The 57,671-nt window shown below is 44.0% G+C and carries 57 protein-coding genes, 5 tRNA genes, 1 rRNA gene and 1 other annotated feature (1 of these 64 running past the window's edge); of the genes, 57 read left to right on the forward strand and 6 right to left on the reverse strand.

All coding sequences use genetic code 11. The features are described 5' to 3' along the window. The 31 genes from NXH67_RS05810 to malQ all read left to right on the forward strand — a co-directional run. A 23S ribosomal RNA gene (locus tag NXH67_RS05810) occupies positions 1-116 on the forward strand; the annotation flags it as partial. Positions 117-190: 74 nt separating this feature from the next. Then, positions 191-263, forward strand: a tRNA-Asn gene (locus NXH67_RS05815). Between the two features lie 76 nt (positions 264-339). Next, positions 340-411: transfer RNA gene (locus NXH67_RS05820), tRNA-Glu, on the forward strand. 6 nt (positions 412-417) lie between these two features. Continuing rightward, a tRNA-Ile gene (locus tag NXH67_RS05825) sits at positions 418-491 on the forward strand. 42 nt (positions 492-533) lie between these two features. Beyond that, a tRNA-Val gene (locus NXH67_RS05830) sits at positions 534-606 on the forward strand. 59 nt (positions 607-665) lie between these two features. Further along, positions 666-751, forward strand: a tRNA-Leu gene (locus NXH67_RS05835). Positions 752-1,085: 334 nt separating this feature from the next. Further along, positions 1,086-2,423 carry an ATP-binding protein gene (locus NXH67_RS05840; protein WP_022779992.1) on the forward strand — a complete coding sequence of 446 codons (1,338 nt, stop codon included), beginning with the start codon at positions 1,086-1,088 and terminating at the stop codon, positions 2,421-2,423. A 281-nt stretch (positions 2,424-2,704) separates the two neighbouring features. Continuing rightward, positions 2,705-3,235 (forward strand): cysteine hydrolase family protein, encoded by a 531-nt coding sequence (locus NXH67_RS05845; protein WP_022779994.1) that lies wholly within the window; start codon positions 2,705-2,707, stop codon positions 3,233-3,235. Beyond that, positions 3,232-3,861 (forward strand): HAD family hydrolase, encoded by a 630-nt coding sequence (locus NXH67_RS05850; protein WP_272796754.1) that lies wholly within the window; start codon positions 3,232-3,234, stop codon positions 3,859-3,861. The genes NXH67_RS05845 and NXH67_RS05850 overlap by 4 nt, the downstream gene beginning before the upstream one ends. Before the next feature lie 232 nt (positions 3,862-4,093). Beyond that, a complete protein-coding gene (locus NXH67_RS05855) occupies positions 4,094-4,567 on the forward strand; it encodes an RNA polymerase sigma factor (RefSeq protein ID WP_272796755.1) in 474 nt (157 codons plus the stop codon). After that, positions 4,557-5,270: a hypothetical protein gene (locus tag NXH67_RS05860; RefSeq protein WP_272796756.1), complete on the forward strand. Its 714-nt coding sequence runs from the start codon at positions 4,557-4,559 to the stop codon at positions 5,268-5,270. The genes NXH67_RS05855 and NXH67_RS05860 overlap by 11 nt, the downstream gene beginning before the upstream one ends. Continuing rightward, positions 5,267-5,956, forward strand: coding sequence for an ABC transporter ATP-binding protein (locus NXH67_RS05865; protein WP_272796757.1), 690 nt, complete (start codon positions 5,267-5,269; stop codon positions 5,954-5,956). Before NXH67_RS05860 ends, NXH67_RS05865 begins: the two co-directional genes overlap by 4 nt. Beyond that, positions 5,956-7,086 carry an ABC transporter permease subunit gene (locus tag NXH67_RS05870; protein WP_330676623.1) on the forward strand — a complete coding sequence of 377 codons (1,131 nt, stop codon included), beginning with the start codon at positions 5,956-5,958 and terminating at the stop codon, positions 7,084-7,086. The genes NXH67_RS05865 and NXH67_RS05870 overlap by 1 nt, the downstream gene beginning before the upstream one ends. A gap of 292 nt (positions 7,087-7,378) precedes the next feature. After that, complete coding sequence (locus NXH67_RS05875; protein WP_272796759.1) at positions 7,379-7,885, forward strand: DNA-deoxyinosine glycosylase; 507 nt, start codon at positions 7,379-7,381, stop codon at positions 7,883-7,885. A 43-nt stretch (positions 7,886-7,928) separates the two neighbouring features. Next, the gene (locus NXH67_RS05880) at positions 7,929-8,291 is read left to right on the forward strand and encodes a hypothetical protein (RefSeq protein ID WP_272796760.1); all 363 of its coding nucleotides are present in this window, start codon (positions 7,929-7,931) and stop codon (positions 8,289-8,291) included. Continuing rightward, a complete protein-coding gene (locus tag NXH67_RS05885; RefSeq protein WP_272796761.1) occupies positions 8,284-9,033 on the forward strand; it encodes a hypothetical protein in 750 nt (249 codons plus the stop codon). The genes NXH67_RS05880 and NXH67_RS05885 overlap by 8 nt, the downstream gene beginning before the upstream one ends. A 271-nt stretch (positions 9,034-9,304) precedes the next feature. After that, entirely contained in the window at positions 9,305-9,655 is a 351-nt protein-coding gene (locus tag NXH67_RS05890) for a BlaI/MecI/CopY family transcriptional regulator (RefSeq protein WP_022780001.1), read from the forward strand. Between the two features lie 27 nt (positions 9,656-9,682). Beyond that, on the forward strand, positions 9,683-11,770 hold the full coding sequence (locus NXH67_RS05895; protein ID WP_272796762.1) for a M56 family metallopeptidase: 2,088 nt from the start codon (positions 9,683-9,685) through the stop codon (positions 11,768-11,770). 188 nt (positions 11,771-11,958) lie between these two features. Then, positions 11,959-12,288, forward strand: coding sequence for a PadR family transcriptional regulator (locus NXH67_RS05900; RefSeq protein ID WP_272796763.1), 330 nt, complete (start codon positions 11,959-11,961; stop codon positions 12,286-12,288). A gap of 4 nt (positions 12,289-12,292) precedes the next feature. Then, positions 12,293-13,636, forward strand: a complete 1,344-nt coding sequence (locus tag NXH67_RS05905; protein ID WP_272796764.1) for a permease prefix domain 1-containing protein — start codon at positions 12,293-12,295, stop codon at positions 13,634-13,636. Positions 13,637-13,663: 27 nt separating this feature from the next. Next, positions 13,664-14,215 carry a hypothetical protein gene (locus tag NXH67_RS05910; RefSeq protein WP_272796765.1) on the forward strand — a complete coding sequence of 184 codons (552 nt, stop codon included), beginning with the start codon at positions 13,664-13,666 and terminating at the stop codon, positions 14,213-14,215. Positions 14,216-14,541: 326 nt separating this feature from the next. Continuing rightward, complete coding sequence (locus tag NXH67_RS05920; protein WP_272796766.1) at positions 14,542-15,567, forward strand: phosphotransferase; 1,026 nt, start codon at positions 14,542-14,544, stop codon at positions 15,565-15,567. A gap of 49 nt (positions 15,568-15,616) precedes the next feature. Further along, positions 15,617-16,090 carry a nucleotidyltransferase domain-containing protein gene (locus tag NXH67_RS05925; RefSeq protein ID WP_272796767.1) on the forward strand — a complete coding sequence of 158 codons (474 nt, stop codon included), beginning with the start codon at positions 15,617-15,619 and terminating at the stop codon, positions 16,088-16,090. Continuing rightward, complete coding sequence (locus tag NXH67_RS05930; protein WP_272796768.1) at positions 16,056-16,523, forward strand: GNAT family N-acetyltransferase; 468 nt, start codon at positions 16,056-16,058, stop codon at positions 16,521-16,523. Before NXH67_RS05925 ends, NXH67_RS05930 begins: the two co-directional genes overlap by 35 nt. Positions 16,524-16,648: 125 nt before the next feature. Continuing rightward, the gene (locus tag NXH67_RS05935; RefSeq protein WP_272796769.1) at positions 16,649-17,653 is read left to right on the forward strand and encodes a serine hydrolase domain-containing protein; all 1,005 of its coding nucleotides are present in this window, start codon (positions 16,649-16,651) and stop codon (positions 17,651-17,653) included. 38 nt (positions 17,654-17,691) lie between these two features. Beyond that, the gene (locus tag NXH67_RS05940) at positions 17,692-19,008 is read left to right on the forward strand and encodes a tyrosine-protein phosphatase (protein WP_272796770.1); all 1,317 of its coding nucleotides are present in this window, start codon (positions 17,692-17,694) and stop codon (positions 19,006-19,008) included. 97 nt (positions 19,009-19,105) lie between these two features. Further along, positions 19,106-19,843 carry a sensor histidine kinase gene (locus tag NXH67_RS05945; RefSeq protein WP_022778030.1) on the forward strand — a complete coding sequence of 246 codons (738 nt, stop codon included), beginning with the start codon at positions 19,106-19,108 and terminating at the stop codon, positions 19,841-19,843. Between the two features lies 1 nt (position 19,844). Beyond that, complete coding sequence (locus NXH67_RS05950) at positions 19,845-20,327, forward strand: NfeD family protein (protein WP_272796771.1); 483 nt, start codon at positions 19,845-19,847, stop codon at positions 20,325-20,327. A 1-nt stretch (position 20,328) separates the two neighbouring features. Continuing rightward, complete coding sequence (gene floA / locus NXH67_RS05955) at positions 20,329-21,294, forward strand: flotillin-like protein FloA (protein ID WP_022778032.1); 966 nt, start codon at positions 20,329-20,331, stop codon at positions 21,292-21,294. Beyond that, a complete protein-coding gene (locus NXH67_RS05960; RefSeq protein WP_272796772.1) occupies positions 21,294-22,031 on the forward strand; it encodes a LytR/AlgR family response regulator transcription factor in 738 nt (245 codons plus the stop codon). Before floA ends, NXH67_RS05960 begins: the two co-directional genes overlap by 1 nt. Before the next feature lie 125 nt (positions 22,032-22,156). Next, positions 22,157-23,680 (forward strand): 4-alpha-glucanotransferase, encoded by a 1,524-nt coding sequence (gene malQ / locus NXH67_RS05965; protein WP_272796773.1) that lies wholly within the window; start codon positions 22,157-22,159, stop codon positions 23,678-23,680. Here the strand turns inward: malQ and NXH67_RS05970 are convergent. Next, positions 23,677-24,711 (reverse strand): glycosyltransferase family 2 protein, encoded by a 1,035-nt coding sequence (locus tag NXH67_RS05970; RefSeq protein ID WP_022778035.1) that lies wholly within the window; start codon positions 24,709-24,711, stop codon positions 23,677-23,679. The two genes, malQ and NXH67_RS05970, sit on opposite strands and share 4 nt — an antisense overlap. Positions 24,712-24,861: 150 nt before the next feature. Here NXH67_RS05970 and NXH67_RS05975 point away from each other — a divergent pair, with 150 nt between their 5' ends. The 3 genes from NXH67_RS05975 to buk all read left to right on the forward strand — a co-directional run bounded on the left by NXH67_RS05975 (position 24,862) and on the right by buk (position 27,514). Continuing rightward, positions 24,862-25,368 (forward strand): acyl-CoA thioesterase, encoded by a 507-nt coding sequence (locus NXH67_RS05975; RefSeq protein WP_022778036.1) that lies wholly within the window; start codon positions 24,862-24,864, stop codon positions 25,366-25,368. Positions 25,369-25,526: 158 nt separating this feature from the next. Next, positions 25,527-26,447 carry a phosphate butyryltransferase gene (gene ptb, locus NXH67_RS05980; protein WP_272796774.1) on the forward strand — a complete coding sequence of 307 codons (921 nt, stop codon included), beginning with the start codon at positions 25,527-25,529 and terminating at the stop codon, positions 26,445-26,447. A 2-nt stretch (positions 26,448-26,449) separates the two neighbouring features. After that, entirely contained in the window at positions 26,450-27,514 is a 1,065-nt protein-coding gene (buk, locus tag NXH67_RS05985) for a butyrate kinase (protein WP_330676624.1), read from the forward strand. Between the two features lie 174 nt (positions 27,515-27,688). On the opposite strand, the gene NXH67_RS05990 is transcribed toward buk, so the two are convergent. Together NXH67_RS05990 and NXH67_RS05995 are read right to left on the reverse strand one after the other, a co-directional pair. Further along, entirely contained in the window at positions 27,689-28,774 is a 1,086-nt protein-coding gene (locus tag NXH67_RS05990) for a radical SAM/SPASM domain-containing protein (protein ID WP_022778039.1), read from the reverse strand. A gap of 31 nt (positions 28,775-28,805) precedes the next feature. Next, entirely contained in the window at positions 28,806-29,228 is a 423-nt protein-coding gene (locus NXH67_RS05995) for a hypothetical protein (protein WP_272796775.1), read from the reverse strand. 189 nt (positions 29,229-29,417) lie between these two features. Here NXH67_RS05995 and secA point away from each other — a divergent pair, with 189 nt between their 5' ends. Beyond that, the gene (gene secA / locus NXH67_RS06000) at positions 29,418-31,982 is read left to right on the forward strand and encodes a preprotein translocase subunit SecA (protein ID WP_272796776.1); all 2,565 of its coding nucleotides are present in this window, start codon (positions 29,418-29,420) and stop codon (positions 31,980-31,982) included. 176 nt (positions 31,983-32,158) lie between these two features. Continuing rightward, positions 32,159-33,301: a peptide chain release factor 2 gene (prfB, locus tag NXH67_RS06005; RefSeq protein ID WP_022778042.1), complete on the forward strand. Its 1,143-nt coding sequence runs from the start codon at positions 32,159-32,161 to the stop codon at positions 33,299-33,301. Between the two features lie 109 nt (positions 33,302-33,410). Here the strand turns inward: prfB and NXH67_RS06010 are convergent, their stop codons facing one another. After that, complete coding sequence (locus NXH67_RS06010; RefSeq protein WP_272796777.1) at positions 33,411-34,493, reverse strand: GGDEF domain-containing protein; 1,083 nt, start codon at positions 34,491-34,493, stop codon at positions 33,411-33,413. Between the two features lie 162 nt (positions 34,494-34,655). Here NXH67_RS06010 and NXH67_RS06015 point away from each other — a divergent pair, with 162 nt between their 5' ends. Genes NXH67_RS06015 through NXH67_RS06025 form a run of 3 tightly spaced genes read left to right on the forward strand, consistent with a single transcriptional unit; the run spans position 34,656 to position 37,968 of the window. Further along, positions 34,656-35,594: an AAA family ATPase gene (locus NXH67_RS06015; RefSeq protein WP_272796778.1), complete on the forward strand. Its 939-nt coding sequence runs from the start codon at positions 34,656-34,658 to the stop codon at positions 35,592-35,594. Beyond that, positions 35,594-36,715, forward strand: a complete 1,122-nt coding sequence (locus NXH67_RS06020) for a DUF58 domain-containing protein (RefSeq protein WP_272796779.1) — start codon at positions 35,594-35,596, stop codon at positions 36,713-36,715. The genes NXH67_RS06015 and NXH67_RS06020 overlap by 1 nt, the downstream gene beginning before the upstream one ends. Positions 36,716-36,723: 8 nt before the next feature. Next, on the forward strand, positions 36,724-37,968 hold the full coding sequence (locus NXH67_RS06025) for a hypothetical protein (protein WP_272796780.1): 1,245 nt from the start codon (positions 36,724-36,726) through the stop codon (positions 37,966-37,968). 1 nt (position 37,969) lies between these two features. Here NXH67_RS06025 and NXH67_RS06030 read toward each other — a convergent pair whose 3' ends face one another. Continuing rightward, positions 37,970-39,004, reverse strand: coding sequence for a hypothetical protein (locus NXH67_RS06030; RefSeq protein WP_272796781.1), 1,035 nt, complete (start codon positions 39,002-39,004; stop codon positions 37,970-37,972). 198 nt (positions 39,005-39,202) lie between these two features. Here NXH67_RS06030 and NXH67_RS06035 point away from each other — a divergent pair, with 198 nt between their 5' ends. The 9 genes from NXH67_RS06035 to glf all read left to right on the forward strand — a co-directional run bounded on the left by NXH67_RS06035 (position 39,203) and on the right by glf (position 49,570). Beyond that, positions 39,203-40,231, forward strand: coding sequence for a glycosyltransferase (locus NXH67_RS06035; protein WP_022778048.1), 1,029 nt, complete (start codon positions 39,203-39,205; stop codon positions 40,229-40,231). A gap of 15 nt (positions 40,232-40,246) precedes the next feature. Continuing rightward, on the forward strand, positions 40,247-41,293 hold the full coding sequence (gene rfbG / locus NXH67_RS06040; protein ID WP_272796782.1) for a CDP-glucose 4,6-dehydratase: 1,047 nt from the start codon (positions 40,247-40,249) through the stop codon (positions 41,291-41,293). 90 nt (positions 41,294-41,383) lie between these two features. After that, entirely contained in the window at positions 41,384-42,754 is a 1,371-nt protein-coding gene (gene rfbH, locus NXH67_RS06045) for a lipopolysaccharide biosynthesis protein RfbH (protein WP_022778050.1), read from the forward strand. A gap of 98 nt (positions 42,755-42,852) precedes the next feature. Beyond that, on the forward strand, positions 42,853-44,319 hold the full coding sequence (locus tag NXH67_RS06050) for a hypothetical protein (RefSeq protein WP_272796783.1): 1,467 nt from the start codon (positions 42,853-42,855) through the stop codon (positions 44,317-44,319). 117 nt (positions 44,320-44,436) lie between these two features. Then, on the forward strand, positions 44,437-45,327 hold the full coding sequence (locus tag NXH67_RS06055; protein ID WP_272796784.1) for an NAD-dependent epimerase/dehydratase family protein: 891 nt from the start codon (positions 44,437-44,439) through the stop codon (positions 45,325-45,327). A 30-nt stretch (positions 45,328-45,357) separates the two neighbouring features. Next, entirely contained in the window at positions 45,358-46,896 is a 1,539-nt protein-coding gene (locus NXH67_RS06060; RefSeq protein ID WP_272796785.1) for a glycosyltransferase, read from the forward strand. Then, positions 46,893-47,621, forward strand: coding sequence for a zinc ribbon domain-containing protein (locus tag NXH67_RS06065; RefSeq protein WP_022778054.1), 729 nt, complete (start codon positions 46,893-46,895; stop codon positions 47,619-47,621). The genes NXH67_RS06060 and NXH67_RS06065 overlap by 4 nt, the downstream gene beginning before the upstream one ends. Positions 47,622-47,961: 340 nt before the next feature. Beyond that, complete coding sequence (locus tag NXH67_RS06070; RefSeq protein WP_022778055.1) at positions 47,962-48,297, forward strand: hypothetical protein; 336 nt, start codon at positions 47,962-47,964, stop codon at positions 48,295-48,297. A gap of 106 nt (positions 48,298-48,403) precedes the next feature. Continuing rightward, positions 48,404-49,570 carry a UDP-galactopyranose mutase gene (gene glf / locus NXH67_RS06075; protein ID WP_272796812.1) on the forward strand — a complete coding sequence of 389 codons (1,167 nt, stop codon included), beginning with the start codon at positions 48,404-48,406 and terminating at the stop codon, positions 49,568-49,570. Between the two features lie 139 nt (positions 49,571-49,709). Here the strand turns inward: glf and fliD are convergent, their stop codons facing one another. Then, positions 49,710-51,011 (reverse strand): flagellar filament capping protein FliD, encoded by a 1,302-nt coding sequence (gene fliD / locus NXH67_RS06080; RefSeq protein ID WP_272796786.1) that lies wholly within the window; start codon positions 51,009-51,011, stop codon positions 49,710-49,712. Between the two features lie 417 nt (positions 51,012-51,428). On the opposite strand from fliD, the gene rpmG reads away from it, so the two are divergent. The 9 genes from rpmG to rpoB all read left to right on the forward strand — a co-directional run. Then, positions 51,429-51,578 carry a 50S ribosomal protein L33 gene (gene rpmG, locus NXH67_RS06085; protein ID WP_013281689.1) on the forward strand — a complete coding sequence of 50 codons (150 nt, stop codon included), beginning with the start codon at positions 51,429-51,431 and terminating at the stop codon, positions 51,576-51,578. A gap of 31 nt (positions 51,579-51,609) precedes the next feature. Then, complete coding sequence (gene secE / locus NXH67_RS18295) at positions 51,610-51,891, forward strand: preprotein translocase subunit SecE (RefSeq protein WP_022778058.1); 282 nt, start codon at positions 51,610-51,612, stop codon at positions 51,889-51,891. Positions 51,892-51,907: 16 nt separating this feature from the next. Next, a complete protein-coding gene (gene nusG, locus NXH67_RS06095) occupies positions 51,908-52,534 on the forward strand; it encodes a transcription termination/antitermination protein NusG (RefSeq protein WP_022778059.1) in 627 nt (208 codons plus the stop codon). 147 nt (positions 52,535-52,681) lie between these two features. After that, positions 52,682-53,107 (forward strand): 50S ribosomal protein L11, encoded by a 426-nt coding sequence (gene rplK / locus NXH67_RS06100; protein WP_022778060.1) that lies wholly within the window; start codon positions 52,682-52,684, stop codon positions 53,105-53,107. Positions 53,108-53,120: 13 nt separating this feature from the next. Further along, on the forward strand, positions 53,121-53,810 hold the full coding sequence (rplA, locus tag NXH67_RS06105; protein WP_022778061.1) for a 50S ribosomal protein L1: 690 nt from the start codon (positions 53,121-53,123) through the stop codon (positions 53,808-53,810). Positions 53,811-53,908: 98 nt separating this feature from the next. Then, positions 53,909-55,189 (forward strand): CapA family protein, encoded by a 1,281-nt coding sequence (locus NXH67_RS06110; protein WP_272796787.1) that lies wholly within the window; start codon positions 53,909-53,911, stop codon positions 55,187-55,189. A gap of 42 nt (positions 55,190-55,231) precedes the next feature. Continuing rightward, positions 55,232-55,376 (forward strand) — a sequence feature (ribosomal protein L10 leader region). Between the two features lie 23 nt (positions 55,377-55,399). Then, the gene (gene rplJ, locus NXH67_RS06115; protein ID WP_022778063.1) at positions 55,400-55,975 is read left to right on the forward strand and encodes a 50S ribosomal protein L10; all 576 of its coding nucleotides are present in this window, start codon (positions 55,400-55,402) and stop codon (positions 55,973-55,975) included. 60 nt (positions 55,976-56,035) lie between these two features. Continuing rightward, positions 56,036-56,410, forward strand: coding sequence for a 50S ribosomal protein L7/L12 (gene rplL / locus NXH67_RS06120; protein WP_022778064.1), 375 nt, complete (start codon positions 56,036-56,038; stop codon positions 56,408-56,410). A gap of 415 nt (positions 56,411-56,825) precedes the next feature. Next, a protein-coding gene (gene rpoB, locus NXH67_RS06125; protein WP_272796788.1) for a DNA-directed RNA polymerase subunit beta crosses the window boundary here: on the forward strand, positions 56,826-57,671 show its 5' portion. It continues 3,024 nt past the right edge of the window; 846 of the gene's 3,870 nt are visible here — the first part of the coding sequence; it begins with the start codon at positions 56,826-56,828; the stop codon falls past the right edge of the window.

A 57,671-nucleotide genomic window follows, 5' to 3' on the forward strand; every position in this document is an offset into this window, starting at 1 on the left:
ATATCCCATGCGCAAGCAGTAAGACCCCTTAGAGAGTATGAGGTTAGATAGGCACAAGGTGTAAGCACGGTAACGTGTTCAGCTGATGTGTACTAATAGGTCGAGGGCTTATCCAACGAATAGTTGGTATAGGAACAAAGGAAAAATGGATTTAAGATAGTTCAGTGTTCGGTTTTGAAGGTACAAACATTCCTCCTTAGCTCAGTCGGTAGAGCATTCGGCTGTTAACCGAAGTGTCGTTGGTTCGAGTCCGACAGGGGGAGCTATAGTATAGACATATGACTTTATGAGTACTATACTAGAGATAGACTGTTACTAGAAGTTGAAACGGTCTGATGCGGCTCCGTGGTCAAGCGGTCAAGACATCGCCCTTTCACGGCGGTAACACGAGTTCGATTCTCGTCGGAGTCACTTTCAGGAGATTTAGCTCAGTTGGTTAGAGCAACCGGCTCATAACCGGTCGGTCCCGGGTTCAAGTCCCTGAATCTCCACTCGATTTTTGTTTTTACAAAAATCAAACCCAGTATAAATTTGGGGTCTTAGCTCAGCTGGGAGAGCATCTGCCTTACAAGCAGAGGGTCACAGGTTCGAGCCCTGTAGGCCCCACTTGTGCGATATGCATGATGCATATCGCATATTTTTTACCACAAATTAATATGGTAAATGCCGGCGTGGCGGAACTGGCAGACGCCCGGGACTTAAAATCCCGTGGGTAGCGATACCCGTACCGGTTCGATCCCGGTCGCCGGCAGTAATTATGTATGGCTGTAAACTTAGAGTTTATCTGAGTTTGCAGCTTTTTTATGAGAGGAAATTTCTCCGAAATTCCTATATCATAAAAAACGCTCCGCTAAGGATGCGCACCTCGTGGAGATGATGTTTATTGCTTCGCAATACCGCTCGGGCGCGAAAGAGTCGCGGGCGACTCTTTGTTCTATTAAATCAAAAGTGGGACAGATTGATGCTGGCGTCATAACAATAATAATGAAATGTGTTATAGATTGTAATAAGTGGCTCATAAAATGTGTGAAGTATGATTGAAGTGCCTATTTTTTTGTGATAGCATTATTTTGGAGGTTGACAAAATGTATTACAGAAGAAAGATAGATGACTATCTAAATAATTGGAAAGCAGATCCTGAGCATAAACCTCTGATAGTAAAAGGCGCAAGACAGATTGGAAAAACCGAATCAATCATGCATTTTGCTGAGGGAAATTATGAAAATGTTGTATATATAAACTTTGCTTTAGAGAAAAAATTTATGCAAATCCTTGCAGATGGATATGATGTGGAAAGCGTAATAAAGAATTTATCATTAGCTGATCCATCTTTAAAGTTTGTGCCTGGCAAAACCATTATTATTTTTGATGAGATACAGGAAAACCCTGATGTTGCAACAACGCTCAAGTCATTTAGGATAGACGGTAAATATGATGTTATCTGTAGTGGCTCCATGTTGGGAATAAATTATAAAAAGATTCATAGTAACAGTGTTGGCTCAAAAACGGACTATGAGATGTATTCTATGGATTTTGAAGAGTTTCTTTGGGCAAAAGGTTATAGCCAGGAACAGATTGATTCCATATTATCGCATATGCTTGAGATTAAGCCATTTAATGACAATGAGCTTACTGTCTTTAAGAGTTTATTCCTGGATTACAGTGTGCTTGGAGGAATGCCGGAGGTCGTAAAGTTATATATTGAGTCTGGAACATTCTCAGGAACACTTGATGTACAGGAGCAGATCAGGCTTGATTATGAAGAGGACGTAAGAAAGTACGCGGAAGGTCTTGATCAGACAAAGATAATAAGTGTTTATAGAAGTATTCCTGCTCAGTTGGCCAAAGAAAACAAGAAGTTCCAATTTAATAAGCTTGGGAAAAATGCGAGATCAAGAGAATATACAGGATGTATAGAATGGCTTATTGATGCAGGCGTTATAACAGAGTGTAATTGCTTGCAGTATCCTGAACTGCCATTAAAGGGAAATATTGAGGAGAGTAAATATAAGCTATACTATCCGGATACCGGATTATTGGTATCCGCGCTGGATGAGGAAGCTCAGGAAGATCTTAGAGTTAATAAAAACCTTGGAGTGTATAAAGGTGCTTTATATGAAAATTTTGTGGCAGAGGCCTTTATTAAGCAGGGATTGGGACTTTTTTATTACAAAAAGGAAAATTCTACGTTGGAAGAAGATTTTTTTGTAAGAACTCAGAATGATCTTATACCTGTTGAGGTTAAGTCCAATAGTGACCAGTCAAAGTCTTTGTCTACACTCATTAAGAATGAGAATTACAGTGATATTACATATGGAATAAAACTAGGAGATTTTAATGTGGGACATGCAAATGATATATATACGTTCCCATATTTCTGTGCATTCAAGATGAAGGAATATCTGAAGAAAATAGTTAAATAATTATCAGACTTATACACTGTATAAAAAGAGGCTTAATGCTTTTAATGTGAAAGAAAGCTAAGTTGGAGCAGGAACTATTAACAGCTGATGAAATAAAGCGTCAGCAATTGCAGATGCAGCTTGACCAGGTAAACATGGAGCTGACTTTAAAGGATAATGATGCATATAGACGGCAGCATTCGACAGTCATCTAGTCTAAAAAGCCATTTAGCAGTATGAATTTCTGTTAAATGGCTCTTTTTCTGTTATAGTAAAAATATGTTTTTGTTGGAGGGTGTTCGATGAAGCTTATTGTTATAGATGTACAAAAAGGAATCACCGATGAAAGACTATATGATTTTGACGGATTCATAAGGAATGTGACAAATATCATTGATGCTGCAAGGAAGAATAATGTTGAGGTTATTTATGTTCAGCATGATGATGGCCCTGGAACTGGCTTCTCTTTTGGTGACAAGGATTTTGAGATAGCTGATCAGGTGGCTCCAAAGGAAAATGAGAAGATTTTCATAAAGACGATAAACAGCTGCTTTGGTAATAATGATCTTGCAAATTATCTCAGAGAATCCAAAGAAAAAGATTTGATGATAGTCGGATTGCAGACGAACTTTTGCGTTGATGCCTCTGTGAAATCGGCTTTTGAAAGAGGATACAAGGTAATAATTCCGAAAGGTACCAATTCTACTTTCGACAATGATTACATGGATAGAGAAACTACCTACAAGTATTACAACGATATGATGTGGCCGGAAAGATTTGCAAGCTGCATTTCTGTTGATGATGCAATTAAGATGATAGAGGATTTGCGATGAAGCTGGATAACATAGAATGGCTCTTTTTTGATGTCGGTTCAACTTTGGTAAGTGAGGAAAAGCCATTTTTACATAGATTACACGAAATTGCTGATGCTGTTAATGAACCTTTTGATGAGATACAGAATAAGGTTCTTCAGCTTTATAAGGAAAAGAAAAAGGGAGAACGAGTACTGATTCAGGAGTACGAAATAGAAAGACCTCGCTGGAGAAGTGAAGATGAGGAATTGTTTCCGGAGTCATATGAGTGCCTTGAGCGATTGAGTAAGAAATATAAAATTGGAGTCATTGCTAATCAGCTTCCGGGAACAGCAGCCAGATTAGAAAAACATGGTGTTTTAAAGTTTATAGATATTGTCATTGCTTCTGCAGAAGAAGGATTAGAGAAGCCTGATAGGAGAATATTTGAGCTTGCCTTATCAAGGGCTAATTGTAAACCTGAGAATGCAGTCATGATTGGAGATAGGGTTGATAATGACATAATACCTGCTAAGAAAATAGGTATGAAGACTGTTCGTGTGAAGCAAGGGATGTGGAAATACTGGGATGCTCTTGGCAAAGAGGAACAGGCAGATTTTGAGGTGGATGATCTGAACGAGGTAATAGAGCTGTTTGGATTGTCATGAAATCTTAATGGATTTTGCAATGAAGGATTATTGTTTGGTAAATAAGCTTGTTGACAACTATAGCTTCACTTGCGATTTATTGAATGGTTTTAGGTGGTATCAGAAAGTATAAGGTGGACCTTCAGAAATAATGCTATTCTGAGGGTCTATTTCATGTGGAAAAATAATCTATATTTTTTGTTATTCTCCGCACATTTTACATGGCTTATCCGTTAATCATTATGAAGGGAGGTTGAAAAAGGTATCCATGGACTTAGAAAATGCTTACGACAAAATATACCGGTATGTCTATTTCAGGATAAAGGACCAGACAGTAGCTGAAGATATCACCCAGGAAACTTTCCTTCGATTTATCAGTCAGAAAGGCAATATACACGATTACGAGATGAAGTATCTCTACACCATTGCCAGGAACCTGTGCATAGATGAGTTCAGGCGGGTGAAGCCGGATTCTCTTTCAGAAGATTATGAACATATAGCATCTGTGCAGGGAGACTCACTGGAGGAACGAATGGCAATAAGAGATGCAGTAGCAAAACTCCCTGTAGAGGATCAGGAAATATTATTGCTTCGACATGTCAATAATGAATCAGTTGGCACTATCAGTAAGACGTTGGGAATTTCAAGATTTGCCTTATACAGGCGGTTGAAAAGTGCTGAGGATAAGCTTCGAGATAGTTTGGAGGCGGGCGATTATGAAAAATGAATTGAAAGATGCGTTAAACATGGCGTTTGATGCTCCAGAGCCAAAGAATAAGCAGGTATTTTTGAAAAACCTAAGACCAAGAGAAGTCAGCATGATAGAAATGCTGTTTCAGCAGGTAAGATACATACGGATGTCAGTGTGGATTATGACTGTAGTGATTATAGCACTTGCTATATTGGGTTCCTGTATGCACCGTGAAGAAACAGGAGAACTGATTCCTGTAATAATGCCATTTCTGGCGGCTGTTTCAGTACTCGAAAACAACAGATCCAGGAAATATGGAATGTCTGAGCTGGAGATGGTCACACGGTTTTCACTAAGAAGCGTAATCTTTGCGAGAATGCTGATTCTTGGATTAGCTTTTTTGTTCATGATTGCCATTACATCCCCGATTCTGGTGATGACGTTTGGTGGTGAAATGCTTGTGACAGCAATGCATATGCTGATTCCGTATCTCGTGACAATGACCATTAGCTTACAGATTGAGCGTAGCATATGGGGAAGAAGGCTTGAATATGGAACACTGGCAATAGCAATGCTCATCACGGCCTTAATGGTATGGATCAGAGATTATGACATGTCTTTGGTAAACGGCTATATGGAAATGGTAAAGAGCTGGGGAGTATTAATAGTACTTGTACTGGCGGTGATAACAGTATTTGAACAGTGGAGAACAATTGAGTGTGTGGAGGAGCTGGCATGAGATTATCAGTAGACAGGTTAAGTAAACAGTATAAAAACAAAATTGCGGTGGACCGTGTTTCTTTTACCTTATCAGAAGGTGTCACAGGACTTCTTGGTGCTAACGGTGCGGGAAAGACAACTCTGATGAGAATGATGACCGGAATCCTTGTGCCAACAAGCGGAGAGATTACAGCGGATGGAATTGCGGTTCAGACAGAAGAATACAGGTCGCTTCTTGGATATCTCCCACAGGATTTTGGTTATTACCCTGAGTTTACTGCCAAAGAATTTATCCAGTATATAGCGGCACTAAAGGGGCTTGAAAAGAGACACGCCAAAAGAAAGACTGATGAGCTTTTGGAAGTAGTGGGGGTATCCGATGTTGCAAATAAAAAAATCAAAACCTTTTCCGGCGGCATGAAGCAGAGGGTTGGAATTGCACAGGCTATTGTAAATGATCCTAAGATTCTTATACTTGATGAGCCAACAGCAGGACTGGATCCGAAAGAACGAGTGCGATTCAGAAACCTCATTGCCGAGATTGGGAAAAATACGATAGTTCTTTTCTCAACTCATATAGTTTCTGATATTGACAGCATAGCAAAGAGTCTTCTCATGATGCGCGACGGGCAGATCATCTACGAAGGAACTTGGGATAAGGAACAGGGTGATCTTGAACAGTTCTACATGGAGGAATTTGAGTGATGAAAAACTATGGGGAAATTTATAGATTTGAGATAAAGAAAATCATGAAGAACCGTCTTACTGTCGCAATGCTTATAGTGACGGTGTTCTTTATACTGATTGAAGCTTTGATTCCGAAATTATATATGTCAAAAGAGATGGAAGAGGGCCAGAAGGTATTGGAGGGAGCAGTTATTGACGATGTTCTGCTTCAGGAGATGTATCCAAAGCTTATAGATAACGGAACAGTATGGACAGCTGATAACTTTCAATACGAAAAGGTGGCAGAGATTGAAAATGGTATCATATCTGATAATGCACGCCTACAGGAGTATTCAGCAGATGAGCTTTACAGGGAGCGGGAAGCAGCCATTTTGGACCTTATGAAAGAGGAAAGGCTGGCTGATGAAGAGATAGTATGGTGGCAAAATGAGAATGCAAAAATAGATACACCATTTACATATCGTTATTGTCAGGGAACCATAAATTTTGCTCAGGGAATGTCACTGACACTTATGTGTATAATGCTTATTTCGGCGTTATGTCTTTCTACAGTTTTTACGATAGAGCACCGTCAGCGTACAGATCAGATAGTGATCAGTTGCAGAAATGGGCGGAAGGAGACATATCTTTTAAAAATAGCAGCTGGCTTATCTGTTGTAATAGGGTGCTCAATTATATCGGCGGCTCTTTTGGCTGGTCTGATTGCTGTTCTATACGGGATTAATGGGCTTAATGCTATTGTTCAGATGGAGATTCCTTTGTCAGCCTATTCATTCACAATGGGGCAATTAATTATCGTGCAGATGATTGTTATGATCAGCGCAGCTATTCTTTTTGCTGCATTTGCAATGGCAATATCCGAGGTAGTAAAGAACAGCCTTGCAGTAATGGGTATCATGGTGGGATTGTTTATCTTCGGTCAGTTGGAACTTATTCCTCCAAGATACCGAGTATTGGCGCAGATAAAAGATATGCTCCCATCAAATCAGATAAGTATATGGGCACTGATGAAGTACAGGTTGGTAGGCCTTGGAGGGCATTATGTTACAACATATGTGGCTGCTCCTATCATATATGTTTTTATAGCGATTATTTTGATAGTTATTGGAAAAGTTGCTTACGACAGATTTCAGGTTACAGGGAGATAGAAACAGACTAATACCGGAAGGAATGAGAGATGCTGTTTTGGACAATTGTTATGTCTTCAAACTTACATACAATAATCGTTTTTATTCAGTAAATATGAGTATCCTTTATCATACGAAAGTGGGTCAGAAATTGGACCGAAAAAGAAGGTGAGTCCGCAAGGCTCCTTTCCATGCGGGTTCTGAGATGTCACAAAAGTTCGATCCCGGTCGCCGGCAGTAAGCATTAGAGAATCGCATTAGTTTGCGGTTCTCTTTTTTGTTGCCATCTTGTACTATAGAATAGTGTGCATATATGTTAGATGGGGGAAGGGGAGACTTAAGTTTGGTTATACATCCAATTGAACCAATATATGATAAGAGTTCAAAAATACTTATTCTGGGAAGTTTTCCCTCTGTTAAATCAAGAGAAGAAGGATTTTTCTATGGGCATAAGCAGAATAGATTTTGGAAGGTGGTTTCCGGAGTATTCGAAGAGGAAGAGCCAGGGACGATTGAGGAGAAGAAAGCTCTTTTGATAAGGAACAAGATTGCATTATGGGATGTGATACAGTCTTGCGATATTGTCGGTTCGTCGGACTCCAGCATCACTAATGTAGTGCCGAACGACTTAAGCCTTATCTTAAACATAGCGGATATCAAGGCAATATATGTCAATGGTAAAACGGCACTTAAGTATTATGAAAAGTATACAGAGCCTGTGATCAAAAGACCTGCAATATGCCTTCCTTCGACTAGCCCTGCCAATGCCGCATGGAATATGGAAAAGCTTCTGAGCGAATGGAAGTGCATAAACGAATAAAAAAGTATTGACCTTGCCCTAAGGGAATACTTTATCCTTTTAGATGAAAACAAATATGCAAAGGGGAGGCTATGAACAGAAAAGACATATTCAGTCTTTTGCGGAATTAACCGCAGATGAGAAAACTGAGATAGGAAATACAATAGCAATTGCAGAAAGAGCTCTAAAGGAACTGAAAATTGCTGAAACTGTTACTTTGGTGCAGGAAGAACGCTCCAAGCACTTTCATATATGGATTTTTCCTAATCATGAGTGGATGCTGGAAAAATTCGGATATGGTTTGCAGTATCTGCGTGATATCAATGCTTTTGCCAAAGATAATGCTTCTGATGCGGATATTGAAAATGTGATAAGGACTGCCGAAGAAATCAAAAAATACATAGAAGGCGAAGATAAATATGACTAAAATCATTCCAATAAAAGAGCTAAAAATAAAAGAAGCTGCAGCAAGAGAGCTTCCTAAGGATATTGAAGAAGGAGTACAAGTCTACTGGAATGAACTTACAGCAAAGTATCCGGGGATGTTTAATGGGGCGTTATATTCTGTAATCAATATGGAAAATGATGACGGCACAGTCACGATAACCTGTGAGCCCTCTGATTATGCCCATTACAAATACAGTGAGATCATGGATCTTGGAGAGTATGCATGTAGAAGTATGTATGCCGGTTGCATATTAGTCTCATCTGACAAAAAGCTGTTTGTTTCGTTAAATGGCGTAGGTTCAGAGTTTGTAGGAAAGATTCAGGGAATAGGTGGAGTTATGGACCCTTCTGACAGGATTATTGGTGGGACCATACGCGAGGATGGCAGCACAGATAATGACAAATTATCACCTTTAGTTACGGCATTTCGAGAGCTTGAAGAAGAGGTTGGAAAGGAAATCAGGGATAGCGTTACTGATATAGGCAAATCATATCTTGTTAGTAATGACAATAAGTACGGCTTTCCTTTTGTTTTTTATTCAAATCTTGATTCAGAAACAATTCAACATGCCTTTGATTCCTTTAAGAAGGAGACAGGCAGTAATGAGGTTGATAGACTGATTTCTTTTGGAAAAGATGATATGGCTGAACTTGAGAAATATGAATCCGGACAAGATATTGGTGTAGTGGATCTTTTGAAAATCATTATGGGGGAATTGTAAAAGAAGAAATTGAATATTACTTGTCTTTATCTCTATACAATGGATAAATAAAGACAAATAATAATTATGTTATGCATATTTGGGGCTTTTTTATAAAGGTACTATATTCTGCAAAAGTGGTACAAATTTGGTACAAAAGAAAGACAAGGCCGGCAGTAAGAGAGAAGCGTAAGATGCTTCTCTTTTTTTATATTAATTTGACAGTTTGGTCTATAGGGTATAAACTAAAATGGTCGATAGGGTATAGACCAAATGATAAAGGAGAGCGGTTATGGAAATTGGGGAAGTTCAAATGCAGTTTGCTGAGCTTATATGGGAAAATGAGCCTGTTGGTTCAGGTGAACTTGTGAGATTATGTGCTGAAAAACTGGGATGGAAGAAATCAACAACCTATACGGTTCTTAAAAAGCTTTGTGACAAAGGGCTTTTTAAGAATGATGATGGAGTAGTAACTTCATTGATTTCGAAGGAAGAGTTTTATACGAGGAAGAGCGAGCAGTTTGTTGAAGAGACCTTTGGCGGATCATTGCCGGCGTTTCTTGCTGCATTTACTTCGAGACAGAAGCTGTCATCAAAAGAGATATCGGAAATAAAGAAAATAATTGACAATGCGAAAGACTGATAAAGTAGACTTGCGGAGGAAATATGTATGGGGACATTGTTTATTAAAATCATCGAGATCAGCATAGCAGCTTCTTTTCTAATGATGGCTGTAATTCTGATAAGATTTCTGCTTAAGAAGGCACCAAAATGGTTTATGGGAGTTCTGTGGGCTATTGTGGCGCTAAGACTTCTTTTCCCTTTTCAGATAGAAGCATCAATCGGCTTTATGCCAAGGTTTGGGGATGGAATAGAATCTTTCTTTGTCGGAGCAAATGACTCTGACAGCATGATATATGTCATCACGGATGATGACGAGGCTTTTACAGCTGAGGCTACGACCCATGAATACACACCAAATGAGAAGAATCCTGCAGCTACTGATGGTGAAGTGACTGATTATCTTCCAACAGAGCAGATCATAGTCACAGAACCTATTCCTGATTCTAATACGGATTCATTACTTTGGCGAAGAGATCTCTTTGTAAGACTTCAGATGCTCTGGCTTTTTGGAATGCTGGTTATCCTGGCCTATGTTGTGTTCAGTTATATTTCGATTCGTAAGAGGACGAGAGAATCCCTTAGACTTGAAAATGAGAGTAATGTATATGTCTGCGATGAGATAGATACTCCATTTATCCTGGGGGTTTTTAAACCTGTGATATATCTGCCGTCAGGACTTGATGATGAAACTGTTAGGAACGTTCTTGCCCATGAAAAGACACATATTAAGAGGCTTGATCATCTCAGAAAACAGTTCGGCTTTCTTTTGTTGGCGGTATATTGGTTCAATCCGCTTTTATGGGTGTCATATGCTCTTTTCTGCAAAGACATAGAGCTTGCCTGTGACGAGAAGGTAATCAGCCATATGTCCCTTGATGAAAAGAAATCCTATGCCAACTCACTTCTTCTGTGCAGTACGCACAAACGCTTTGTTCTTGCATATCCTCTGGCTTTTGGAGAGGTTGGCGTTGGAACGAGAATAAAGCAGATTTTTAATTATAGAAAACCTACGCTGCTTCTTGTCACTGCGCTTGTTGCCATATGTTTGGTACTTTCATCAAGCTTTTTTACCAGCTTGTCCAAGGGGGAAGATATATCAGATGAAACCAGCGATGCGGAAGCAAATATCGTAATGACCAGGGAAAGGTTTATCCAACAATGGTGCGAGAACTTCAAGGACAGAAATGCAGACGGGATGCTTGGGGCAGTAACTGATGATGTTCGGGATAACCTGGTTAGGGAAGGACTGCTGGAAATTGATGGCGACAGCGCAGTATTTGGCTGGTCCAGTCCATGGCCGGGTATGAATCCTGATTCCAAGCACAGCTGCGCTTTTACATATAACGGTGCGGATGAAACAGAGGCTGAGATTTATTACTGCGCTACGGACTCTGAGCCACATGTATATTTGTGGAAGGAAACTATCAGAGTAGAAAAAGATGATAATGGTGATTACAAGGTAGTTTCTGAGAAATTCGAAAGCTATGAGGATGTTGAATCTTCAGAAGAGTACGGGATGGCATTGGATGCCAGCAGCATGCTATCTGATGCACTGGACTATTCGCAGAATGGACTTGGCTCGGCATTAAACAGAAATGCTAAGAATAATGCGACAGGTAACTATAAGAAACTTTTTGATCCTGTTACGGCTGTAAGATATCTTCTTAACCTGTCCGAAGATGAAGCGAAGGTGACTCTGTTACCGGCAGAAGCTGTAGGGTACGGCGCCTTTGTTGCTATAGATTTTTATGATATTGACTATGACATCAGCGTTGGAGTTCTGCAGCCCTGGGGACCAAGTGGGATTTATGTTCCGGTGAAATATCTTCAGCGCGAGGAAATTATTATTTCCGGTAGCGTACATGACGGAGAAAATGGCTACGAATATCAGGAAGGAGATGGTAGCTTCGGGGATCTTCCAAATGCTGAGGGAAGTGAAGGAGAATGGATAGATCTCAATTATAGTAGTATATCCGAATACTTTGACGATTCCCACGAACACAGATCAATGCAGGACGGATACACGGAGGAAGCAGATCTTGACGGGGATGGAACTCCTGAGAAGATTGTAGTAGAGGATCTTGGATACAACGGTGGAGATGGAGGATATACGTTCTTATGCATATGTCTCTAAATACGGATGGCACTTGGAATCAGGAGAAGACAGAGTTTGTACTTGATAGGTAACAAATAATAACAGAATGGTAAGGGCAAAAAAGTGCTCTTACCATTTTTTATAGGTGATGTAATATTGACATATATCGGACATCGATATAGTATGTAGATATACGATATATATATGAGCAATATAAGGAGGTAATCATGGCTGTTGATAAGTCTCTTTTGACAGGAAGCATGACAATGCTGGTTTTGAAGTTGTTGTCTGAGAAGGATATGTACGGATATGAGATGATCGATACTCTCAGAAAAAAGTCCCAGAATGTATTTGAGCTTAAAGCCGGCACACTTTATCCACTTCTTCATGGCCTTGAAGAAAAGGGGATGCTTACTGTTTATGAGCAGGAGTTTTTGGGCAAAACACGAAAGTATTACAGCATTACAAAAGAGGGAAAAAAGCTATTAAAGAGTAAGACGGACGAATGGAAGGAGTATTCCGGGGCGGTTTTCAGTGTTCTGGCAATGGAGGGGTGACGGTATGGAGGAGTACATCAGAAAACTTTTAGAACAGGTAAGATTCAAAAAAGCTCATAAAGCTATACAGGAAGAAATTCGTTCTCACATAGAAGATCAGATAGAAGCCAATATTGATGACGGGATGGATCCTGCTACTGCTGAACAAAAAGCAGTGGAAGATATGGGAGATCCGATAGAAGTTGGAATATCCATGGACAGGGTTCATAAACCACAGATGGCATGGAGTATTGTGGTGGCAGCAATTGTTGTTGGAATTCTTGGAACTATAATACATGTTCTTATGACTAAGGATGCTGTTGCAAGCGGAAAAGAAATCTTTGTTGCCGGAAGCAGTAATTACATTCTTTTTACTGTCTTTGGTGTTATGGCAATGATACTCTTCTACTTCATCGACTATACCAATATTGCAAAGTATTCCAAACTTCTGATAGTTATATTGCTTGTGCAATTCATGCTGGCGATAAATGACACGCTGGTAGTATTCGCACATGAAGAAATTCTGTCTTCATCACTGATGCTCCTGATGGTTCCGGCCTATGCAGGAATCATCTACAAATATAGAGGTGGGGGTCCGGGGGCATTGATAAAATCCATTCTGTGGATTGCGATTCCCTGTGGAATTGTTTTTTTGAAGTTTCAGAAAATGCCGGCAGTTGTAATGACAATCAGCATGCTTACCCAGCTGTCGATTGCTATTTTTAAAGGTTGGATAAAAGTACCCAGGATTCCTGTTGTGGCAGCTATGTGGTCCTTCTTTGCAGTGATTCCTGTGGCTGGTGTGGCATTCATGTATAGGTTTGGATTAATGTCACAATATCAGATGGACAGAATCAGAGCTATGCTGCATACCAGTTCAGAGGCATATTACACTATAAGAACGGTGCGCGGGATTGCAGGATCTGCCAGTCAGTTTGGAAAATCGCCTACAGAAATTATTGGGGTGCTGCCCAATCCTGACAGTTATTATGTGCTGACTTACATAACAGCAACTTGGGGAAATGTAATGGCATTAGCCGTAATCACTATCGTGGCTGCAGTTATAGTATCAGGCTTTGTCATCTCATCCAGAGCAAAGAATCAATTGGGGGTTGTTATGGGAAGCGGATGTATGATGGCTCTTACAGTAAATGCCATCGAAAATATCTGCGCCGGCTTTGGCGTGACTCCGTATTTTACCTCGTTCTTTCCTTTTATTTCAGCCGGTGGAAGCAACCTGATTATTGCATATGGGTTTCTTGGGATAACAATGAGCATATATAAATATAAAAATGCTTATCCGCAGCATGTGGATATTGGTATTCGTGGAAGGTTAAAGTTTGGTAATATTGAAATAATGAAAAACTGAGAACAGATGTGTTTTGTTGGAGGATTTATGAAAAGAATTGTAATTACGGCACTGATGTTGGTTATAGCCATAGCAGCTATTGGATGTGGTGCAAAGAAGGATGATAATTTAGATATAATTGGTGGTGCTGATGGACCAACATCAATATTTCTGGCATCAAAGAGCAAGGAAGACAAGGCTCTTAGTTGGTTATATGAAAAGGGTGGAATAAATGTAATCTGGGGAGACAAGATATCTTCTAAGGATACTCACGGTGGCTTTCATGGAGACGGAAGCAGCCTGTACAGTTACCAATATACTGATAGCTCGATGGAACCGGAAATGGAAGAATCTGAATATTGGAAAAGCCTTCCTCTTTCTGATGAGGTTTCCAATTTGATCAATAATTCCATCGGGGATGAATGTGCTGAGGCTATTCCGGAAATATCTAATGGGTATTATTTCTTTTATGATCGTCACACTAAAGCTACGGATCCTTATGATGAGAGCGAACTGTGGAACAGAGCTTCAATAAACTGTACAGTAGCTTTATACGATGCGGATGAAGACATATTGTATATTTTTACCAAAGATACATGATTGAAGAAAACAGAAAGGTAAAATATTTGCTTTTATGGAAATGAAAGATCATCCTATTGAGCCGGTTTTTGATAGTGAATCAAGAGTATTGATTTTGGGAAGCTTCCCGTCGGTTAAGTCACGGGAAGCTATTTTTGTAAACGGGAAAACAGCTGAGAAATATATAAGAAGTATATTGAGAAAACAATAAACACAAAAGCAGTGTGTCTTCCCTCAACAAGTCCGGCAAATGCCGCATAGAATCTGGAACGACTAGTGCAAGAATGGAGCGTAATTGATACAATAAGAGCTGTCAAATCAGAGAAGGTATCAGGGGAGTATTTTTAATGGCAATAGAAAAAAGTGTTTTTGACGGGGAGAAGATGCAGGCGCTCCTGCTGCAGGAATATGGATTCCATCTGGAAGAGAGCAGGCATCTTCAATTTGGTACAGCGAATTGCTATAAGGTAAGGTGCGAGGAAGGAACATATTTTTTCAAAGAATATCAGAAAGAGTTTACTCTGCAGGCTGTAGAAAGAGAGACAGAGCTTGTGGATTACTTGTATTCAAAGGACTTTCCTGTGGCAAGATTTATCAAGACCATAAGCGGGAAGAGCTGTATTTTGTACGAAAGCCATGTGATCAGCGTTCAGGAATATCTGGAAGGGAAGTCATATCTGAACGATCTGCCACATAATCTTTTGAAGGACAGTGCCAAGTACCTGGGGATATTACATTCCGTACTTAAGGATTATCCAATGGAATCGAGCCTTGATGAAAAGTGGGCTGAGAGTATTTCGGTGGGTGCAGTGAATGCGAAATATGATAGGCTACTTGAGGCTTTGGAAAAAGAGAGTAGTGATCCAAATTACAGCAGGATTAAAGAGGATTTTTTATTCAAGAAAGAGCTTTTTTGCCACATTGAGGATATGAAAGGCTACTTTAAGGGCATTACATATACTCCGAGCCATGGGGATTATACGTCTTGTCAGTTAATATGCGACGAAGATCATGTGAAGGCGGTAATAGACTTTGCATCAGCGGCGAAGCTCCCTGCTGTATGGGAGATAATGCGGTCGTATATCCAGGCAGGAGCTTGTCGTAATGGAGAAGCTTTGGATATCGGGGATTTTGCGCAGTATGTGAAGGAATATATGAAGTATGCGCCGCTATCCAAAAGAGATCTGGAAGCTATGCCCTATGTTTATCTTTTTCAGCTATCCCGCAGTGCCTATGGTTATGAGGAATATCTGATTACCAAAACAGAAAACAGGGATGCTTTGCTGGAGTTTGCTTTCTGGCGCACGGATATTTGCAGAGAAATATATAGGAACGCTGATGCCATATCTAGGGAATTATTGCAACTAGTTTGAATTAACGGTACAGGAATTGAATAGACAGACTGAAAATTTGAGGCAGAATATGATAGAAACAGAAAACGTAATAAATAAATTCGTTAAGGAATCCCAGGAAATCCTGAAGGATAATCTTACCGGCATTTATTTGCATGGCTCAGCTGTGATGGGATGTTTCAATCCGGAAAAGAGTGATCTGGATCTTATTGTGGTAGTGAACGAACCTTTGCAGGATGATGTGAAGCGCAAGTTCATGAATATGGTTATAGAAGTCAATGAGGCTGGCCCGGCAAAGGGCATTGAGATGAGCATTGTAACGAAAGATGTTTGCAAGCCCTTTGTTTATCCAACTCCCTTTGAGCTGCATTTTTCCGAAATGCATCTTGGGTGGTACAAGGATGATCCGCAGGATTATGTTCGGAAGATGAAGGGAACAGACAAGGATCTGGCAGCGCATTTTACAATTATTGGTAAAAGAGGAAAGCTACGATTGGGGGGATCGGCACATGAGTATAACGTTGAAAACTGTAGAACGAGATGATGTTGAAATACTATGGAAGATGCAGATAGAGGGATTCTCAGGGCTGTTGGAGAAATATCATGATTACGATTTGAGTCCGGCTGCGGAAGGCATGGATAAAGTGATGGCAAGGTTTGAGCAGCCCTGGACTACTTACTTTTTCATCATGGCAGATGATGAAAAGGTTGGTGCCATCCGCATAGTAGATAAAAAAGACGGTAGCAGAAAACGCATCTCGCCAATATGGATAATGTCGGAGCATAGGAATAAAGGATATGCCCAGCAGGCAATCCTTGAGGCAGAGAAGATATACGGACCGGATAATTGGTGCCTGGACACGATACTACAAGAGAAGGGCAACCTTCATCTATATGAGAAACTTGGCTACCATCAGACCGGCAAGATTGATAAGATAAGCGACTGTATGGATATTGTTTTCTATGAGAAAGATTGAGGTAGTTAATAATAAACAGAAAGGCCCTGTGTCTTCCCTCAACGAGCCCCGCTAATGCAGCCTGGAATATAGAGCGGCTTACAGAGTAGTGGCGTGTGATCAGAGACGAATAGGAGGCAGAATAGATGTATGAAGAACTGATAGCTCCAAGCTTCAGGGGTGTTGCATATGTACTCAGGAATGATGAAGTGGTATTGGAATATGCCGGCGGTTGCAGAGATTATGCCAATGAATTGCCCAATACCATTGATACTAAGTTTGCCAGCGCTTCAGCGGGAAAAGTATTCGTGGCTGTAGGTATTTTGCAGCTGATTGAAAAAGGTACGCTAAGGTTCGAGGACACAATAGGTGAGCTGATTCGGATTGACTGGAAAGATATTGATCCGGGGATAACGGTGGAGCAGCTATTGCAACATACATCTGGGATTCCGGACTATTTTGATGAGACGGTCATGGAGGAGTACGAGGAGCTCTGGGTAGATTATCCGAATTACAAGATCAGACAAAATGATGATCTGCTACCTCTGTTCATCGATAAGCCAATGATGTATCCTAAGGGAACTAAGTTCCAATACAACAATACCGGCTATGTGGTTCTTGCAATGATCATTGAGCGGTTAACAAGGCAGCCTTTTGACGAGTATCTAAGAGAAAATGTTTTTGAGCCTTGTAATATGTCGGGCACAGGGTATTATGAACTGGACAGGCTACCTGCAAAATGCGCGGTTAACTATGTGTGGTGTAACAGTGCGGAGGATCTTAGGACGAACATTTTCTGTGTGGATGCAAAAGGAACAGGTGCCGGAGGAGCATTTATCACGGTAAAGGATATAGCGAACTTTTGGAAAGGTCTGCTTGAAGGTAAGCTTCTGTCTACAGAAATGACAGCTTCTATGTTAAAAAAACATAGCGGAGAAGGTGATGATCCGGAAGAAGGATACTACGGATACGGAGTATGGATCATTGATGGCAATGGCGGAGAGGATATTCCATACTTTCAGGGCTGCGATCCCGGAGTTAGCTTTATCTCGGAGTACAATCCAAACAAAAACATGATCTCAGTGTATGTAAGTAATTACGGCGATAATGTCTGGAAGATAGCCAGGGACATCAGAAACGCCTTAAATTGAGGATAGTATAAAAAAGTTAGTTGGAGGACGGGGAATTTATGGCATCAAGTATAATACATCTGGCGGTTACAAAAGAACTGACTAAGAGATATAAATTCAAGGATGAGAACAGGCTTAAGTTCGGGGCAATCCTTCCGGACGCGGGAAGGGGAAAGGACAGTCATTTAAAAAAGGCTGTTTGGGGATTAAACAAAAGAGTATATGACTTTGAGCGCTTCAGAGCTGAATACGGGGAGCTTATGAAGAGCGATGACCTCTACCTTGGCTACTATCTGCATCTTGTACAGGATATCTGCTACAGGCATTTTGTCTATGATAAATATAACTGGAATCCCACGATTCCCGGAAATGTTGAGAAGCTTCACAAGGATTATTCAATAATCAATTCTTATGTGATTTACAAATATGAATTAAAGAACGACATTGAAGCTCCTGCTGATTTTGATAAAGAGCAGCTGGCGAGCCTCAGTGCTTTTGATGTGCCCTGGCTCATGAAGTCAATGGCTGATTATTTTGTTCCTTTGCCGGAGGGGGACATTTTCTTTTTCACTAAGGAGATGGCTGATGAGTTCATTGCAGAAGCGGTGGAGCTGTGCCTTAAGGAGCTGAAAGCACTGGAAACAGGGGAAGGCATGATAGAGAGCTACGACAATGCCTGGGGAAACAAACCCTATTCATTACTGGAGACAACCCTGAACACCAGAGATCTGGGCGGATACAGGATTGATGGGACTGAGAACTATACACAGTATGGCAGAGTCATAAGAAGCGATGTGGCTAATTACCCTTCCGAGAAGGATATCGCTTTTTTACAGAATTCCCATATTACAACTATTATCGATATGAGATCTGCGGAGGAAAAAGAGAGAAAGCCCCATGGCCTTGCGAATCTGGAAGGCTTCCATTATCACGACATTACCATAGATGAGGGCAGCGGAGTTCCTGAAAGTGTGGAGGCCGTTCCGGGCAGCTATTTCAAAATAGCGCATGCGCCTAAACTGGCAGAAGTATTCAGGACAATTGCCCGGGCGGAGTCCGGAGTTATGTTCAACTGTTCTGCGGGAAAAGACAGATCCGGAGTAGTATCCGCGCTTTTATTGTGGCTCTGCGGCGTCAGGAAGAGCGACATTGTCTACGATTATATGAGGACCAAGGAGAATGACAGTGAACGCTTTGAGCTGATACACAAGAACTTTCCTGATCTTGATATGAACATCGTTATTCCCAATGAAAATAATATGACAAGGTTTATGGAAATACTTGAAGATGCTCATGGAACTGTTCAGAACTACTTCACAGCTATAGGAATCACAACGGATATTCAGCAGCGAATCACAGAGAAAATGTGTTTATGACATTTCAGCTCCGATTTTGTATAGTTGGGAGAATATGAGTTGTTCTTAAAAATACAGATGATAATATTTGATTATAGAAAATAACACGGAGGCGGTTGTGGGAGATACATCAATATACCTGATCTTTTGTGTCGCGCTGGTGGTCATACTTGTTGTATGTGTGATTCTTCTGGCAAGGAACTACATTAAGCTGATAAACAGAAACGATGCCCTAAGTGAGAGCATAGACAATCTGTGCAGGCTCAATGACAAGCTCAGAATGGACAGGCATGATTACCTTAATCATCTTCAGATCGTATACGGGCTCATGGAGCTTGAGGAATATGACGAGATGAACTCATACCTTAAGAAGGTCTACAAGGAGCTGCTGAAAACAGGCAAAGCTGTAAAGACGTCAAAGCCTGCCATAAATGCACTCCTTGCCGCTAAAACAGCAGAGGCCGAGGCTAAGGTCATCGACTTTGTCATCGAAGTAAAATCTGATCTGAAGAACCTATGCATCGAAGACTGGGAGCTCTGTAAAGTTTTATCCAATCTGATAGACAATGCTATTAGAGCTCTTGAGGATAGCGACCTGGAAGAGAAGAAGATTCGTGTAGATATCACCGAGACCAAAGAAAGATACATCTTCAGCGTTGAGGATAACGGTCCCAAGATTCCTGAGGATATCAGGGACAAGATCTTCAAAAGAGGCTTTACCACCAAGAAGGATGAGGGTCACGGAATGGGCCTTGCCATCGTCTCCGAAATTGTAAGTAAGAACAAGGGAAGTCTGGAGCTTGATTCAGACGAAGAGGAAACAGTGTTTTCAGTAAGTTTTGGCAAAGGAGAGTAATATGGGAACAGTCCAGATATTGGGATTGATAGTTCTGCTGGTGGGGATCGTCCTGGTGGGAGTTGAGTTCATCCTTCCGGGCTTTGGAATCCCCGGGATGGCAGGGATCATCTTCACCGCAGCAGGCATTTTTTTAACCGGCAGGAATGCCTCAGAGAGGATAATGGTAGGCATCATCGCAGTGGTAATAATAGCTGTGATGCTGGTTGTAAGCATTCTGGTATTCAGCTCTAAAAAGATAAAGTCGCCGATCAAGCTGGATACGGACCTGCCCGGCAAGAATCTTTTTATCGATGAACAGGACATGGAATATCTCATCGGAAAAAAGGGAGTGGCAGTGACGGATCTTAAGCCTTCGGGCAAAGGTGAGTTTGACGGAGTAAAGTTTGATATTCTATCCGGTAATTACTACATAAAAAGAGGTGCAGCGCTGGTGATTACCGAAGTAAAAAACAACAGGATAATTGTTGAGGAGGAAAAATAATATGTTTACACCTATAATAGTAGCAGCTCTGATAATTGTTTTACTCATAGTTTTCTGTACAGTAATTCCCGTGGGCATGTGGATCTCAGCCATCGCCAGCGGAGTCAAGATCAGTATCTTTACACTTGTTGGAATGAAGCTTCGCCGCGTAAGACCTGCTAAGATCGTTGGACCACTCATCAAGGCAACCAAGGCAGGAATCGATGTGACCACCAACCAGCTTGAGGCTCATTACCTTGCAGGTGGAAATGTAGACAGCGTTGTAAATGCACTTATCGCCGCAGAGAGAGCCAGCATGAACCTGTCCTTTGAGCAGGCTTCAGCCATCGACCTTGCAGGACGTGACGTATTCGAAGCCGTTACCATGAGTGTTACACCCAAGGTTATCGAGACACCTCAGATCTCTGCTGTAGCCAAGGACGGAATTGAGCTTCTTGTTAAGGCACGTGTCACGGTAAGGACCAACATCGATCAGCTCATCGGTGGTGCCGGCGAAGCAACAGTTCTTGCCAGAGTCGGTGAAGGTATCGTAACCACTGTTGGTTCCGCGATCACTCACAGCAGCGTTCTGGAGAACCCTGACGACATCTCCAAGGTAGTTCTGGAAAAAGGCCTTGATTCAGGCACAGCCTATGAGATCATGTCAATTGATATCGCCGATATCGACATAGGAAGAAACATCGGAGCCAACCTTCAGAGCCTTCAGGCTGAGGCCAATACCAAGATCGCTCAGGCCAAGGCCGAGGAGAGAAGAGCAATGGCGGTTGCCCTTGAACAGGAGATGAAGGCAGAGGTTGTTAAGGCAGAGGCCGATATCCCAAGAGCCATGGCAGAGGCCTTAAGATCAGGCAACTTAGGAGTTCTTGATTACTACAATCTCAAGAATGTCCAGGCCGACACCAAGATGAAGAACGACATCGGAAACAGCATTGCAGAATATGTTGAGACCAAGAAGGATAAAAAGTAATGATGATCAAGGTAATGATAGTTGAGGATGAGGAGCAGATCCGCGGCATCCTGAAGAAGATGATAGAGAGGACCTCTGATTGCAGCGTTGTGGCTTCCTGCGGGAACTTTGCGTCGGCCATCAGTGAATTTATCAAGATTCGCCCTGATGTTGTCTTTATGGATATAGATCTGGCGGGAGAGAGTGGTCTTGACTGCGCCAAAGCCATCACAGAGGTGGACCCGAAGGTAAAGATTATCTTCGCCACCGCCCACAGCGAGTACATGGCCAATGCCTTTGAGATCTACGCCTTTGACTATCTGGTCAAGCCTTTTGACCTGGAGAGGATCACCAAGACTCTTGAGAGGATCAAGGCTCAGGGCGATGTCAAAGAAACTGAGAATTCCGATAGCAAGTCGGAACAGTCCTATGAAAAGCTCGTCATCAGGGGAAAAGAAGAGATAAACCTCATCGATACCAAAGACATCATCATGGTTGAGAGAGCCGACGGTATGTGCAGGATAGTTACGAAAGACGAAGTCTTTCTGACAGCTACCTCGCTCACAGCAATACAGGAAAAGCTTGACCCGTCGCAGTTCATGCGTTGCCATAAGTCCTATATTATCAGGCTCAGCGCAGTCAGGAAACTTGAAGTCTACGGCAGATGGACCTATACTGTAACTCTGAAGGATACCTCAGAGACGGCTCTTATGACCTCTGAGAAATACAATGAGATGAAGCAGAATCTACTGTTTTAACTACATATGAATACACGACAATGGTTGTTGCCCAGGCAGCAGCCATTTCTGTTTGGAGCACAGTATCGATATTTAGTGTATAATTATATCTATCTTGTGATTTTTACAGAAGAGGAGGAGAGATTATGAACAGGGAAAGCGGAATTCTTATGCCGGTGTTCTCACTGGCGTCCAAGTTTGGCATAGGTTGTTTTTCAAAAGAGGCCTTCGACTTTGTGGACTTTCTGGAGAGCTCCGGACAGGGCTACTGGCAGGTGTTGCCATTAGGACCCACGGGCTTTGGCAATTCGCCCTATCAGCCTCTTTCTGCCTTTGCGGGCAATCCATACTTTATATCACCGGAAAAGCTTATAGAGGAAGGTCTTCTTGCCTGGGATGACGTAAATGGCGTGGACTTTGGCAGCAATCTTGAAGCTGTGGATTACGGCAAGCTCTACGAGAACAGACCAGCAGTCCTTCGTAAGGCCTACGAGAATTTCCTGGAAAAAGAGGATAAGAAGGAGCTTAAGAAGTATCTCAAGGACAACGATTACTGGCTTCCTGACTATGCCCTCTATGTCATTATCAAAAAGCTTCAGGAAGGAAAATCCTGGCTTGAATGGGACGATGAGCTAAGACTCCACAAAAAGGCGGCTCTTGATAAAGTTAAAAAAGAGAACGAAAAAGAGCTGGAATTCATATACTTTGAACAATTCATGTTCGACAAGCAGTGGAGTGATATCCATGAATACGCAAGAAAAAAGAATGTGAAGATCATCGGAGACCTTCCCTTCTACGTGGCCATGGACAGCGCCGATGCCTGGTCTCATCCCGAAGTGTTCGAGATGGATAAGGATCTGTGTCCAAAGGCAGTTGCCGGGTGTCCGCCGGATGCTTTTTCACCCACAGGTCAGCTCTGGGGCAATCCCATATATGATTGGGAAGCTCTTAAAAAGAAGGACTACGATTGGTGGACAAAAAGAATTAAGCGAAACTATGAGTGGTTTGATGTGATACGTATCGATCATTTCCACGGATTCAACGAATATTATGAGATTCCCTTTGGGGATAAGACCGCTGAGAAGGGCAAGCTCAAAAAAGGCCCCGGAATGGACCTCTTCAAGGCTCTTAAGAAGGAGATAGGGGAGCTTAACATGATAGCAGAAGACCTTGGAAGCTACACCGAGGAAAATGTCAAACTCCTTGAGGATACAGGGTTCCCCGGAATGAAGGTCCTTCAGTTCGGATTCACCAGCTGGGACAGCATATATGTGACCCACAGGCACGAGAGAAATGCTGTGGTGTATACGGGAACACATGATAATACACCCACCTTTGCATGGGTACAGGAGATAAATGACGGTGAAAGGGATTTTACAAGACGTTATGTGAATTCCATCAACACCGATTACGGTGCTCTTGTGTGGGATATAATAAGAGAGGCCTACCGCTCTGTGGCAGACCTGTGCATAGTTCCGCTTCAGGATTACCTCTGCAAGGGAAGAGAGGCCAGGATCAATACTCCCGGAACCTCCGAGGGCAACTGGATGTGGAGACTTACTCCTAATTACCTGTCACAGGACCTGGCAAGGAGCATCCGCCTTATGACCGAGACCTACAGCCGAATTCCTAAGGCGCCAAAGGTGCCTTCCATAGCAGCAAAAGATTAACTGTTGGTCTTCCTGTCGTAGGCTGTAAGTATTGCCTTGGTAACAAGGATTACCGGGGTGTTGGGATGTCTGATGCAAAAGTAAATAAGCTTATTGGCGCTGCCACTGATGGAAAGGGGAGTACTCTGGACTTTCTTTCTGATATCATCGCGAAGAAAGATATCCCGGACTCTTTTAACAACTTTTCCGCTCTGGCAGCGCAGTTCGTTTTTGAGGACCAGGTGAAGTATGATGATAAACTCGCGGTCCATTTGTTCGTTGCCGTTTTTGATGCCTTTTGCCCTGAAAATCTCTCTAAAGGTCTTGTCGGTAAGTTCCAGATTAGACAGGAGCTTAGGGTTGTAGCTGTGGACTATGGAGCTTGCATTCGAACGATAATGGTAGAAATACCCATCCTTCACAATTACAAGGCGCCTGCAGTCAAGAAGACAGGGCAGAATAATGTTCACATCTTCGCTCATGGATATATTTGTATTACAAAAGCTGAGGTTATCAAGAACGAGCTGTCTGGAGATGAGCTTCATACAGCGGGACATGGTGACGGGTCTTGTCTCTTCGCCAAGGAGCCTTCTTCTGATGGAGGATAGCTGCTCAGCGGTGTAGACGCCAGGGATGAGCCCCTGGGTTTCCTTCCTTCGTTCACCTGCTTTTTCTACAATATAGTTACCGGAGATGATCTCGCAGTCGATGTTGTCTGCAGAAATATGTGAATAGAGCTTCTCAATCATGTCGGTGTCAACCCAGTCGTCGCTGTCGATGTAGCAGACATAAGGGGCAAGAGCCTGCCTGGTGCCTGCAATCCAGGCGGACATGAGGCCTCCGTTTTCCTTGTGAAGTACCCTGACTCTCTGGTCTGAGGATGCGTAATCATCACACATCTTGGGACTGATTCCATCCGTTGAACCATCGTCCACCAATATGATCTCGATATCGGAAAAAGTCTGTTCAAGAACAGACTTCATGCATTCCTTGAGATATGCAGCTGTGTTGTAGACCGGTATTATTACGCTTACCTTTGGCTCCAAAGTCATGGCGAGAGCTCCTTTTTTATCAGAATATTACAAACCCAATGTTAACATAAATACAGGGAAGATGGAAGAAGCGGCGGGTAAATCCATATGGCACATATGTGGATAATAGGGTAAAATAGGTAGTATAAAAATCTCTTTGGAGGTGAGTGAATGGGCAAGGTTTTTCATGTAGATAAGCAGATTGCCAACAAGAATGTTGAAGACTCCATAACAGAGTGGACCAAGGTAGTTAAGTATGATGAGATTAATGCTCAGAACAGACTCTTTGGCGGACAGCTCATGGCGTGGATCGACGAGGTGGCAGGCACTGTTGCCATAAGACATTCGGGTAATCCCATTGCAACCGCTGCTGTTGACAACATGCAGTTCAAGCAGGGCGCGGTTCTCGGAGACGTTCTTGTTATTATTGGAAAAATTACATATGTTGGAAAGACTTCCATGGAAGTCAGAGTAGATACCTATGTTGAAGATATCAGAACCGGTATGAGACATGTGCTCAACAGAGCATATCTTACCGAGGTGTGCGTGGATGACGACGGAACTCCCGTTACTGTTCCCTATGGACTTAACATCCGCACAGAGAATGAGAAGGCTGAGTGGGAAGGTGCCGTTAAACGCCGCGAACTTCGCCGTCAGAGACGTATGGAAGGCTTCTAGAATATTACTTATGAAATGGCACAGGCCGGTGGCGAAAAACTTCGCTGCCGGCTTTTTGGTTTGGCCTACTCAGCCTAGATAAATACTTGCACCTGAAACATTGAAGTGTTAAAATTTTGTCATATGGCGATGTAAATTAAAAAATGGAGGTTATATAGATGAGTAAGAACTTTGATGACATTCTTGCAAAACTTAAAACAGCAAGCACCAAGAAGATGTCTGTTGCTGTAGCCCAGGACTCACATGTACTTGAGGCTGTTAAGATTGCTAAGGAGAGAGGAATCGTTGATCCCATTCTCGTTGGTGACAAGGACAAGATCGAGGAAATCATGAGTGAGTATTCAATGAATCCCGCTGACTACGAGATCATTGATGTCAAGGACACAATTGAGGCTGCCCGCACTGCAGTATCTCTTGTATCTAGCGGCAAGGCTGATATCTATATGAAGGGTGCTCTTGAATCCAAGGATTTCCTTAAGAGCGTTCTTGATAAGGAAGTAGGACTTCGCACAGGCCGTCCTCTTTCACATGTTTGCGTATTTGAAATTCCCGGCATTGATCGTCTTTTATTCCTTACAGACGTTGCTTTCATGCCATATCCCACACTTGAGGACAAAAAAGTTATCATTGAATATACAGTGGATGTAGCAAGAGCTTGCGGCGTTGAGTGCCCTAAGGTTGCTCCTCTTGCAGCAGTTGAGGTTGTTAACCCCAAGATGCCCGTAACTCTCGAGGCAGCAGAGCTCACAAGACTTAACGAAGCCGGTGAGATCAAGAACTGCATCGTTGACGGACCTCTTTCCATGGACCTTGCAATTGATCCTGAGGCTGCCAAGCACAAAGCAGGCGCTCTTGACAGAAAGATCGTAGGCGACGCCGACATCCTTCTTTTCCCTGATATCCACGCAGGTAACCTTACCTACAAGACCATCGTTCGTCTTGCACAGGTTAAGAACGGCAACATCCTTACAGGTACCAAGGCACCTGTTATCCTTACCTCCAGATCTGATTCCGTTGAGGTTAAGGTTAATTCAATCGCACTTGCCGCAGTTGTAGCAGCTCAGAATAAAGGAGAATAATCATGATTAAAAGTTTGATCATTAATCCCGGTTCCACATCTACAAAGGTTGGTATTTTTGAGGACGAGACTCTTGTAAAAGAGGAAACCTTAAGACACAGCACTGAGGAAATCGAGTCCTATGCATCAATTATCGATCAGAAGGATTTCCGTAAGAACATTATCCTTGATTTCCTTAAAAAGGAGAGCATCGATATCAAGTCCTTCAACGTGATCGTAGGAAGAGGCGGACTTCTTCGTCCCATTCCCGGTGGCACCTATGAGTGCACAGATGCACTGTTAGAGGACCTCAGAAAGGGCGTTCAGGGACAGCACGCATCCAACCTTGGCGGTATCCTTGCAAGAGAGATCGGCGATGAGATCGGCGTTCCTTCCTACATCGTTGACCCCGTAGTAGTTGACGAGATGGAGCCCGTTGCCCGCATTTCAGGTGTGCCTGAGATTGAGCGTGTTTCCATCGACCATCCTCTTAACCAGAAGGCTGTTGCAAGACGCTATGCTAAGGAGATTGGCAAAAAGTATGACGAGATCAGCGTTATCGTAGTTCACATGGGCGGGGGCACATCCACAGGCGTTCACAAGAACGGCAAGATGGTTGATGTATACGCAGCACTTAACGGCGACGGAGCATTCTCTCCCGAGAGAGCAAACGGCATTCCTGCCAAGGCTCTTGTAGATATGTGTTTCTCCGGCAAGTACAGCTACGACGAGATGAAAAAGAAGATCGTTGGCTACGGCGGACTTAACGCTTACCTTGGAACCAACGATATGAGAGAAGTTAACAAGATGTGCGAGGAAGGCAACGAGAAGGCAATCCTTGTTCGTGAAGCCTTCATCTATCAGATCTGCAAGAACATAGGTGCCTGCGCTACAGTTCTTAAGGGCAAGGTTGACCAGATCATTCTTACAGGCGGTATCGCATACGGTCAGGTTATCACAGACAAGATCAAAGAGCGCGTTGACTGGATCTGCCCCGTTACCGTATATCCCGGTGAGGACGAGCTTCTTGCTCTTGCACAGGGCGCTATCCGTGTAATTAACGGCGAGGAGAAGGCTCAGCAGTATTAATGATGATATAAGCGAATAAGCAATAAGGCTAACCATGCTTGCATGGTTAGCCTTAATTATTTATGAGCTTAACAAGAATGAGGAAAAAAGACATGCGAATGAAATGAGCATGGCGATTTCCGAATTCTTGTAGGATTGCGACAGTTTCGAAGAAACGAAGCAATCCGTATATCATCATTTATCAGGAAACAGCGCATTTCTGAGGCAGAGGCGCTGGGTGCCGGCCTCCAGATCCCAGGTGTGGAAGGCGCCGCCCATGCAGTATTTTCTGCTCTTGCAGTTCTTGCATTTCTCATCGTCTTCGCCTTTATCATAGCGATAATCTTTGAATTCATTCTCCCAGATATCGGAGAAACGCCTGCTTCCTATATTGCCCTGAACTACGCCCTTCTGGGTTCTGTCGATATCAAGGCATCCCATTACGTCTCCGGTTACTGTGATGCTGGCAACGGTAATTCCCGCCATGCAGAAGAAGTACCAGTCTCTTACTTCTCTTTCATAGTCAAGACCGAGATAGTGGCAGCAGCCGTAGGTGACAGGATCATTGTCAGCTCTTTTGCTGCGGATGAAATCCATGATTGTCTTGTGGTCTTCATCGGTGAGAAGGAGCTCGGGATGTTCAAGGGCTCTTCCTATAGGCTCAATGCCCATGACACGCCAGCTGTCGATATCAATGCCGCTCATTATCTCATACAGCGGCTCCAGCTGACTTATGGTCTGATGATTGACCACCGTTGTGACCATGATCTGGTCAAAGCAGTTAAGATCTATCAGATTCTGAATGCCCTCCATGGCTCTGCGGTAGGCGCCGGGAAGGCCGCGGATCTCATCATGGGTGTCGGGAAGGCCATCGATACTTACGGAAATTGTGTTCATTCCGCATCTCTTCAGCATCTGTGCTACTTCCGGCGTTATCAGGATGGCGTTGGAGGTCATTCCCCACTTGAATCCCAGGGAGTGAGCATAGCTCATAACCTCTTCAAAGTCCTTATACAAAAGGGGCTCTCCTCCGGTTACGTTGATCTGGGGAAGAGAGTCCTTATAATCCTCTTTTAACTGATCCAGTATATTTTTCCAGGAAGCGGCGCTCATCTCGGCGGCACTTACCTCTCCGCATCTTGAGCCGCAGTGGCGGCAATGCTCGTTGCAGTTAAGAGTGAGCTCGAAAAAAAGCTGCTGGAGTTTGGGCTTTTTAAAGAACTTGACCCGCAGGTCATGCTGCAGGTCAAGGTGTGATAATTTCATTTTGGCTTTGTTCATATCTATATATCCTTAATGCGTCTTATTTGTATCAGCCATCTACTGTTGGTGGTCCGTATACTGCGGGGATCGACGGAATCTTGTAATTGTCGGAATCACCCGGATCCACAAGATTATCTTCCGATGAATCAGGAAGGCTTGTAGCTTCTGAAGGAACCTCTTCCATAATTATGTCCTCGGATGGTGCTGCGGTGCTCTCATCTGCACTTATTTCTATTGAACTCTCGGATGAAGCATCGAAAGAACTATACTGGGTATCTGTATCTGAAACGGAAGACTCTGATGCAGCATCTGCCGCAGAGTCCATTGCAGATGCATCCTCGGCTGAAATACCGTAGGCGCTGCCGGGATCTTCATATTCTACCGGCGGGCCGTAGCCGCAAGCTGCATTGAGAATCATGCTTGCAAGACCGGTTGTGGTTGCTATAACAACTTTTTTGGTCATTTTTTTCATACTTAATTCCTCCATAGAATTACATACATAATAAACAAATGCGGGAATCTTTTCAATTTCTTTTTTGGGGGGAAGAAGCTATCTATTCACAACATATGGCGGTTGAACATTTTACGCAAATCTGCTAAAATAGTTCCCGTACTTTGACTAAAAATTGGGGACCTATGCCCCAAATTGGAGAATAGAAGAATGAGTATTATTGATAAGATTATTGGAACACACAGTGAAAGGGAGCTTCGCAGGATCAGAGGAACCGTTGATTCAATCGAAGCAATGAGACCCAAGATGCAGGCTCTTTCCGATGAGGAACTCAGGGCCAAGACAGATGAGTTTAAGAAGAGACTTGCCGATGGCGAAACTCTCGACGACATCATGCCTGAGGCATATGCGGTAGTTAGAGAGGCCGGTAAGAGAGTTCTCGGTATGGAACACTTCAGAGTTCAGCTTATTGGTGGTGTTATCCTCCACCAGGGCCGTATCGCCGAGATGAGAACCGGTGAAGGTAAGACCCTTGTGGCTACACTCCCTTCATATCTTGACGCTCTTGCAGGCAAAGGTGTTCATGTCGTAACAGTCAACGATTACCTGGCTAAGCGTGACGCTGAGTGGATGGGTAAGATCCATGAATTCTTGGGACTTACTGTCGGTGTTGTACTTAACAGCATGACCTCCGAGGAGAGAAAGGCTGCCTACAACTGCGATATCACTTATGTTACCAATAACGAACTTGGTTTTGATTATCTTCGTGACAACATGGCCATCTACAAGGAGCAGTGCGTTCTTCGCGGACTTAACTATGCCATCATCGATGAGATAGACTCAATCCTTATCGACGAAGCAAGAACTCCTCTTATCATTTCCGGTCAGAGCGATAAATCAACCAAGCTCTATGAGGCCTGCGATATTCTGGCCAAGCAGATGACCCGTGGTGAGGATCAGGAAGAGCTCACCAAGATGGATGCTATCATGGGTGTCGAGAGAGAAGAGACCGGTGATTTCATCGTTAATGAGAAGGATAAGATAGTCAACCTTACAGAGCAGGGTGTTGCCAAGGTTGAGAGATTCTTCCGTATAGAGAACCTGGCTGATCCCGAGAACCTTGAGATCCAGCACAACATCATCCTGGCTCTTCGTGCCAACAACCTTATGCAGAGAGACCATGACTATATCGTCAAGGATGATGAGGTACTTATCGTAGACGAGTTCACAGGACGTATCATGCCCGGACGTCGTTATTCTGACGGTCTCCATCAGGCCATCGAGGCTAAGGAGCATGTTAAGGTTAAGAGAGAGTCCAAGACTCTTGCTACCATCACCTTCCAGAACTTCTTCAACAAGTTCGACAAGAAGTGCGGTATGACCGGTACAGCTCTTACAGAGGAGAGAGAGTTCCGTGATATTTACGGACTTGATGTTATCGAGATTCCTACCAACGAGCCTGTTATCCGTAAGGATCTTCAGGATGCTGTATACAAGACCAAGAAGGAGAAACTCAATGCTATCTGCGACGCAGTTGTGGCATCCCATGAGAAGGGCCAGCCCGTTCTTGTAGGTACCATCACCATTGAGTCTTCAGAGGAAATCAGTAAGCTTCTTAAGAAGAGAGGAATTCAGCACCACGTACTGAACGCCAAGTTCCATGAGATGGAGGCTGAGATCGTAGCAGAGGCCGGAAGAAAGGGCGCCGTTACCATCGCCACCAACATGGCAGGCCGTGGTACCGATATCAAGCTTGACGAGGATGCAAGAGCAGCCGGAGGACTTAAGATCATCGGTACTGAGAGACATGAATCAAGACGTATCGATAACCAGCTCCGTGGACGTTCAGGACGTCAGGGAGATCCCGGTGAGTCCAAATTCTATCTTTCACTTGAAGACAACCTTATGAGACTCTTTGGTTCAGAGAGACTCATTGCAATGTTCAATACACTTAAGATACCTGAGGGCCAGGAGATTGAGCACGCATCTCTTTCCAAGGCCATCGAGTCAGCTCAGAAGAAGATCGAGTCCAACAACTACGGAATCAGAAAGAACCTTCTTGAGTACGACCAGGTTAACAATGAGCAGAGAGAGATCATCTACGCAGAGCGTAAGAAGGTTCTTGACGGTGACTCCATGCGTGATTCCATCTACAAGATGATCACAGATATTGTTGAGGCATCCGTAGAGACCGTTGTGGGCGAGGAGAATGATGCTGACAACTGGAATCTCAAGGAGCTCAATGAACTTCTTTTACCTACTATTCCTCTTAAGAAAATCACAAGAGGACGTATTGATAAGCTTACCAAGTCCGGCCTTACACAGCAGCTCAAGGAAGAGGCTGTAAGACTCTATGAGGCAAAAGAGGCAGAGTTCCCTGAGCCTGAGACCATAAGAGAGATTGAGCGTGTCATCCTTCTTAAGGTTATCGACAGAAAGTGGATGGACCACATCGATGATATGGATCAGTTAAGGCAGGGTATCGGACTTCAGGCTTACGGCCAGAGAGATCCCAAGATTGAGTACAAGCTCTCAGGTTATGAGATGTTCGATGAGATGACCAAGAACATCAAGGAGGATACCGTAAGACTTCTGTTCCACGTTCACATCGAGGAGAAGGTTGAGCGTGAGCAGGTTGCCAAGGTTACGGGAACAAACAAGGATGACTCAGTTGCCAAGGCTCCCGTTAAGAGAGTTGAAGCCAAGGTTTATCCCAATGATCCATGCCCATGCGGAAGCGGCAAGAAGTACAAGAACTGCCACGGCAGGGTATGAGCGATATAAGGACTGAGAAACCACAATGCTGTGCTTGCACAGAGCATTGTGGTTTTGATAGGACTGAACGTACATGAGTAAGTAGCACGGTAGTGCGGATTACGAATGTACGTAGGAGTGCGGGAGCGAAGCGGAGCAGTCCGTATCGCTCGTTTATATGTATAGGAGTTAGAATAATGGTAGTTTTAGATCAGATGAAGGTTGAGATTCAGAACCTTCAGGATACACTTAAAGAGGTCACAGCTTCCCTGGACCTTGACACTAAGAAAAAGATAATCGAAGAGCTTTCAAGAGAGATGGAGGAGCCTAACTTCTGGGACAACGCAGAGAAGGCCAACAAGAAGACCAAGGATCTTAAGAACATGCAGGACCTTGTGGAGAACATTGAAAGACTCAATAACCAGTACGGCGACATCATAGATCTTATCGATATGCAGAACGCAGAGGGTGTTGATGATGAGGATATGGCAGCTGAGATCAGATCTGAGCTGGATGATTTCGAGACAACCCTTGAGAATATCCGTATCAGCAACCTTCTGAACCAGCCCTATGACAAATATGATGTAATCCTTCGTCTTAACGCCGGTGCAGGCGGTACAGAGGCCTGTGACTGGGCAAGCATGCTGTATCGTATGTACACAAGATGGGCAGAGAGAAAGGGCTTCACCACAGAGGTTCTTGACCTTCTTGACGGAGACGAAGCCGGAATCAAGTCAGTTACTTTCCAGATCACAGGAACCAATGCTTACGGACTTCTTAAGTCAGAGCACGGCGTACACAGACTTGTTCGTATCAGTCCCTTCAATGCGCAGGCCAAGAGACAGACATCCTTCGTATCCTGCGACGTAATGCCTGATATCGAGGAGGATGTTGATATCGACATCAATCCCGATGATCTTAGAATTGATACTTATCGTTCAAGTGGTGCCGGCGGACAGCACATCAACAAGACTTCATCAGCTGTACGTATCACTCATATCCCTACCGGCGTTGTTGTTGCCTGCCAGAATGAGCGTTCACAGTTCCAGAACAAGGACAAGGCTATGCAGATGCTGAAGGCCAAACTCTTTATCATGAAGCAGGAAGAGCAGGCTGCCAAGCTTGCCGGCATCAGAGGTGAGGTTATGGATAACGCCTGGGGCAGCCAGATCAGATCCTACGTACTTCAGCCATATACAATGGTTAACGATACACGTACAGGCTTCAAGGCATCCAATGCCGACGGAGTTCTTGACGGAGATCTTGATCCCTTTATCAATGCTTATCTTAAGTGGCTTGCTACAGGTGGTAAGCCTGTTGGAGATACCTCTGAGGAGTAATTGGGAATAATTTAATTTAAGAGTAATTACAGACAATATTTAAGCCTGAAGGCTTACCGGTGAGTAGTCGGTATTTCCTTCAGGCTTTTTTTTCGAATATTATTTGCTTTTAATATACAACCACCTTGTTTCTGCCGGTGTTCTTGGCTTTGTACAGTGCATTATCTACATTCTGGATGGTCTTACTGAAGTCTCCGGTATATCTTGAAACGCCGATGGATACTGTGACCGGAACAGGAATGTCCGTTGCGGCTTCTATATCGCGCCTGAACTGTTCCATTCTGGCGCAGGCGTTGTTTACATCACAGTTTTTCAGTATAATGATGAATTCTTCGCCGCCAAATCTGATAACAAAGTCATCGTCGTGGGTCTCATTTGAAAGCTTCTGGCCGATATAGAGAAGGGTCAGATCTCCGGTGTAGTGTCCGTGTTCGTCGTTGACCTGCTTGAAATAGTCAATATCCAGCATTGCAACTGCGACGGGGCCGTTTATATCCTTCAGAGCATTCTGGGTGATTATCCTCTCCAGGAGATGCCTGTTATATACCTGGGTAAGCGGGTCTGTTACCATGGCAAGCTCCAGCCTCTGCATTATTCTGTAATGATCCAGGTAAAAAAGCATAAGGAACATATGGGAGATAAAGATTCCAATGGTGCATAGACACATGGGGACAATGATACATTCAAGATCGGAGTATGTGATGACCGTTGTGGATATAATGACTTCCAAAATAAACAAAATGCAGGAAAAAAGTGACTCCAATGGCTTGGATGCAAAACCTGTCAGCATAAATACGAGATAAATTATAATAAAACCCTCTCCTGCATAGGTGTTGTCCTCGAGCCTGAAAACAGTACAGATACAACTAAGAGCTATGGCGTGGACCAAAAAATGATCCATAAATACAAGAACGCTGCGTTTTTGGCAACGACCGGTGACGATAAGAAACACTGCCGCTGCGATAAATGCGAACAGCCTTGGAAGCAGGGTGGGAATAATGGAACCGTTTATCAGATAATCCGGAATAAGATACAGCATGGATAATAAAGCTGATGCAATCGTTATCACAGCCACATAGTTCTGATAATATCTGCATTTTGCCTCATAGAAATCCTTTTTTTCTTCAGGATTCATGCTGCAATAGTCTTTTCGTAATTCGATGAGCGTCTTTGCTCCGTGTATAAGATTCATGATGTAACCCCCTAAATCATTGTACATTCTTTTGCGAAATAACGAAAGTGTATTTTTGATATTCTAATAATTGCCCTGAAAGGTTATTTTTGGGTGTGGATGTTTTGGGAAAAATATTGCAGAATAGAGGATATAAGGCTTTTGGAGGATTGGGAGGTCCACATGGGAAAGATTACGGATATAAGAGAAAATATAGGAAAAGTCATAATAGGAAAAGATGAGACGATAACTATGGTGCTGACGGCCATTCTGGCGGGGGGACATGTGCTCCTGGAGGACGTTCCGGGAACCGGTAAGACTATGCTGGCTAAGGCGCTGGCCAGATCCATCGATGCTTCATATAACAGGATTCAGTTTACACCGGACCTGCTGCCATCTGATATTACGGGACTAAACGTATACCAAGCGGGTAAGGGCGAGTTTGTCTTTAACGAGGGACCGGTTTTTTGCAATATCCTTCTCGCAGATGAGATAAACAGGGCAACTCCCAGAACTCAGGCCGGACTTCTTGAGTGTATGGAGGAGAGACAGGTCACCATAGACGGTGTCACCAGACGGCTTGCCGAGCCCTTTTTTGTAATAGCTACTCAGAACCCCATTGAGACCAGCGGAACTTTTCCTCTTCCCGAGGCGCAGCTGGACAGATTTATCATGAAGCTCTCCATGGGGCTTCCCGGAAGAGATGAGGAAGCGGGCATATTGGAGAGGTTTCTTGGTGAGAAGAAAAACGCACTGCTGGAGAGCCTTGAGCCTGTTGCAAGCATGAATGATATAGAGACCATGAAGGCTGAGGCTCTGAAAGTACAGGTGCATCCTCAGATAAGGGAATACATCGCAGACATTGCGGTTGCCACAAGAAAAAGAGATGACGTGGCAGCAGGTGTGAGCCCCAGAGGAAGTCTTGCACTTATGAACAGTGCCCAGGCCTACAGTTATATTCAGGGAAGGGACTATGTAACTCCCGAGGATGTCAAGAAGCTTGCGGGACCTGTTCTTGCACACAGATTGTATGTTGGCGTAAGCTTCGGCTCTGTCAGAAGCGGCAGGGAGATAATCGATGAGATATTAAATGAGGTCCCGGTACCTACAGAGGTATTCTGATGCCTATAATACTGATTCCAATTATTCTATATCTGCTGTATCAGCTGGAGAGATATCTTTTTGCAAGGTATTGGGAGAGGAATCTGGAGGTGGAGCTTGGTTTTGACAAAAGCGCCGTGGTGGAGGGGGAAGAGACATCCCTGACGGAGGTTGTCACCAACAGGAACTTCATTCCGCTTCATATCCTTCAGGTGGGCTTTCAGACTGATATAGGTCTGGCCTTTGATGATGAGACCAATGTGACGGTGTCGGACAGGGTTAATGTTCTGGATGTATTCAGCCTTCGCTTTTATTCCAGGATTACCAGGACTTTGCCGGTTCATTGCCCGCAGAGGGGGTATTACAGCATCCTTCAGACCAGTATCAATGCTTCGGATTTTTTCAGCCCGGATATTCATTATGCAATGAGAAAGCAGAGAACAAGTTTATATGTTTATCCAAGGCTTCTTCCCTTTGCCAGGATAGAGCCGCTAATGCTGCAGCTCTGCGGGGAGGTGGTGACAAGGCGCATTCTCTACGAAGACAATTTTACCTTCAGAGGAATAAGGGAATATGTGCCCACAGACCCCATGGGAAGCATCAACTGGAAGGCGACTGCAAGGACGGGGCAGATGAAGGTCAACATTCATGACTATACCTCAAGTCCTGAGATCACACTGGTGCTTAATGTGGAGGAACCAAGAATATTGTTTGAGACAGAACTTCTTGAGGACAGCATCAGGATATGTATGTCTCTGGCTGATGAACTGATCAAAAAAGGCATTCCCGTTTCGCTGCTAACCAACGGGAAGGACAAGGTCACCGGAGAGACGGTTACTCTGTCCGCAGGAGCGTCCAAGGATCATGTCACCAGCTTTTTAAGAGCTCTTGCAAGGATTGACCTTACCAAGGACAAGGATGATCTGAGGGAGATTATTAAACACAACGTGGAAAAAGAGGATAATGACAGAACAACCTACTGTTTTATCTCCACCAGTAGAAGAGAAGGCGCTGTTTCAGCTGCACAGACACTCTGCGACAAGAAGGGGCATTTGCTATGGATATGCCCAATAACAAGGGATATGGACAATACTCCCATAGGTGATAAGAGAATTGATCTTAGAATGTTTATTCATGAGTGAGACTATAGATGAATAAGAAACTGGAGATACTTAGAATTTTAAATAATATGATGCTCCCCTTTGTTATGGCGAGTGTTCTGTTCAGGGCCACGGGAATGGAGGGAAGCACCGCTATGTATGCAGGCAATCTGCTATTGACTGTATTCGTGCTGATAAGCGAGCTGGTGCAGTACCTTTTTTCAGGCATCGTGCCGTTCTTCCTGGGACACGGGGCGGGAATAGTGCTGTGCACCTATTTGTCGGTGGCTTCGGGAACCCAGAATATGGGCTTTACGATTGTCAGAGCGATTATCATGGCAGCGATAACAGTTATTGCCATCAACGCCAAGCTGGGAAAGGGCGTGTATTTCTATCCGGCTATGCCTGAGGCATTTTTGTTTGTGGCGATGATGATAGCCTGCAAGCTGGCCAAGGCTGGGGATGCGCAGCTGCTGGTGCTTCTGTGCGAGATATTCTGGGGAATCCTGGCGGTGATCTTTTATAATACCAGGCAGACGGCAGCAGCGGTGTCAGTGTTTAAGGAGAGGGCGAGAGTTCCCTATGAATCCATACTTGGGACCAATCGTCTGATGCTGGTGATATATATCGGTATCAGCATGGTGTTTATGGCTCTCTGTGTCTTTTTGGACTATGGAAAAGAGATAATGGACGCAGTGGGAGCGGTTATGATCAGGTTCCTTAAGTGGCTGTTTTCACTGTTTGATTACACCATCATGGAGGAAGAGTATCTTCCGCCGCCGGCCCAGGGACAGGGAGAATTGGCGCTTCATCCAATGGGCTATGACGACTCATATATCAGGATACTTTGGGATGTGCTTTTTGGTATGCTGACGATAGTGGTGGCCATCGGCTTTGTGATTGCCATGGTTAAGGCTGTAATGTTTTTTATCAGGTATTTCAACGAGGGACGCATAGGGATAAGGGACAGGCTCTCGAGGGATAAGGTTGAGTATCTTAAGCCCGCTTTTCAGGAGGAAACCGGTGACAGAGACGGCAGAAAAGAGAATCGAATTCCGCTTGCAGCAAGGCTTTCGAACAGGGGCCAGGTAAGACTTTTGTACAAGAGATTTGTAAAAAAGGGTGCAGGCTTTGAGGATGTTCGCTCCAGCCATACCCCGGAAGAGCAGCTAAGGGCCGCCTATAGCGAAACGGGAAATAGTCAGGATATCAGAAAATTATATGAAAAAGCAAGATACAGTAAAGAGGAGATATCCTCTGAGGATGTAAGGCGGATGAGAAAAATGTCACGGTAGCTTAATAAACTGCCGTGACATTTGTTATGTTGCCGTGTTCGTCGCAGGTGAAATTCCATACGCCGTGACCCTTAAGTCGATGTTCTGTGAGGTAATAGGTTCCGTCAACCTCTGAGATGTAATAGGGGGTTCCGCCGCCTATAAAGTAGTCAGAGTAGATATCTTCGTAGTTTCCGGAAGAGAGCTCATGAAGATCTCCGGTTCTTATTATGGTCGCAGCATTCTGATCTCCTGAAAGGTCTGTGGAAACCGTTATGTAATAATAATCACCGATGGCGGTTATCTGAGCCATTCCCGCGATCTGTTCAGGGATGTCTACGCTTTCCTTGATGCTAAGATCCTGGAGACTGCATCTGTAGATCTTGGGAGCCTGGCCGGACTGGGATACTCCTGAGACAAAAAAGATATCTCCGTCGATTATGGAAAAGGATCTTACGTAGATTCCATCAAGCTCCGGGATCTTCTTGATCTCAGTGAGGTATATTCTTGAAGAATCCGCGGGGTGTCTGAAGCAGTACAGCTCACCGGTGACGGAACTCCATACATAGAAGGTGTCGGTCTGTTTGTCATAGACGGTGTAGTGCGGCCTGCTGCCTACGTTGTAGAGAGACTGGGTATTGATGAATTTGCCGTCAAATTTCTCAAATACCAGTATTCTGTTGTTCTCTGTGTCGTCTGCGATATATACCTTGCCATCACTTGCCAGAGTATGGGGCTGCGTGAGATTCGATGACATTATATGCCACTGATTCAGAGGAATGCCCATTTCAGTGCTGTAGATGATACGGTTGTGATAGCAGTCCACAATGAAATAGGTATCGTCGACCTTGGTGACGTAGGTGGGGACGCTGAGTTCTGAGTCAAAGTTCTGCATCGGCTCGTAGGTAGCTGCGAACTCTTCGGGATTCTCGCCTTCTGCGGTGATGGTTGAAATCTCCACATAGTCCTTGCCGTCGTAGGCGGGGACAGCAGAACTTTCCTGCCTGCCAGTGTTTAGTCCGCAGGAGCAGAGGCTCAGGCCCAATAACAATGCCAATATTGGTGCTGTATATGTTTTGATATTTTTTAATCTATTTAATTTGTTACTTACTCTGATCACAATAGTCCTCGTGGATTAATTTTTTTTAACTATAATATTGTATTCTTCCGCCGGTAAAATTTCCAGCCGTGAAATTTCAAACAGTTGAAAAAAAGCAGATAAAAAGATAACATTAATATATGCGGAGGTGCCAATATGGTTACGATTAGTCTGTGCATGATAGTTAAGAATGAAGAAGCGTGCCTTGGAACATGCTTAAAGAGTCTTCAGGGCATAGTTGATGAGATGATCGTTGTTGATACCGGCTCTACTGACAGAACCAAGGAGATAGCCCGGGAAAACGGCGCTACTGTCTACGATTTTGAGTGGACAGGGGACTTCAGCGATGCCAGGAACTATTCATTTTCACTGGCAAAATGCGACTATATCTACGCCGCCGATGCGGATGAGGAACTGGACGAGGACAATCGCAAGAGATTCTTGAAGCTCAAAGGTGACATTGATGAGCTCAACATCGATATTGTCCAGATGTATTACTGCAATCAGCTTGCATTTAATACCGTCTACAACTATGACAGGGAACTTCGTCCCAAACTATTTAAGAGAATCCGTACCTTCAAGTGGGTCGATCCCATCCATGAGATGGTTTCACTGGATCCGGTAATCTGCAACAGTGATGTGGAGATCATTCACAGACCCAGGGAGAATCACGCAGGAAGAGATCTCGCCTCCTTCAGAAAAGCTATATCGGAGGGCAGAGCCATATCCAACAGGCTTCACGGAATGTACGCAAGGGAGCTGTTTCTTGCGGGTACCGATGATGATTTTATCAAGGCCAAAGAGTTTTTTGCCGCCTCCGTCAAGGACAATAACAGAAGCATAGATGAGGTCAAGCAGGCCTGCTGCGTTGTTGCCCATGCTGCTGTAATTGAGGATGACGCGGAGACACTTTTGAAGTATACTCTTAAGGATGCCATAACTGACATGAGCAGTGAGATGTGCTATGATCTCGGAGATTATTATTACAAAAAGAGAGATCTGGACGAAGCAGTTATCTGGTACTTTAATGCCGCCTATGAATGCACGAGCATTCTTGATATCAAGAAGAGCCGCGAACTTCCAAGGCTTGCACTGGCTAGGTGCTACAGAGAGCTTGGCAACGAGGAACAGGCCAGGGACTACGAGCGAGAGGCACAGCAGGTGGCGGACAATTATATTGAATAGCGTTTTGGAGTAATAATGCTGGATTTTTACAAAAACAAAAAAGTATTTATAACCGGTCATACCGGATTTAAGGGCGCCTGGCTTTGCAATATACTTGTGATGGCAGGCGCACAAGTTTATGGATATGCCTTGAAACCCCAGGAGAAAGAGAATCTCTTTGACATATCCAAAGTGGAGAAAAAGATCACGTCGCGAATCGGGGATATTCGTGATATGGATGCGCTTAAGAGCTTTTTTGATGAGGCGCAGCCCGAGATTGTGATACATCTTGCGGCTCAGCCCATTGTCAGGGAGAGCTACAGAAATCCCCGTTATACCTATGAGACCAATGTTATGGGCACAGTCAATATCTGCGAGTGCGTAAGAAACAGTAGCTGTGTCAGGTCTTTTCTTAATGTGACCACGGATAAGGTCTATCAGAACAACGAGTGGGAGTGGGGCTACAGAGAGGATGAGAAGCTGGACGGCTACGATCCCTATTCCAACAGCAAATCCTGCTCGGAGCTGGTGACACATTCTTATATCAATTCCTTTTTTAATGAGATGAATATCGCGGTATCAACTGCCAGAGCCGGTAATGTAATTGGCGGCGGAGATTTTGCTGCGGACAGGATAGTGCCTGACTGCGTTAGGGCAGTTAGGGATGGGCGCAGCCTCGTACTTCGTAACCCCTATTCCACAAGGCCTTTTCAGCATGTTCTTGAGGCGCTGTCAGCATACCTTCTTCTGTGCAAGGAGCAGTATACAGACAGGTCCAAGGCGGGATATTACAACGTCGGACCTGATGAAAGCGATGCCGTGACCGCAAGGAGACTGGCGGAGCTCTTTGGGGATAAGTGGGGTGAAGGATTTACTTTTGAGGAAAAAAGTGACGGAGGCCCCCATGAGGCCAACTACCTCAAACTGGATTGTTCCAAGATCAAGGTGAGGCTCGGATGGGCTCCTGTGTGGAACATCGATACCGCCATCGAGAAAACCGTGGAATGGACCAAGGCTTATTTTGACGGAAGTGCCAATGAGTGTCTGGAGAATCAGATACGTGAGTACTTTGGCTTAATATAATGATATGGGTGTCAAAAGTCAAAAATGCGTACATGCTTGCATGTTAAGCATTTTGACTTTATATAATTATTTGTATGTAAAGGATGAAATATGACAAGTTTTGACAGAGAGGCTGAGAAGGCCGCAAGAGAAGAGATTAAGAGACTTACCAAAGAGTATTATGAGAAGTTCTTGAAGACGGATAAAGAGGAGTTCTCGGAAGGGGACAGGATTCCCTATGCGGGACGCGTGTTTGACGAGAAAGAAGTTGTTAATCTGGTGGATTCTTCACTGGATTTCTGGCTCACAGCCGGAAGATATACAGATGAGTTTGAGGAGAAGTTTGCGAAGCTCCTTGGAGTTAAGTTCGCAAGCCTTGTAAACAGCGGATCCTCTGCCAACCTTATTGCATTCATGGCTCTTACAGCGCCGGAACTTAAGGAGAGGCAGATAAAGAGAGGGGATGAGGTAATTACAGTTGCCTGTGGATTCCCCACAACGGTAGCGCCCATACTTCAGTACGGGGCTGTGCCTGTATTCGTTGACGTGGCGCTTCCTTGCTACAACATCGATGTAACAAGACTGGAAGGAGCACTGTCAGATAAGACCAAGGCAGTCATGATAGCTCACACTCTGGGCAATCCCTTTAACCTCAGGGAAGTTAAGAAGTTCTGCACAGAGCATAATCTCTGGCTTGTGGAGGATAACTGCGACAGCCTGGGATCAGAGTACGAGATTGACGGGGAGACCAGATATACTGGAACCTGGGGAGATATCGGGACCTCCAGCTTCTATCCCCCTCATCACATCACCATGGGAGAGGGCGGCTGTGTATACACCGACAATCCTCTTCTTCACAGACTTGTCAGAAGCTTCAGGGACTGGGGAAGAGACTGCATCTGCCCTCCCGGCAAGGACAATTTCTGCGGCAGGAGATTTGACGGACACTTTGGTCAGCTCCCTGATGGCTATGATCACAAGTATGTATACAGCCACCTTGGTTACAACCTCAAGGCTACCGATATGCAGGCTGCAGTGGGCGTAGCTCAGCTGGATAAGCTTACTTCTTTTGCCGAGAGCAGAAGAAAGAACTGGAAGAGGCTTAGGGGTAATCTTGAATGTCTCTCAGATGTGCTTGTTCTTCCTGAGCCCGAGGAGGGTAGTAATCCTTCCTGGTTTGGCTTTATCCTGTGCGTGAAGGACGGTGCTGTAACGCCTGACGGACAGGCAATCACAAGAAATGCTATAACTGCTGCTCTTGAGAAGAACAATATTCAGACGAGACTTCTTTTTAGCGGAAATATCATTAAGCATCCTTGCTTTGATGAGTACAGGGATACCGATGCCTACAGGGTTAGCGGAAGTCTCGATACCACCGACAAGATCATGAGGGATGCTTTCTGGATCGGTGTTTATCCCGGACTTTCCGACAGGAAGATTGATTACATGTCAGAAGTCATAATAAAAGCCTGCGGAAAATAAAAATATTTTACGTTGGCGCTAAAGGTTTCAGCCTCTTTTGCCGAAAAAGAAATTGAGATACCAGGTTTTTTTCTCAAAATCAATGCAAAGGAGGCAGAATGATGTTAGACAAAAGACATGTTTACCTACGATTCATGGCTTTGTTTGTTGCTGCGCTTCTTGCTATTTCTCCTGTGACGGCGATGGCTTCTGAAAATGCGGAATTGGAAGAAGTCTATGGCGAAGGGATAGATGTTCAGGCTATATATGACAGTATAGACAGAGATAAGCTCAGAGCCACCATAGATGTGGAGGAACTCAAGGGTCTCATTGATGAGGAGGAGCTCCTTGCACAGATAGATGAGGACGAGCTTAGAGAGGAACTTGCCCGCAGGGAAGCGGAAGAAGCACAGCAAAAGGAAGAGAATCCTGAGGCAGATAATGGAGCTCAGTCAGGGGTGATCACCCTTGATGCGCCGGTGGAAGAGCTGCCGGAGGGAGTTGCCAAAGTAGAGTTTCCTGTTACTGATAATAAAGATGTATTTGATTTTATCATGGACCCCATGAAGCTGGTTTATCAGACAAGCGCAGCCAAGTACGGTGGGGGTAAGGTTGAAGAAAGTGCTACGGTTCTGTTTAAGAATTCAGACGGTGAGTATCTCTTTTCATCCACCAGTGATTTCCTTGCAATCAAGAATAAAGGCACGATTCCGGTTAAGGTTATCATTAAAGCGTCAATTATGAACGCAGACTCTTTTATAATGAACGGCAACAAGGAATTTGCAGACTCAGTCAATCCGGAACTGTATCTTGCACTTATAGACAATGATGGAAACGAAATTCCCGTAACTCCTGGCAAAGACGTTGTGCTTGAGTCGATATTGCAGGCACCTTCAAGGAAGGGCCCGACCTACGTCTGGAATGAAGAGTCCGGGCAGTATGAGGCTAAGGAGACCAGGGACGGGGAGGATTCTTATGAGGCATATTCCTTTGCGCTGACCGGTGCATGTAATGCAAACGGCAACTGGGGAAATACGACTTCAAGGCCTTCGATTGTGGTGTCCTGGAGCGCAATGGCTCTTGATGAGGATGAACTTCGGGAGGCTATGAAGCAAGCAAAGGAAAAAACTTCTGATGAAGCTACAGACGTAAGTTCTGCAGATGCTGATGAAATGACTTCCGGTGAAAGCAATTCTGATGAGGGCAATTCTGCTGAAGAAAATTCTGATGAGGATATTTCTGACGGAGAAACCATGGAGGTTCTGGAACTGACTGAAGATGAGGATAATCCCGAAAGTGATGATCCGGAGGAAGAGCCCAAGCGAAGACTCACACTTGAAGAGGACAAGCTGGAAAGGCTCCGCCGTGAGAAACTGGAAGAGCTCAAGGAGCAGAAACTTCAGGAACTCATAGAAGAAAGGCTTGAGGAGCTTGTAAGAGAAGAGTTTGAGAGGCTGTATCAGGAAGCTCTCGATGGAATAAACGCTGCACCTGAAAACAATGTGAATACGGAGACGGAAGGAACACCTGCCGATGAGGAGCAGCAAACGGAACTTGAAGAACTGATAATAGACGACAACGGCTGACAAGGACCGGTGCCCGGCATCGGTGAGATTTAAGAAACGAAATTGGAGCCTTGGCTGCTTACGAATTAGGACGGAGCAGCTAAGGCTTATTTAATAGACTGCGTAAGGAGCGGTGGTATGAAAAAAGTACTGGTGACAGGTGCCTTCGGATTTGCCGGGGCTAATCTTGTGGAACATATGTCGGGGGACAGCTATTTGGTTTTTGCCCTTGGCAGGGAGGGTTCTTCTCATAACAACAGATGTAAGGGGCTTAAGAATGTGGTTCCTGTTTACTGCGAGATGGAGAATTATGGCGACCTTCCCGGAATCCTTCGGGAAAAAGGGCGAGAGTTCCCGGACGCGGTGATCCACCTTGCCTGGGGCGGCGGACGGGATGATGAAGCAGCCCAGGAAGCCAATGTGAAGGCTTCTCTTGACCTCATGGAGGCAGCTCATGAAATGGGCGTGAAAAGATTTGTCGGAATAGGTTCTCAGGCAGAGTATGGGATAAAGGATGGAATTATTACAGAGGACCTTCCTCCCTCGCCCTTCAGCGCCTATGGAAGGTGCAAAGTTAAGGCTTACGAGCTTCTTGGTCAAAAAGCCCGTGAATATAATATGGAATTTATCTGGGGCAGGATATTCAGTCTCATCGGCAAATATGAGCCTTCCGGAAGAATGTTTCCGGATCTTGTTTCAAGACTCAAAAAGGGCGAGGGAATGATACTTAGTTCCTGCGAACAGTATTGGGATTATTTGGACGCAGGAGACGCTGCAGAGGCGATTTTGGCTCTTTTAGAGAGGGGACTGGACCAAAATATCTATAACATAGCAAACGGCGATTACAGGCCTTTAAAAGAGTTTACCGAAAGGACTGCAAAAGTTCTTTTGGCTGACCATGAACTTATAACTTACGGAGACAGGCCAAAGCCCTTCGTATCCCTTAAGCCCTCCGTGGACAAGATTTATAGGGATACAGGCTGGAGAGCATCGATCTCCTTTGAGGAGACGATCAAAAATATGATATAATTTAGTTAATAATCATTCGGGAGCACATAGATGTTCGATAAGCTTAAGGATCTGATAGCCGGGGGCGACATGGAGGAGGCCCTGTATGAGCTGCAGGAAGAATATGTGCATATTGAAGATCTGACCCCTGTGGATGCAGCATCTTTGTGTGTGCTTGAAGCCAGTATCTGGGAACAGCTTGGCGACGGCAATGCGGAGCTTGGCGCCATTGAAAAGGGGTTTAATCATAATGGAAGAAACTATGAGCTCTTTTACATGCTTGGAGTCTATTATCGCAACATAAATATTAACAAAGCCTATCTGTGTTTTGAGATGGCGGCTCATTACTGCGATAACGAGGAAGACAGGCAGGTGATTCTTGCGCAGCTTAAGGATGTAGAGGCCGATACGGCGCTGAGAGTCAGAAATGTGAGTATTATGGTGCTTTCCTATAACGATCTTGAGATCATGAAGGAATGCATATCTGCAATAGAAAGGTACCAGCCCGAGGGAAGCTATGAGATAGTGGTTGTGGACAACGCATCTCAGGAAGAGGGCGTTTATGAGTACCTTCGCGGCAAAGAAGAGGAAAGCAGCGGACATTTCAAGCTGGCTCTTCTGGACAAAAACCTGGGCTTTGCCGCCGGCTGTAATTTCGGGGCTTCCATGGCAGAGGAAGGCAACGATATATTCTTTTTGAACAATGATGCTGTGGTGACTCCTAATGCCATCTTCTGGCTGCGGATGGGCTTGTATGAGGACAGAAACGTGGGCGCCGTAGGGGCTGTTTCCAACTCAGCTCAGGGACAGGACATGGGGCCTTCCTTTTTCGAGAAGGCAGCAGGCACCGCGCTTGAAGATAACTGGCATAAGAGCCTTGAACTTGGCAGGAGTCTTGATATTTTTGAGAGGACAGCAATGTCCAATGTACGGCTGGCCGTTAATTCGCTGGTCAGGAGATACAAGCTGATAGGCTTTGCAGTCCTTGTTTCCGGGGATGCCATCAGGGCGGCCTGTCCCGATAACAAGGTCTTTGACGAAAGATTCTATCCCGGATATTTCGAGGACGATGATCTGGGCATACGTTTAGCGCTGGCAGGCTTTGATCAGTATCTTTGCACAAATGCCTTCGTGTACCATAACGGCGGCGGTGGCTTTGCGGGGCACAGCGATGCCATGGAGGTTAACAGGGAGAGGTTCCGGGAGAAATGGGGCTTTGATGCCTGGAGCTATGTCAGCTACTGGGAGGAGGTAATTCCTCCTGTTACGGATTACTATTTTGATAAAAAAAGGCCCTTGAGAATACTTGATCTTGAGTGCGGCCTTGGAGCCACGGCCTCGAGAATTAAACAGATCCTGCCGGATTCCTTTGTTGCAGGTGTGTGCCTTAATTCTTTTGCGGCGGCGATCGCGGGGCATATGGCCGATGAGGTGACCTGGGGAGATCCCAATCTCTGTGAACTTCCCTGGAAAGACAGATCTTTTGACGTGGTCATTGCCTCCAAGGAAAGGGTCTGTCTTACAAGAGTGCAGCAGTTTATTGTGAGCGGTGGAATATATATTAACGAAGAAGGGGTGAAGCTTTTATGAAATGTCCCAATTGCGGTGGTATTCTAAAAACAAATATGAACTTTTGCCCTTTTTGCGGTAAAAAAGTCTTCGAGGACAGCAAAGAGTTCCTTATCAAGATCAGCTGTCAGGGCCACAGAGATGATGATAAGAGCGTGATGAAGGTGTTTGTGGATGATGAGAAGCTCTATGAAGTAAGGCCCGGCGAGGTTATCTGTTTTTCCGCCAAGGCCGGTTACCACACGCTTAAGTTCAGACATAAGATTAGGACCAAACTGATTCAGATCCAGCTCCTTAGTAACTATGTTATCAAGGTCAACTACAATTCCCTTACAAGTCTTATTGAGACCAGCGTAAGCGGCATTGACGATATGACGGACCCAGACAATCAGGCTGAATTTGAGGACATCTTTATCAGTGAGCCGGTGCTTACCTCAGACAATAAAAAGTGGGAAATTTCGAATATCGACAAGGATGGTCCGGACTACGAGATCAAGGCCAGCAGCGGGTTCAAGGAAGGGACTTTAAGCCTTTTTGCGGAGCGCTGCGAGTTTAAATGCGAAGCGGACTTCAAGGTTGATATAACCGAGTACAAGAATGTGCTGAAAATCAGCAGAAAAATGGGCTCTATAGACTTTGAATGTGCGGGAAAAATACATAAAGTTTATAGTATTCCGAAAGATAGCTACAATGAGGTTATGGCATATTTGACCAATCATCTGGAAGCTATAAATGCCGATGAATAGCGGCTTTACGCCATATAACAAACAGTACTGCGGTACTGTTTGTTTTTTCGTTAATTAGTACGAGAATTTTCGAAGTAAATTAATTCACGATATATCGGTATTAACGTTAAAAAGTCTTTTATTTTAACAATGAATTGTGAAAAAAGTGTGAACACTTTCGCAAATTCTTGTGCACAAACGCACTTTCGTTAAAATGCCAAAAATCACTTGTTAATCTTGATAAAATTTTAGTTGAAAATTCCCCTAAAAAGTGAATGACGAAAAACCGTCTATGTGGTAGACTATTCAATGCAAAAAGAAAGATTTCACAAGATTTTGAAGTACGTAGGAGGAAAGAGTCATGACAAAAGCAGAGATTTTAAAGAAGGAAATCTTACAGCAGTATAAGAGTGTCAGACAGTTTGCAATAGATATGTCTATTCCATACAGCACACTTGTAACAGCTTTAGATAGGGGGATCGAGGGAATGGCTTACGGAACAGTTATTAAAATGTGCGATCGTTTAAATCTGAATCCGGTTGATTTTTCAACACTTGAGCAGGGCACAGACCTTGGCAAGAAGATCGTTGAGAATCGTGTTATGCAGCAGTATGTTAAGCTTAACAAAGCCGGACGCAAGAAGATCCTTGACATGATGGGAGACTTCTCTCAGCTTGACAAGTATCAGGCAGACTGATAACCGGTCAACATAAAAGTATTAAAATCTTTGCGGATTTGTTATAATAGCAACCGCAAAGATTTTTTTTGCATTATTTTATATGTATTGGAAAGGAAATACTGATATGCACTATGATTATCTGATAGTTGGGGCAGGACTCTTCGGTGCTGTTTTTGCAAGAGAAATGACGGATCTTGGAAAAAAGGTTCTTGTGATAGATAAGAGAGATCACATAGCCGGCAATATTTACACAGAAAGCCGCATGGGCATCAATGTCCATAAGTACGGAGCACATATTTTTCACACTTCCGACAAGGAGGTCTGGGAGTATGCCTGCAGATTCGCTGAGTTTAACAACTACATCAATTCACCTGTGGCTGTATACAAGGATGAATTGTACAACCTTCCTTTTAACATGAACACCTTCAGCAAGATGTGGGGCATCAAGACTCCCGCGCAGGCCAGGGCAATTATCGAGAAGCAGGCAGAAGCTGAGAAGGACAGAATCCGTAAGGAAAAGGGAACTGAAGCCTTTGAGGCTGAGAACCTTGAGGAACAGGCTCTTAGTCTCGCAGGAAGGGATATATACGAGAAACTGGTAAAAGGATATACCGAGAAGCAGTGGGGCAGAGATTGCAAGCAGCTTCCTGCTTTTATCATAAGACGTCTTCCCATGAGATTTATCTACGACAATAACTATTTCAACGACAGATATCAGGGAATTCCCATGGGTGGCTATACAGGGATGGTTAATAAGATGCTTGACGGAATTACAGTTAAGACCGGTGTCGATTACTATGATTTCGTTAAGATGGAAGGAAATGTCCCTGCAGAACCTTTTGAATCTGTGGCAGGTGACAGCTTCGGCAAGATTCTTTTCACCGGAATGATAGATGAGTTCTTTGGCTACAAGCTGGGAACACTGGAATACAGATCCTTGAGATTTGAGACTGAGGACCTTGAGGATGTGGACAACTATCAGGGTAATGCGGTTGTGAATTATACAGAAAGAGAAGTTCCCTACACAAGAATTATCGAGCACAAGCATTTTGAGTATGGACAGGGCAAGGGAACCATAATCACAAGGGAATACCCTGCTGAGTGGAAGCATGGTGATGAGCCTTACTATCCAATGAACGATGATAAAAATAATGAACTCTATGCCAAGTACAAAGAGCTGGCCGAGGAGTTTGGTAATGTCCTGTTCGGAGGAAGACTTGGACAGTACAAGTACTACAATATGGATCAGGTGATAAGAGCTGCACTTGATATGGTCGCAGCAGAGAAATAATTGTTTAATAGAAGAGAACGAAAAGAACCGGCGCAATTTGGCATGCGCCGGTTCTTTTGCCGCGTAGCGGCATATATTATTTCAAGTCACGATGCTGCAGCAAAGTGACCGAAGCCGAAATGACGTAGAAAAAACTTCTTTAACAGTAGTTGTTGAACATCATTCCGGAATACTCGCTGGTAATGTACGGTGAAGAAGTATCTCTGCTGTCGGGGTTGCGATAGTTGACAACAGGTCTGTCCACATATTTCATGGGATCTATGGATATCTCTTTGGTCTTCTCTATAAGGGCATCCGAGAAATTATTGATGGGTGCCAGTGCTTCCTTGCTTCCGGGTCCCGATATGGCCTGGGACAGAAGCTCGTCATCTATAGAAAGTGTTCCGTCGGATTCAAGCTTGATACCGATATCTTCTATGCCCGACATGTGCTGGATCGCAAGCCCTACGGTGTCGGATTTGAGTTTGTCACTCTTGAATTTCTCTACATGGGCTCCTGAAGCCTCTTTTACGAAATCATTGTAATTATCCACAAGGGAATGTATGTGTTTCTTGAGAGCTTCATTATCGTTCTGCACACCTACGTGAATAGTACTTCCGAATTCGGTGGTGTCCTTGAGCTGGAGTTCGAATTTGCCGCCGACGGTAAACTTGTTGGAGATGGAAATCTTTTCCTCTCCGTTAAGTGAAAAGTGTGCGTTGGTGGCGGGAGCGGATACCTGATCAAGTCCCAGGTAGGAAACGGCTCCTTTTTGGAGATCCGGGTTATTCTCAAAGATCTCGAACTGGCTCGTTTCGCCGGAGCGAAGACCTGTCTTGGTGGAAGAGATCTGCAGTGCTGAACGTCCGCCTTCTTCTATAATATTGGCGCTGAGTCCTATGCCGGCTTTGTTAATGAGTTTTTCAAGCTTGTCCTGAATATCTATGTTCCTGTCACCGTTGTAGATGCTGAACTGGAACTCGAAATCCTGTTGGCCGATCCTTACGTCAAAAGCGTAGTTGCCGGCGGGAAGTCCCGTTGAATCCTTGGGAAGATATCTTCCTGTATTGGTCTGAGGTGTGGCCAGTTGCGTGACGTTGATGTCGAAGCCGATATTTCCGACATCCTCTTCGGGAGTCTTACCTATATAAGAAGCAAGAACTTTATCTTCGTCGCTGGTATATGCAGACGAGTGATTAAGAGAAGACTTGCCGGTCTGGTTGTTCAAACCGATAATGCTTCCCTGGAGCTGTCTTGCTCGCTCTTTTATATCTATAGCCTCGTTGCGAGACTTATCGTCATCCGTTAAAAGATATAGAGGGGACTTCTTGTTGAGTCTTGCTATTGATTTGTATACATCACGCAGCTCATCCTTACGATGTGCGTCTGCCTGTGTAACATCCTTGGATACGTAATCCTGTATGAAATGGTTATAAGCGCCATTTAGAGAAATGCCTGCCATAATATGCCCCTCCTTTCTTCCTTGATAACATGCGAGTTGGATCTTCTGCCATTCCATTGGCATCAGTCGCACGAGGGCATTAGTAGCCACGTTTAGTTACTTTCATATTAACAGTTTTTGGTCAAATGTCAAGCGGTATTATCATATAAAAATGGCGTTCTTTCATTATATTATTAAGATATGATGTATTTTTTCCAATATATGGTATATAATTAATGTGGGTAATACAAAATGTGTTTTGCTATAGTGTTACGCTTTATAAAAATATAATAATTGAAAAAAAGAATTGACGAGCTCGCTCCGCTGTGTTATAGTAGACAAGCGACATGAAATTTAGGTCTTTTTTTTATGCAAAAAAATAATTGAAATGTGGCGCGAAATGTATAAACTGTAGAAAACGCGCGGAGGTGAGAAATAATGCGTACAAGAATTACACTGGCATGCACAGATTGCAAGAACCGTAACTATGACACAACTAAGGATAAGAAGACACATCCCGATCGTGTTGAGATGAAGAAGTATTGCCCTTTCTGCAAGAAGCATACATTACATAAGGAAACAAAATAATCATCCTTAAAAGAGGAGGGAGGCTACGGGTATGGAAGAAACCAAGGTAGTAGATAACAGTTCCGCAACTTCTAAGAAAGAAACTTCTGCCAAGAAGTCAGGCAAGAAAGGTAATGACACTGTATTTTCCAAGATCGGTGATTTCTTTACCGGCGTTAAGGCAGAGTTTGGGAAGATCATATGGCCAACAAGGGATGACATTGTTAAGCAGACAACAGCAGTTGTTGTTGTGTCTATTATTTGCTGCGCCTTGATTGCTGTACTGGACATAGCGTTTGAATATGGAATGAATTTCATCACATCCCTATTCTAATTTAAAAGGAGATAATATGTCAGAAGAAATGGAAAAAGATCTGGTATCTGATGAGAACTTATCAGATGCAGACACTTCTGCAGAGAATGTAGCTGATACCGAGAATGCCGGCGCCAGCGCTAATGAGAATGCTCATTGGTACGTTGTTCATACATATTCCGGTTATGAGAATAAGGTTAAGGACAATCTTGAGAAGACAATTGAAAACAGACATCTCGAGAATCAGATCCTTGAAGTTCGTATTCCTCTTCAGGATGTTGTTGAGGTTAAGAACGGCGCTCATAAGAAGGTACAGAGAAAGATGTTTCCCGGTTATGTCCTTGTTAACATGGACATGAATGATGAAACCTGGTATGTTGTCCGCAATACTCGTGGCGTTACCGGCTTCGTAGGACCCGGAAGCAAGCCCGTTCCGCTGACAGATGCTGAGATCAAGCCTCTTGGCATCAAGACTGACACTGTTTCCGTTAACTTTGGTGTGGGCGACGAGATCGCTGTTATCGCCGGAGTTTGGAAGGATACAGCAGGTGTTGTTCAGAGAATGGACTTTGGTAAGCAGACAGCTACCATCAATGTTGATCTGTTCGGCAGAGAGACACCGGTTGAGATCAGCTTCGCTGAAGTTAGAAAGATTGATTCATAAATAATAAGTTTTGATATTCCTGCACGAGAGTGCGTGAATATATAGCAGCTTAGGCTGCACGTAACCGCTGAGTGGGAGCAAACCAGCCGGCCACATTATGGCTGGTGATGGTATTGCGCCGACCACATATTTTCAGGAGGTGCCATAATGGCAAAGAAAGTCGAAGGATACATTAAGTTACAGATCCAGGCTGGTAAAGCAACACCAGCACCACCGGTTGGACCCGCACTTGGTCAGCACGGTGTAAACATCGTTGAATTCACTAAGCAGTTCAACGCTCAGACAGCAGATAAGGGTGATCTCATCATCCCTGTTGTTATCACAGTTTATGCAGACAGAAGTTTCACATTCATCACAAAGACTCCACCTGCAGCAGTTCTTCTTAAGAAGGCAGCTAAGATCCAGAAGGGATCAGGCGTACCTAACAAGACTAAGGTTGCAACCGTTTCTAAGGAAGATATCAGAAAGATTGCAGAGACAAAGATGCCTGACCTTAACGCTGTTGACATCGAGGGTGCTATGAGCATGATCGCTGGTACAGCACGCAGCATGGGAATCGTAGTAGAAGACTGACGGAGGATGAGAGATGAAACACGGAAAGAAATACTTAGAAGCTGCTAAGCTTATCGATAAGACTCAGCAGTATGAAGCCGCAGATGCAATAGCTCTTGTTAAGAAGTCAGCTACTGCAAAATTTGATGAGACTGTAGAAGTTCATATTAGAACCGGTTGTGACGGACGTCACGCTGATCAGCAGATCAGAGGCGCTGTTGTTCTTCCTAACGGAACAGGTAAGACCGTTAAGGTTCTTGTTTTCGCTAAGGGAACAAAGCTTGATGAGGCTCAGGCAGCCGGAGCTGACCACGTTGGTGGCGAGGAGCTTATTCCTAAGATCCAGAACGAGGGATGGCTTGACTTTGACGTAGTAGTAGCTACACCTGATATGATGGGTGTTGTTGGACGTCTTGGTAAGGTACTTGGTCCTAAGGGACTTATGCCTAACCCTAAGGCCGGCACAGTTACTATGGATGTTACAAAGGCTATTAACGATATCAAGGCTGGTAAGATTGAGTACAGACTTGACAAGGCTAACATCATCCACGTTCCTGTTGGCAAGGCATCATTCTCAGAGGAGCAGCTTGAGCAGAACTTCAACGCTCTTATGGATGCTATTACAAAGGCTAGACCTTCATCAGTTAAGGGGCAGTACCTCAAGAGCATTACTCTTGCAACAACAATGGGCCCTGGCGTAAAGGTTGTTTCAAACAAGTATTAATTTGCATTAAACTTTCAAAGCGAGTCGCTTTTGCGGCTCGCTTTTCTTTATGTGCGGTTGACTTGACCGTCCCCTACTCGATTGATAAAATGTACCCTATGGGGAAACGAGATTATCTGGATGATTACAGAAAAAACAATAGAGACGATTATGAAGAAAGAATCCGTCGCCGGAATCCTGCTGTCATAGCATTTGTGCTTACCTTAAGCACAATCCTGGTTGTGGGAATACCTTCTATTATTGCACTCAGTAATATCAAGACCGGTAAAGTTAAAGAGGAAAAGCCTCTTTTTGCAAATTGGGAACTGATACCTGAAGCTACTGTGGCTGAGAATATCGTAGTGGACGAGAGTCAGACCAGAAGCGGAATAACAATTTCCGAGGGAGATGAGGATTATACACATATTATAGGTACAGCCTCTGATGATGCAGTAACACTTGGGTTTGCGGGAGATATTCTTTTTGATGATAATTATGCCGCAGGCAATTCCTTCAAACTCCGGGGGAATTCTCCCTACGGGGTAATAGGAGACAGCCTTCTTGAACAGATGAAGGGTGTCGATATAATGATGGTTAATAACGAATTCCCATATTCCGACAGAGGAGAACCCAAGGAGGGAAAGGCGTATACCTTTCGTGCCAGACCTGAGACAGCATCTATTCTCGGTGAGATGGGAGTTGACATTGTCGGCTTTGCCAATAACCACTGTTTTGATTATGGAGAGACAGCTTTTCTGGATTCACTTACTACGATCAAAAATGCGGGAGTGGAATATGTCGGTGCCGGAGCCAATCTGGAAGAGGCATCCCACCCTGTCTACTATATAACAGATAACGGCATGAAGCTTGCATTTATCTGCGCGACACAGATTGAGAGAATATCCAATCCTGATACGAGAGGCGCCACGGATACTTCACCCGGTGTATTCAGATGCATGGACGATACACTTCTTCTTGAGAAAGTAAGCGAAGCCAGAGAAAAAGGCGCTTTTGTCATAGTATTTATTCACTGGGGAACAGAGAGTACCACCGAGATAGATCAGTATCAGACCAGGCAGGCAAGAGAGATAGTTGAAGCCGGAGCCAATATGATAGTCGGTGCACATCCCCATGTTTTGCAGAAGATAGAATTTATTGACGGAGTTCCTGTGTTTTACAGTTTGGGAAATTATATCTTTAATTCCAAGACTCAGGATACCTGTCTTATACTTACTACGATACATAAGGATGGCGCTGTTAATATTCGTTTTGTGCCTGCGATTCAGAGTGACTGCCGCGTCAATGAAGCGACCGGATCTGAGTACATGCGGATAATTAATGAAATGAATCAAATGTCACCCGGAATAAAAATTGACGGAAATGGGTATATTACCTCTTGACACTTAAGAGATAATATGATAAATTATCAGATGTTGTCGAATAAACTATATGACAACAAGCCGAAGACAGCAGGTGTTCATCACTGATGAACATAATGACATCTGAGTAACACAGTCGCCTGCCGAGGAAAAGTTTAATTCAGACTTTTTGCCTCACGATGTCTTCGTGAGGTTTTTTTTCGGCGGTAAATTCTATAAGGAGGTAAAAAGATGGCAAAGGTTGAATTGAAGAAGCCTGTAGTAGAAGAGATTTCTGAGAAGATTAAAGACGCACAGGCAGTCGTACTTGTAGATCACCGCGGACTTACAGTAGCACAGGACACTGAGCTTCGTAAGAAACTTCGTGAAGAAGGCGTATCATATAAGGTTTACAAGAATACGATGATGAACTTCGCATTCCAGGGAACAGATTTCGAGCAGATGAAAGATCTCCTCAACGGACCCAGTGCAATGGCTGTTTCTACAACAGATCCCGCTGCACCTGCACGTGTTCTTTATGAGTTTGCAAAGAAGGCTAAGGCTCTCGAGATTAAGGGTGGTGTTATAGAAGGTAAGTTCTATGACGCAGACGCTATGACTGAGATCGCTACAATCCCTTCAAAGGAAGTTCTTCTTTCCAGATTGCTTGGTTCTATGCAGTCACCTATCACCAACTTCGCTCGTGTTCTTAATCAGATCGCAGAGAAGGATGGCGAGGCAGCTCCTGCCGCAGAGGAAGCACCTGCTGAGACAGCAGAGGCACCTGCTACAGAAGAGGCTCCTGCAGAAGCACCTGCAGCTGAGTAATTTATTTACTGATTATCTATTAAAAACAAATTCAATTATACTAAATGGAGGTATATTATAATGGCAAAGTTAACAACAGCAGAATTTATCGATGCTATCAAAGAGCTTACAGTGCTCGAGTTAAATGATCTTGTAAAGGCTTGTGAGGAAGAGTTCGGCGTATCTGCAGCAGCAGGCGTTGTAGTAGCAGCAGCTCCCGGCGCAGCAGCAGCTGGCGAGGAGAAGACTGAGTTCAACGTAGAGCTCACAGAGGTTGGCCCTAACAAGGTTAAGGTTATCAAGGTTGTTCGTGAGATCACAGGTCTTGGACTTAAGGAAGCAAAGGATCTCGTAGACAACGCTCCTAAGATGATCAAGGAGAACGCTTCTAAGGCTGAGGCTGATGACATCAAGGCTAAGGTTGAGGCTGAGGGCGCTAAGGTTACTCTTAAGTAATTGATATACGTGTCAAAAGAAAAAGGCTTATCGCATGCTTGCATGTGATAGGCCTTTTATTTTTGGCCGTAACATATATGAGGAAGTAGTGCAATAGCACGGATTCCGAATATATGTAGAATTGCGAGAGCGCTTTTTGCGAAGCAATTCGTATATCAATTACATGTAGTGGGCATCACAATTGCTTGCAATTCCGAGTCGATTGTCTTTATATAAAAAATCCAAAAAACTTCTTGACATACCAAAAATTTGATGATAGGATATAGGGTGCACTATTGTGGTGTAGTGGGTTCTTTTGCGCCCTTTTTTGCGCATACCCAAAATTACCAACGATTCTTCACTGCAGTTGCCGCTTTTTACTTGTTTTGCGGACCTTGCAGTAGAATACAAAATATTAAGAACGGGGTGAATGTCAATGGAAAAAAACAGATTACATCCTACCGGCTCTGGTAAAAACATTCGAATGAGTTTCCAGCGCCAGAAGGAAGTCCTGGAGATGCCGAACCTGATTGAAGTTCAGAAGAACTCTTATCAGTGGTTTCTTGACGAAGGCTTAAAAGAAGTCTTCGACGATATTTCTCCAATTGAGGACTACAGCGGCAAACTCAGTCTGGACTTCGTTGATTTCAAGCTTTGCGAAGATGAGATCGACAAGAACAAGAACACGATTGAGAAATGTAAAGAAAGAGATGCTACATTTGCTGCGCCTTTGAAAGTTAAGGTTCGTCTTCATAATAAGGAGAAGGACGAGATCACTGAGCATGAAATTTTCATGGGTGATCTTCCTCTCATGACTGCAACAGGAACCTTCGTAATCAACGGTGCTGAGCGTGTTATTGTCAGCCAGTTGGTTCGTTCACCCGGTATCTATTACGATATTACATACGATAAGATCGGTAAGGAGCTTATGGCATGTACCGTTATACCTAACAGAGGTGCATGGCTTGAGTACGAGACAGATCCTAACGATGTATTCTATGCCCGAGTTGATAGAACAAGAAAGGTTCCCGTAACCGTTCTTATCAGAGCACTCGGCATTGGTACCAATGAGGAGATTCTTGAACTCTTCGGCGACGAGCCCAAGATTCAGGGAAGCTTCTCCAAGGATTCTTCTACCGATTATCAGAGCGGACTTCTTGAACTTTACAGAAAGATCCGTCCCGGAGAGCCTCTTAGTGTTGAGAGTGCAGAGAGCCTTATCAACGCTATGTTCTTCGACCCCAGAAGATATGACCTTGCCAAGGTTGGAAGATATAAATTT

Source organism: Butyrivibrio sp. DSM 10294, from assembly GCF_028539135.1.
In the GTDB taxonomy this organism is placed as follows: Bacteria; Bacillota; Clostridia; order Lachnospirales; family Lachnospiraceae; genus Butyrivibrio.

Coding starts and splice junctions, on each gene's coding strand:
- NXH67_RS05840 (WP_022779992.1), top strand. CDS start 1,086: ATGTATTACAGAAGAAAGATAGATGACTATCTAAATAATTGGAAAGCA.
- NXH67_RS05845 (WP_022779994.1), top strand. CDS start 2,705: ATGAAGCTTATTGTTATAGATGTACAAAAAGGAATCACCGATGAAAGA.
- NXH67_RS05850 (WP_272796754.1), top strand. CDS start 3,232: ATGAAGCTGGATAACATAGAATGGCTCTTTTTTGATGTCGGTTCAACT.
- NXH67_RS05860 (WP_272796756.1), top strand. CDS start 4,557: ATGAAAAATGAATTGAAAGATGCGTTAAACATGGCGTTTGATGCTCCA.
- NXH67_RS05865 (WP_272796757.1), top strand. CDS start 5,267: ATGAGATTATCAGTAGACAGGTTAAGTAAACAGTATAAAAACAAAATT.
- NXH67_RS05870 (WP_330676623.1), top strand. CDS start 5,956: ATGAAAAACTATGGGGAAATTTATAGATTTGAGATAAAGAAAATCATG.
- NXH67_RS05875 (WP_272796759.1), top strand. CDS start 7,379: ATGTTAGATGGGGGAAGGGGAGACTTAAGTTTGGTTATACATCCAATT.
- NXH67_RS05880 (WP_272796760.1), top strand. CDS start 7,929: ATGAAAACAAATATGCAAAGGGGAGGCTATGAACAGAAAAGACATATT.
- NXH67_RS05885 (WP_272796761.1), top strand. CDS start 8,284: ATGACTAAAATCATTCCAATAAAAGAGCTAAAAATAAAAGAAGCTGCA.
- NXH67_RS05890 (WP_022780001.1), top strand. CDS start 9,305: ATGGAAATTGGGGAAGTTCAAATGCAGTTTGCTGAGCTTATATGGGAA.
- NXH67_RS05895 (WP_272796762.1), top strand. CDS start 9,683: ATGGGGACATTGTTTATTAAAATCATCGAGATCAGCATAGCAGCTTCT.
- NXH67_RS05900 (WP_272796763.1), top strand. CDS start 11,959: ATGGCTGTTGATAAGTCTCTTTTGACAGGAAGCATGACAATGCTGGTT.
- NXH67_RS05905 (WP_272796764.1), top strand. CDS start 12,293: ATGGAGGAGTACATCAGAAAACTTTTAGAACAGGTAAGATTCAAAAAA.
- NXH67_RS05910 (WP_272796765.1), top strand. CDS start 13,664: ATGAAAAGAATTGTAATTACGGCACTGATGTTGGTTATAGCCATAGCA.
- NXH67_RS05920 (WP_272796766.1), top strand. CDS start 14,542: ATGGCAATAGAAAAAAGTGTTTTTGACGGGGAGAAGATGCAGGCGCTC.
- NXH67_RS05925 (WP_272796767.1), top strand. CDS start 15,617: ATGATAGAAACAGAAAACGTAATAAATAAATTCGTTAAGGAATCCCAG.
- NXH67_RS05930 (WP_272796768.1), top strand. CDS start 16,056: ATGAGTATAACGTTGAAAACTGTAGAACGAGATGATGTTGAAATACTA.
- NXH67_RS05935 (WP_272796769.1), top strand. CDS start 16,649: ATGTATGAAGAACTGATAGCTCCAAGCTTCAGGGGTGTTGCATATGTA.
- NXH67_RS05940 (WP_272796770.1), top strand. CDS start 17,692: ATGGCATCAAGTATAATACATCTGGCGGTTACAAAAGAACTGACTAAG.
- NXH67_RS05950 (WP_272796771.1), top strand. CDS start 19,845: ATGGGAACAGTCCAGATATTGGGATTGATAGTTCTGCTGGTGGGGATC.
- floA (WP_022778032.1), top strand. CDS start 20,329: ATGTTTACACCTATAATAGTAGCAGCTCTGATAATTGTTTTACTCATA.
- NXH67_RS05960 (WP_272796772.1), top strand. CDS start 21,294: ATGATGATCAAGGTAATGATAGTTGAGGATGAGGAGCAGATCCGCGGC.
- malQ (WP_272796773.1), top strand. CDS start 22,157: ATGAACAGGGAAAGCGGAATTCTTATGCCGGTGTTCTCACTGGCGTCC.
- NXH67_RS05970 (WP_022778035.1), bottom strand. CDS start 24,711: ATGACTTTGGAGCCAAAGGTAAGCGTAATAATACCGGTCTACAACACA.
- NXH67_RS05975 (WP_022778036.1), top strand. CDS start 24,862: ATGGGCAAGGTTTTTCATGTAGATAAGCAGATTGCCAACAAGAATGTT.
- ptb (WP_272796774.1), top strand. CDS start 25,527: ATGAGTAAGAACTTTGATGACATTCTTGCAAAACTTAAAACAGCAAGC.
- buk (WP_330676624.1), top strand. CDS start 26,450: ATGATTAAAAGTTTGATCATTAATCCCGGTTCCACATCTACAAAGGTT.
- NXH67_RS05990 (WP_022778039.1), bottom strand. CDS start 28,774: ATGAACAAAGCCAAAATGAAATTATCACACCTTGACCTGCAGCATGAC.
- NXH67_RS05995 (WP_272796775.1), bottom strand. CDS start 29,228: ATGAAAAAAATGACCAAAAAAGTTGTTATAGCAACCACAACCGGTCTT.
- secA (WP_272796776.1), top strand. CDS start 29,418: ATGAGTATTATTGATAAGATTATTGGAACACACAGTGAAAGGGAGCTT.
- prfB (WP_022778042.1), top strand. CDS start 32,159: ATGGTAGTTTTAGATCAGATGAAGGTTGAGATTCAGAACCTTCAGGAT.
- NXH67_RS06010 (WP_272796777.1), bottom strand. CDS start 34,493: ATGAATCTTATACACGGAGCAAAGACGCTCATCGAATTACGAAAAGAC.
- NXH67_RS06015 (WP_272796778.1), top strand. CDS start 34,656: ATGGGAAAGATTACGGATATAAGAGAAAATATAGGAAAAGTCATAATA.
- NXH67_RS06020 (WP_272796779.1), top strand. CDS start 35,594: ATGCCTATAATACTGATTCCAATTATTCTATATCTGCTGTATCAGCTG.
- NXH67_RS06025 (WP_272796780.1), top strand. CDS start 36,724: ATGAATAAGAAACTGGAGATACTTAGAATTTTAAATAATATGATGCTC.
- NXH67_RS06035 (WP_022778048.1), top strand. CDS start 39,203: ATGGTTACGATTAGTCTGTGCATGATAGTTAAGAATGAAGAAGCGTGC.
- rfbG (WP_272796782.1), top strand. CDS start 40,247: ATGCTGGATTTTTACAAAAACAAAAAAGTATTTATAACCGGTCATACC.
- rfbH (WP_022778050.1), top strand. CDS start 41,384: ATGACAAGTTTTGACAGAGAGGCTGAGAAGGCCGCAAGAGAAGAGATT.
- NXH67_RS06050 (WP_272796783.1), top strand. CDS start 42,853: ATGATGTTAGACAAAAGACATGTTTACCTACGATTCATGGCTTTGTTT.
- NXH67_RS06055 (WP_272796784.1), top strand. CDS start 44,437: ATGAAAAAAGTACTGGTGACAGGTGCCTTCGGATTTGCCGGGGCTAAT.
- NXH67_RS06060 (WP_272796785.1), top strand. CDS start 45,358: ATGTTCGATAAGCTTAAGGATCTGATAGCCGGGGGCGACATGGAGGAG.
- NXH67_RS06065 (WP_022778054.1), top strand. CDS start 46,893: ATGAAATGTCCCAATTGCGGTGGTATTCTAAAAACAAATATGAACTTT.
- NXH67_RS06070 (WP_022778055.1), top strand. CDS start 47,962: ATGACAAAAGCAGAGATTTTAAAGAAGGAAATCTTACAGCAGTATAAG.
- glf (WP_272796812.1), top strand. CDS start 48,404: ATGCACTATGATTATCTGATAGTTGGGGCAGGACTCTTCGGTGCTGTT.
- fliD (WP_272796786.1), bottom strand. CDS start 51,011: ATGGCAGGCATTTCTCTAAATGGCGCTTATAACCATTTCATACAGGAT.
- rpmG (WP_013281689.1), top strand. CDS start 51,429: ATGCGTACAAGAATTACACTGGCATGCACAGATTGCAAGAACCGTAAC.
- secE (WP_022778058.1), top strand. CDS start 51,610: ATGGAAGAAACCAAGGTAGTAGATAACAGTTCCGCAACTTCTAAGAAA.
- nusG (WP_022778059.1), top strand. CDS start 51,908: ATGTCAGAAGAAATGGAAAAAGATCTGGTATCTGATGAGAACTTATCA.
- rplK (WP_022778060.1), top strand. CDS start 52,682: ATGGCAAAGAAAGTCGAAGGATACATTAAGTTACAGATCCAGGCTGGT.
- rplA (WP_022778061.1), top strand. CDS start 53,121: ATGAAACACGGAAAGAAATACTTAGAAGCTGCTAAGCTTATCGATAAG.
- NXH67_RS06110 (WP_272796787.1), top strand. CDS start 53,909: ATGGGGAAACGAGATTATCTGGATGATTACAGAAAAAACAATAGAGAC.
- rplJ (WP_022778063.1), top strand. CDS start 55,400: ATGGCAAAGGTTGAATTGAAGAAGCCTGTAGTAGAAGAGATTTCTGAG.
- rplL (WP_022778064.1), top strand. CDS start 56,036: ATGGCAAAGTTAACAACAGCAGAATTTATCGATGCTATCAAAGAGCTT.